The organism is Dehalococcoidia bacterium, from assembly GCA_030648205.1.
GTDB lineage: Bacteria > Chloroflexota > Dehalococcoidia > JAUSIH01 > JAUSIH01 > JAUSIH01.
In genome coordinates this window covers 1-54,539 of sequence record JAUSIH010000012.1, presented here as the reverse complement: position 1 = coordinate 54,539, position 54,539 = coordinate 1, and the positions used below count along the sequence as shown (strand labels likewise).

57 protein-coding genes, 1 other RNA gene and 1 pseudogene are annotated in these 54,539 nt (G+C 64.7%); 42 read left to right on the top strand and 17 right to left on the bottom strand.

From position 1 onward, the window contains the following. Window positions 1–104: 104 nt before the first annotated feature. Together Q7T26_01575 and Q7T26_01570 are read left to right on the top strand one after the other, a co-directional pair. Window positions 105–1,322, top strand: coding sequence for an IS256 family transposase (locus Q7T26_01575; protein MDO8530848.1), 1,218 nt, complete (start codon window positions 105–107; stop codon window positions 1,320–1,322). Between the two features lie 785 nt (window positions 1,323–2,107). Continuing rightward, entirely contained in the window at window positions 2,108–3,742 is a 1,635-nt protein-coding gene (locus Q7T26_01570; protein MDO8530847.1) for a thiamine pyrophosphate-binding protein, read from the top strand. 269 nt (window positions 3,743–4,011) lie between these two features. On the opposite strand, the gene Q7T26_01565 is transcribed toward Q7T26_01570, so the two are convergent. From Q7T26_01565 to ssrA, 3 genes are all read right to left on the bottom strand, one after another. Beyond that, window positions 4,012–4,707, bottom strand: coding sequence for a hypothetical protein (locus Q7T26_01565; GenBank protein MDO8530846.1), 696 nt, complete (start codon window positions 4,705–4,707; stop codon window positions 4,012–4,014). Between the two features lie 48 nt (window positions 4,708–4,755). After that, window positions 4,756–4,941 carry an aldehyde ferredoxin oxidoreductase N-terminal domain-containing protein gene (locus tag Q7T26_01560; protein MDO8530845.1) on the bottom strand — a complete coding sequence of 62 codons (186 nt, stop codon included), beginning with the start codon at window positions 4,939–4,941 and terminating at the stop codon, window positions 4,756–4,758. A gap of 948 nt (window positions 4,942–5,889) precedes the next feature. Further along, window positions 5,890–6,246, bottom strand: a transfer-messenger RNA (tmRNA) gene (gene ssrA, locus Q7T26_01555). Between the two features lie 255 nt (window positions 6,247–6,501). On the opposite strand from ssrA, the gene Q7T26_01550 reads away from it, so the two are divergent. The 5 genes from Q7T26_01550 to Q7T26_01530 all read left to right on the top strand — a co-directional run bounded on the left by Q7T26_01550 (window position 6,502) and on the right by Q7T26_01530 (window position 11,360). Then, on the top strand, window positions 6,502–7,668 hold the full coding sequence (locus Q7T26_01550; protein MDO8530844.1) for an MFS transporter: 1,167 nt from the start codon (window positions 6,502–6,504) through the stop codon (window positions 7,666–7,668). Between the two features lie 18 nt (window positions 7,669–7,686). Next, the gene (locus tag Q7T26_01545) at window positions 7,687–8,064 is read left to right on the top strand and encodes a hypothetical protein (GenBank protein ID MDO8530843.1); all 378 of its coding nucleotides are present in this window, start codon (window positions 7,687–7,689) and stop codon (window positions 8,062–8,064) included. Window positions 8,065–8,136: 72 nt separating this feature from the next. Then, window positions 8,137–8,808: a hypothetical protein gene (locus Q7T26_01540; protein ID MDO8530842.1), complete on the top strand. Its 672-nt coding sequence runs from the start codon at window positions 8,137–8,139 to the stop codon at window positions 8,806–8,808. A 62-nt stretch (window positions 8,809–8,870) separates the two neighbouring features. Continuing rightward, window positions 8,871–8,996: a hypothetical protein gene (locus tag Q7T26_01535; GenBank protein MDO8530841.1), complete on the top strand. Its 126-nt coding sequence runs from the start codon at window positions 8,871–8,873 to the stop codon at window positions 8,994–8,996. Beyond that, on the top strand, window positions 8,997–11,360 hold the full coding sequence (locus Q7T26_01530; GenBank protein MDO8530840.1) for a FixH family protein: 2,364 nt from the start codon (window positions 8,997–8,999) through the stop codon (window positions 11,358–11,360). Window positions 11,361–11,607: 247 nt separating this feature from the next. Here Q7T26_01530 and Q7T26_01525 read toward each other — a convergent pair whose 3' ends face one another. Both Q7T26_01525 and Q7T26_01520 read right to left on the bottom strand, forming a co-directional pair. Next, entirely contained in the window at window positions 11,608–11,805 is a 198-nt protein-coding gene (locus tag Q7T26_01525; GenBank protein MDO8530839.1) for a glutaredoxin family protein, read from the bottom strand. Between the two features lie 50 nt (window positions 11,806–11,855). After that, a complete protein-coding gene (locus Q7T26_01520) occupies window positions 11,856–12,293 on the bottom strand; it encodes an FtrB family double-selenoprotein (protein MDO8530838.1) in 438 nt (145 codons plus the stop codon). 158 nt (window positions 12,294–12,451) lie between these two features. On the opposite strand from Q7T26_01520, the gene Q7T26_01515 reads away from it, so the two are divergent. After that, complete coding sequence (locus tag Q7T26_01515) at window positions 12,452–12,787, top strand: hypothetical protein (GenBank protein MDO8530837.1); 336 nt, start codon at window positions 12,452–12,454, stop codon at window positions 12,785–12,787. A gap of 82 nt (window positions 12,788–12,869) precedes the next feature. On the opposite strand, the gene Q7T26_01510 is transcribed toward Q7T26_01515, so the two are convergent. The 3 genes from Q7T26_01510 to Q7T26_01500 all read right to left on the bottom strand — a co-directional run bounded on the left by Q7T26_01510 (window position 12,870) and on the right by Q7T26_01500 (window position 15,680). Further along, window positions 12,870–13,721: an enoyl-CoA hydratase-related protein gene (locus Q7T26_01510; protein MDO8530836.1), complete on the bottom strand. Its 852-nt coding sequence runs from the start codon at window positions 13,719–13,721 to the stop codon at window positions 12,870–12,872. 57 nt (window positions 13,722–13,778) lie between these two features. Next, window positions 13,779–14,657: an enoyl-CoA hydratase/isomerase family protein gene (locus Q7T26_01505; GenBank protein ID MDO8530835.1), complete on the bottom strand. Its 879-nt coding sequence runs from the start codon at window positions 14,655–14,657 to the stop codon at window positions 13,779–13,781. Between the two features lie 99 nt (window positions 14,658–14,756). After that, window positions 14,757–15,680, bottom strand: a complete 924-nt coding sequence (locus tag Q7T26_01500) for a DDE-type integrase/transposase/recombinase (protein MDO8530834.1) — start codon at window positions 15,678–15,680, stop codon at window positions 14,757–14,759. Between the two features lie 428 nt (window positions 15,681–16,108). Between Q7T26_01500 and Q7T26_01495 the strand changes: the two genes are divergently transcribed. The 23 genes from Q7T26_01495 (at window position 16,109) to Q7T26_01385 (ending at window position 35,018) form a co-directional block, all read left to right on the top strand. Beyond that, window positions 16,109–17,251 carry a GuaB3 family IMP dehydrogenase-related protein gene (locus Q7T26_01495; GenBank protein MDO8530833.1) on the top strand — a complete coding sequence of 381 codons (1,143 nt, stop codon included), beginning with the start codon at window positions 16,109–16,111 and terminating at the stop codon, window positions 17,249–17,251. Between the two features lie 219 nt (window positions 17,252–17,470). Then, entirely contained in the window at window positions 17,471–17,929 is a 459-nt protein-coding gene (locus tag Q7T26_01490; GenBank protein ID MDO8530832.1) for a MaoC family dehydratase N-terminal domain-containing protein, read from the top strand. A gap of 16 nt (window positions 17,930–17,945) precedes the next feature. Next, window positions 17,946–18,386: a MaoC/PaaZ C-terminal domain-containing protein gene (locus tag Q7T26_01485; protein MDO8530831.1), complete on the top strand. Its 441-nt coding sequence runs from the start codon at window positions 17,946–17,948 to the stop codon at window positions 18,384–18,386. A 15-nt stretch (window positions 18,387–18,401) separates the two neighbouring features. After that, complete coding sequence (locus tag Q7T26_01480) at window positions 18,402–19,370, top strand: SDR family oxidoreductase (protein ID MDO8530830.1); 969 nt, start codon at window positions 18,402–18,404, stop codon at window positions 19,368–19,370. Between the two features lie 36 nt (window positions 19,371–19,406). Then, complete coding sequence (locus Q7T26_01475) at window positions 19,407–20,330, top strand: SDR family oxidoreductase (GenBank protein ID MDO8530829.1); 924 nt, start codon at window positions 19,407–19,409, stop codon at window positions 20,328–20,330. Window positions 20,331–20,567: 237 nt separating this feature from the next. After that, the gene (locus Q7T26_01470) at window positions 20,568–20,891 is read left to right on the top strand and encodes a zinc-ribbon domain containing protein (GenBank protein MDO8530828.1); all 324 of its coding nucleotides are present in this window, start codon (window positions 20,568–20,570) and stop codon (window positions 20,889–20,891) included. 95 nt (window positions 20,892–20,986) lie between these two features. After that, window positions 20,987–21,175, top strand: coding sequence for a 30S ribosomal protein S21 (gene rpsU / locus Q7T26_01465; GenBank protein ID MDO8530827.1), 189 nt, complete (start codon window positions 20,987–20,989; stop codon window positions 21,173–21,175). 208 nt (window positions 21,176–21,383) lie between these two features. After that, window positions 21,384–21,806: a HAMP domain-containing protein gene (locus Q7T26_01460; GenBank protein ID MDO8530826.1), complete on the top strand. Its 423-nt coding sequence runs from the start codon at window positions 21,384–21,386 to the stop codon at window positions 21,804–21,806. Window positions 21,807–21,898: 92 nt separating this feature from the next. After that, window positions 21,899–22,450 (top strand): ATP-binding protein, encoded by a 552-nt coding sequence (locus tag Q7T26_01455; protein MDO8530825.1) that lies wholly within the window; start codon window positions 21,899–21,901, stop codon window positions 22,448–22,450. A 114-nt stretch (window positions 22,451–22,564) separates the two neighbouring features. Further along, window positions 22,565–23,545 (top strand): MoxR family ATPase, encoded by a 981-nt coding sequence (locus tag Q7T26_01450; protein MDO8530824.1) that lies wholly within the window; start codon window positions 22,565–22,567, stop codon window positions 23,543–23,545. Window positions 23,546–23,558: 13 nt separating this feature from the next. Beyond that, window positions 23,559–24,788, top strand: a complete 1,230-nt coding sequence (locus tag Q7T26_01445) for a DUF58 domain-containing protein (protein ID MDO8530823.1) — start codon at window positions 23,559–23,561, stop codon at window positions 24,786–24,788. A 58-nt stretch (window positions 24,789–24,846) separates the two neighbouring features. Further along, window positions 24,847–26,403 (top strand): DUF4129 domain-containing protein, encoded by a 1,557-nt coding sequence (locus Q7T26_01440; protein ID MDO8530822.1) that lies wholly within the window; start codon window positions 24,847–24,849, stop codon window positions 26,401–26,403. 268 nt (window positions 26,404–26,671) lie between these two features. Then, window positions 26,672–26,917: an AtpZ/AtpI family protein gene (locus Q7T26_01435; GenBank protein MDO8530821.1), complete on the top strand. Its 246-nt coding sequence runs from the start codon at window positions 26,672–26,674 to the stop codon at window positions 26,915–26,917. Further along, complete coding sequence (locus Q7T26_01430; protein MDO8530820.1) at window positions 26,917–27,990, top strand: F0F1 ATP synthase subunit A; 1,074 nt, start codon at window positions 26,917–26,919, stop codon at window positions 27,988–27,990. Before Q7T26_01435 ends, Q7T26_01430 begins: the two co-directional genes overlap by 1 nt. A gap of 92 nt (window positions 27,991–28,082) precedes the next feature. Then, entirely contained in the window at window positions 28,083–28,310 is a 228-nt protein-coding gene (gene atpE / locus Q7T26_01425; protein ID MDO8530819.1) for an ATP synthase F0 subunit C, read from the top strand. Window positions 28,311–28,376: 66 nt separating this feature from the next. Next, complete coding sequence (gene atpF / locus Q7T26_01420) at window positions 28,377–28,877, top strand: F0F1 ATP synthase subunit B (protein MDO8530818.1); 501 nt, start codon at window positions 28,377–28,379, stop codon at window positions 28,875–28,877. 55 nt (window positions 28,878–28,932) lie between these two features. Then, window positions 28,933–29,484: an ATP synthase F1 subunit delta gene (gene atpH, locus Q7T26_01415; GenBank protein MDO8530817.1), complete on the top strand. Its 552-nt coding sequence runs from the start codon at window positions 28,933–28,935 to the stop codon at window positions 29,482–29,484. Window positions 29,485–29,588: 104 nt separating this feature from the next. Then, window positions 29,589–31,100: a F0F1 ATP synthase subunit alpha gene (gene atpA, locus Q7T26_01410; protein MDO8530816.1), complete on the top strand. Its 1,512-nt coding sequence runs from the start codon at window positions 29,589–29,591 to the stop codon at window positions 31,098–31,100. 43 nt (window positions 31,101–31,143) lie between these two features. After that, on the top strand, window positions 31,144–31,752 hold the full coding sequence (locus Q7T26_01405; GenBank protein MDO8530815.1) for an isochorismatase family cysteine hydrolase: 609 nt from the start codon (window positions 31,144–31,146) through the stop codon (window positions 31,750–31,752). A 34-nt stretch (window positions 31,753–31,786) separates the two neighbouring features. After that, window positions 31,787–32,653 (top strand): ATP synthase F1 subunit gamma, encoded by an 867-nt coding sequence (atpG, locus tag Q7T26_01400; GenBank protein MDO8530814.1) that lies wholly within the window; start codon window positions 31,787–31,789, stop codon window positions 32,651–32,653. 91 nt (window positions 32,654–32,744) lie between these two features. Then, window positions 32,745–33,077 (top strand): PCYCGC motif-containing (lipo)protein, encoded by a 333-nt coding sequence (locus Q7T26_01395; protein MDO8530813.1) that lies wholly within the window; start codon window positions 32,745–32,747, stop codon window positions 33,075–33,077. Between the two features lie 39 nt (window positions 33,078–33,116). Beyond that, window positions 33,117–34,529: a F0F1 ATP synthase subunit beta gene (atpD, locus tag Q7T26_01390; GenBank protein ID MDO8530812.1), complete on the top strand. Its 1,413-nt coding sequence runs from the start codon at window positions 33,117–33,119 to the stop codon at window positions 34,527–34,529. A gap of 63 nt (window positions 34,530–34,592) precedes the next feature. Next, entirely contained in the window at window positions 34,593–35,018 is a 426-nt protein-coding gene (locus tag Q7T26_01385) for a F0F1 ATP synthase subunit epsilon (protein ID MDO8530811.1), read from the top strand. Between the two features lie 79 nt (window positions 35,019–35,097). Here Q7T26_01385 and Q7T26_01380 read toward each other — a convergent pair whose 3' ends face one another. Beyond that, the gene (locus Q7T26_01380; GenBank protein ID MDO8530810.1) at window positions 35,098–35,772 is read right to left on the bottom strand and encodes a redox-sensing transcriptional repressor Rex; all 675 of its coding nucleotides are present in this window, start codon (window positions 35,770–35,772) and stop codon (window positions 35,098–35,100) included. A gap of 229 nt (window positions 35,773–36,001) precedes the next feature. Between Q7T26_01380 and rdgB the strand changes: the two genes are divergently transcribed. From rdgB to moaC, 4 genes and pseudogenes are all read left to right on the top strand, one after another. Continuing rightward, window positions 36,002–36,661 carry an RdgB/HAM1 family non-canonical purine NTP pyrophosphatase gene (gene rdgB / locus Q7T26_01375; GenBank protein MDO8530809.1) on the top strand — a complete coding sequence of 220 codons (660 nt, stop codon included), beginning with the start codon at window positions 36,002–36,004 and terminating at the stop codon, window positions 36,659–36,661. A 162-nt stretch (window positions 36,662–36,823) separates the two neighbouring features. Then, window positions 36,824–37,837, top strand: coding sequence for a GTP 3',8-cyclase MoaA (moaA, locus tag Q7T26_01370; GenBank protein MDO8530808.1), 1,014 nt, complete (start codon window positions 36,824–36,826; stop codon window positions 37,835–37,837). Window positions 37,838–37,977: 140 nt separating this feature from the next. Further along, window positions 37,978–38,352 (top strand): annotated as a pseudogene (locus Q7T26_01365) (ribonuclease H). Between the two features lie 180 nt (window positions 38,353–38,532). After that, window positions 38,533–38,997: a cyclic pyranopterin monophosphate synthase MoaC gene (moaC, locus tag Q7T26_01360; GenBank protein ID MDO8530807.1), complete on the top strand. Its 465-nt coding sequence runs from the start codon at window positions 38,533–38,535 to the stop codon at window positions 38,995–38,997. Window positions 38,998–39,243: 246 nt separating this feature from the next. Here moaC and Q7T26_01355 read toward each other — a convergent pair whose 3' ends face one another. Both Q7T26_01355 and Q7T26_01350 read right to left on the bottom strand, forming a co-directional pair. After that, window positions 39,244–40,014, bottom strand: coding sequence for a HEPN domain-containing protein (locus tag Q7T26_01355; GenBank protein MDO8530806.1), 771 nt, complete (start codon window positions 40,012–40,014; stop codon window positions 39,244–39,246). Between the two features lie 10 nt (window positions 40,015–40,024). Beyond that, window positions 40,025–41,164, bottom strand: a complete 1,140-nt coding sequence (locus Q7T26_01350; protein MDO8530805.1) for a DUF262 domain-containing protein — start codon at window positions 41,162–41,164, stop codon at window positions 40,025–40,027. Window positions 41,165–41,393: 229 nt separating this feature from the next. Between Q7T26_01350 and Q7T26_01345 the strand changes: the two genes are divergently transcribed. Together Q7T26_01345 and Q7T26_01340 are read left to right on the top strand one after the other, a co-directional pair. Further along, the gene (locus tag Q7T26_01345) at window positions 41,394–42,803 is read left to right on the top strand and encodes an MmgE/PrpD family protein (protein ID MDO8530804.1); all 1,410 of its coding nucleotides are present in this window, start codon (window positions 41,394–41,396) and stop codon (window positions 42,801–42,803) included. 61 nt (window positions 42,804–42,864) lie between these two features. Next, window positions 42,865–43,629 (top strand): MBL fold metallo-hydrolase, encoded by a 765-nt coding sequence (locus Q7T26_01340; GenBank protein MDO8530803.1) that lies wholly within the window; start codon window positions 42,865–42,867, stop codon window positions 43,627–43,629. On the opposite strand, the gene Q7T26_01335 is transcribed toward Q7T26_01340, so the two are convergent. The 4 genes from Q7T26_01335 to Q7T26_01320 form a co-directional block, all read right to left on the bottom strand. Continuing rightward, the gene (locus Q7T26_01335) at window positions 43,601–44,014 is read right to left on the bottom strand and encodes a hypothetical protein (protein ID MDO8530802.1); all 414 of its coding nucleotides are present in this window, start codon (window positions 44,012–44,014) and stop codon (window positions 43,601–43,603) included. The two genes, Q7T26_01340 and Q7T26_01335, sit on opposite strands and share 29 nt — an antisense overlap. A gap of 15 nt (window positions 44,015–44,029) precedes the next feature. Continuing rightward, on the bottom strand, window positions 44,030–44,362 hold the full coding sequence (locus tag Q7T26_01330) for a TfoX/Sxy family protein (GenBank protein MDO8530801.1): 333 nt from the start codon (window positions 44,360–44,362) through the stop codon (window positions 44,030–44,032). 218 nt (window positions 44,363–44,580) lie between these two features. Further along, a complete protein-coding gene (locus Q7T26_01325; protein MDO8530800.1) occupies window positions 44,581–45,798 on the bottom strand; it encodes a CoA transferase in 1,218 nt (405 codons plus the stop codon). Window positions 45,799–45,800: 2 nt separating this feature from the next. Continuing rightward, the gene (locus Q7T26_01320) at window positions 45,801–47,060 is read right to left on the bottom strand and encodes a CoA transferase (GenBank protein ID MDO8530799.1); all 1,260 of its coding nucleotides are present in this window, start codon (window positions 47,058–47,060) and stop codon (window positions 45,801–45,803) included. 29 nt (window positions 47,061–47,089) lie between these two features. Between Q7T26_01320 and Q7T26_01315 the strand changes: the two genes are divergently transcribed. From Q7T26_01315 to Q7T26_01295, 5 genes are all read left to right on the top strand, one after another. Next, window positions 47,090–48,361, top strand: a complete 1,272-nt coding sequence (locus Q7T26_01315; protein ID MDO8530798.1) for an MFS transporter — start codon at window positions 47,090–47,092, stop codon at window positions 48,359–48,361. 86 nt (window positions 48,362–48,447) lie between these two features. Continuing rightward, window positions 48,448–48,954, top strand: coding sequence for a gamma carbonic anhydrase family protein (locus Q7T26_01310; GenBank protein ID MDO8530797.1), 507 nt, complete (start codon window positions 48,448–48,450; stop codon window positions 48,952–48,954). 79 nt (window positions 48,955–49,033) lie between these two features. Continuing rightward, entirely contained in the window at window positions 49,034–50,923 is a 1,890-nt protein-coding gene (locus Q7T26_01305; protein ID MDO8530796.1) for a HAMP domain-containing protein, read from the top strand. A gap of 1 nt (window position 50,924) precedes the next feature. Beyond that, the gene (locus tag Q7T26_01300; protein MDO8530795.1) at window positions 50,925–51,635 is read left to right on the top strand and encodes a response regulator transcription factor; all 711 of its coding nucleotides are present in this window, start codon (window positions 50,925–50,927) and stop codon (window positions 51,633–51,635) included. Window positions 51,636–51,847: 212 nt separating this feature from the next. Next, window positions 51,848–52,423 (top strand): hypothetical protein, encoded by a 576-nt coding sequence (locus Q7T26_01295; protein MDO8530794.1) that lies wholly within the window; start codon window positions 51,848–51,850, stop codon window positions 52,421–52,423. Between the two features lie 154 nt (window positions 52,424–52,577). Here Q7T26_01295 and argS read toward each other — a convergent pair whose 3' ends face one another. Beyond that, window positions 52,578–54,239: an arginine--tRNA ligase gene (gene argS, locus Q7T26_01290; GenBank protein MDO8530793.1), complete on the bottom strand. Its 1,662-nt coding sequence runs from the start codon at window positions 54,237–54,239 to the stop codon at window positions 52,578–52,580. Window positions 54,240–54,303: 64 nt separating this feature from the next. Beyond that, window positions 54,304–54,539: hypothetical protein (locus Q7T26_01285; GenBank protein MDO8530792.1), on the bottom strand; the 236-nt coding region annotated here is incomplete at its 5' end.

The window sequence follows — 54,539 nt, the reverse complement described above, 5'->3', positions numbered from 1 at the left end:
AGTAGAGTCCCAGGAAGTGGTGTAAGACCAGGGTGGTCTAGCAAAGAAGCGACCACCGCGTCATCCTTACAAGCACGGCTAATGCTCTAAGAGAGGAGACGACAGTGGTCAAAGAGAGTGTGGACATTTTGGGACTGATGCGCAAGAGGGCGGAGGACGGGGAATTCGACTTTCTCCGGGAAGGGCTGCGGGTTCTGACGCAGGGGATCATGGACGTCGAGGTGACCGCGCAGATCGGCGCGGGGTATGGGGAGCGAACACCGGGCAGGCTGACGCATCGGAACGGCTATCGCGAACGGCCCTGGGATACACGCGTTGGCACGGTGGACCTGCGGATCCCCAAGCTGCGGGAGGGGAACTACTTTCCCAGCCTGCTTGAGCCGCGGCGGCGGAGCGAACGCGCGCTGCTCGCCGTGGTGCAGCAGGCGTACGTGGAAGGGGTATCGACCCGGCGGGTGGACGACCTGATCAAGGCCTTGGGTTGCGAGGGGATCTCCAAGAGTCAGGTCTCCCGTATCTGCGAAGAGCTCGACGTGACCGTCGAGGAGTTCCTGCATCGGCCCTTGGATGGAGGACCGTATCCGTACCTATGGTTGGACGGGCTCACGCAGAAGGTCCGCGAGGGCGGCCGGATCGTCAACGTGAGCGTGGTGGTGGCGACGGCGGTCAACAACGAAGGCAAGCGGGAGATCGTGGGCTTGGACGTCGGGACCAGCGAGGATGGCGCCTTCTGGTTGGGCTTCCTCCGGTCCCTGCTCGCCCGAGGGATCAGTGGCGTGCAGTTCGTCATCTCGGATGCCCACCAGGGCCTCCGCGACGCCATCGGCGCCATCTTCGCGGGCGCCGCCTGGCAGCGCTGCCGCACGCACTTCATGACCAACCTGCTTACCCGCGTGCCCAAGCGCGCTCAGGCGGCGGTGGCGACCGTGGTGCGGACCATCTATCAGCAACCCTCGGCTGACGAGGTGCGCCTGCAGCATGGACGGGTGGTGACCCAGTTGCACGAGCGGTTCCCCGAAGCGGCGCTGCTGCTGGATGGGCCGGGGAGGGATACCCTGGCGTTCGCCAGCTTCCCGGTGGCCCACTGGCGGCAAATCTGGTCCAACAACCCTCAGGAACGCCTAAACAAGGAGATCCGACGGCGGACGGACGTGGTGGGCATCTTCCCGAACCGCGCCGCCGTCATCAGGCTGGTGGGAGCAGTGCTGGCGGAGCAGCACGACGAGTGGGCAATCTGCCGGCGCTATTTGGCTGCGGCAGCGCCGAACGAACTCCTGGGGGAGACCAAGGAGCGGGAACTGGTAACGGCGAGCGCGGCGTAATGGTGCGACCAGGATGACGTCGTCTCACACCACTTGACGGGACACGACCCGCTCCATCGGCGCGCGTGATAACGACCGTGCGCAACCCGCTCGACTCACTTTGCATCATCATATTCTCATATTGATAGCGTGCGCGCTCACACTACCCGTCACGGCGATGAAAATATCCTCAGGCCGTGATGCCGGGTTTCAGCGAAACTAAGACGCTTCCGGACCGAAGAGTCAGGGCAGTGAGGCTCCCGGGATGAGGGTGTGTCCGACCGCCTGATTATAGCGCCTCCGTCGCTCGAACTTCCCCGCCGCACCTCCCTCGCTTTGAGTTGCTTGCCGCACGCTAAGCTACAGAGGCCAGCGGGTGCTTTCAATCCGTCCTGCACCCTCTTGCGCACTTAAGCGTATAGAGCCGGGGGTACCCCCTCTTGACAGGAACTCGCCCACCGTCGACCCTCTGGTCATGTTAGCCTCACACGTATGCCACGTCGCTGTCGCACTAAAGGTGATGAACTCTGAGGTCGCTATGCGATCCTGGCTAACTTAAAAGTCAACATCCTGGTTGCCGATGACTTCTCAAAAGCCTGTGAAACGCCCGAAGCTTGACACACTGTGTAGACTTAGACTAGATGTCTCCCGTCAGGCTATTCGTTGCGCCAAAATCGAGGAGGAGGCGAGCACCCGTGTTCGTTGTCCTCTCTCGCCTGGGCATCGGAGTGCTTCACGGGCGGGCGCTTTCCGGTCTGCGCCCGTTCTTCCATACTCTCGCCTAACTCCATTTCGAGAGGTGCGGCATGGCGACTATCACCGGCGGCGAGGCCCTGCTCCTCGCACTCAAGCGCAACTCCGTGGACACAATCTTCGGGCTCGTGGGCCAGCAGATGGCTGCCTTCTACAATGCCTGGAACGACCACACGGACGTCCGCGAGGTCGGTGTGCGACACGAGCAGGCGGCGGCCTACATGGCTATGGGTTATGCCGCCGTTGCAGCTAAGCCGGGCGTGTGCTTGACGGTCTCCGGCCCCGGCGCCCTCAACACGGCCGCAGCTATGGGGACGGCGGCTGCGGGTAGCATACCGGTGCTTCTCATCAGCGGGCAAGTCGCCTCCAGCGCAGTCGGCAAGGGCATGATGTTCCCTCATCAGCTTGATGCCCAGTCTGCTGTTTTCCGGCTGCTGCTGAAGGGGTCGCGCGTGGTGCAACGCGTGGAGGAGATTCCCGAAGCGGTGAACGAGGCGTTCCGCGTCATGCTCACCGGACGCCCTGGACCGTACGAGCTGGAAATCCCCATGGACGTGCTGGCCGCGACGGGGGAGCCGCACGTGCTAGCCCCTCCCTCTATCCCAACCGTCGAGCCCGACGACGTCCTCCTGCGGCGCGTGGCGCGGGATCTGGCGCAGGCGCGCAGGCCCATCATCCTGGCTGGGGGAGGCATTGCTGCAGCGAACGCGTCGGCGGAGTTGCGCACGCTGGCGGAACTGCTGCACGCGCCTGTCTACACATCGTTCCGGGGGAAGGGGGCGCTGCCAGACGATCATCCCCAGTGTATGGGCGCGAGCGGCGATGCGGGAGGTGCGACGTCGCCACTGGACCCCGAGACGGACCTGGTACTGGCACTCGGCACGCGCATGTGTGCGTGGAGATCCGGACCGCGCGCCCTGCCGCAGAACAGACAAGTCATCCAGGTGGACATTGACGCGGGACAGATTGGTCGCGTGTACCCGGTGGCAACTCCTGTCGTGGGCGATCTGCGGCGCACGCTGACGCGGCTCGTCGCGCTGCTGCGTGAACTGCCGCAGATCGGGCGGCCCCGGCGCGACTGGGCCGCGATGAAGCGCGAGTGGCGAGACGCCATGGGCCGAGCGTCGCCAGAGATTGTGGTGCTTATGGAGGGGCTGCGCCGCGTGCTCCCGCGCAACACGATGGTGGCGGCGGACGTAACGGTGCTTGGCGGATGGTCTGGCATGGCGCTGGACATGTACGAGCCGGGGACCTACCTCACGTCCACCTACTTTGCCACGCTCGGATTCGCATTCCCGGCGCTGGTTGGCGCGCAGATAGCACGACCAGAGCGGCCCGCGCTGGCGATATCCGGCGACGGCGCGTTTCTGTTCAACCTGCAGGAGTTGAACACTGCCTGTCGGTACCACGTGCCGACAATAGCGCTGGTCCAGGACGACGGCGGATTTGGCACGATCAAGGCGCTGCAGGAAGAAAAGTACGGGCGCGCGAAGGGTTATGCCTTCACGAACCCGGATTGGACGAAGCTGGCGGACGCATTCGGCGCGCGCTGCTTCTCCGCGGATGGATTGGAGAGCGTGCCCGCCGCCGTGGAGCAGGCGCTGGAGAGACACGAGCCTGGCATCATCGCGGTCAAGGTGCCCACAATGCCCTCGTACGCACTGAGCGGGCGCCGCGCCGCCAGGTAGAGCTCTTCAGAGTCCGGACTACGCACGTAGCGCCCCGCAGCAGAGACTGGTGAGTGCTGCTATACGCACGACTTGTGTTGTACTCGTGCGAGTCTTGATGTCATTGAAACCCACCGGTCGATACGGATTTGGGCGCTGCCAACCGGCATCCAGAACGATCACCTATCAGCAAGCCGCTCGCGGTTCGAATCCTTTTTGGTGGAGCTGCGTGGATACAAGCAAGGACTTTTGAGTCGCCCTTGGCTTTGCCTGTCAGATACGAGTCTGGGTCATGCGGGCCGCCGCAGCTTCCCGCCGAGGGGCGCGTAGACGCCACTCAGGACGACAGCGTTCAGCTCTGGCACGGGCCGCTGTCCGCGGGCCTTCTCCTCCTGGATAAGCCGATGGAGGTCCTGGTCAAGCCTCTGGAAGTCGTCCACGGCTACGTCGTACACAGCCATGAACCCGCTCTGGCCGTAGCGCTGATGGACGCACTTGTAGCGTTGAGCGGAGAGCACACCAGACACCCCCAGCACGTGAGGGAGATGCACCGTGTCGTACCAGCGATGGAATTCGGCCTCCCGCGCGGGGTCGGCGCAGTTCGACACGACCACCAGCATGCCCGTTGGTCTGCGTCGTGCAGCCGTGTTTTCCTGGCTCTTGCCCAGGGGCGCGAAGACGCCACCGACCGGCACCTCGATGAGCTGGCTCCACTGCCCCCGAGCCGCTTCGGCTTCGCGCACGGTGCGGAGGTCCGAGGCCAGCTTAGGGAAGTCGCTGGTGTCCAGCGTGTAGGCGGCCATGTACTGGACCTTGCCCAGACGCAAGTGAACACACGTGTAACGCTGTCCCTCCACCATCCCCGGCGTCCGCATGGCGTCAGGGATGTGCACGGTGTCGAACCAGCGGTTGAACTCCTCCTCCCGCGCGGGGTCGTTGCAGTTGGCGAAGAAGACCAGCAGAGGCCCGTGACTTCGTGGCAGCATGACATCCCCCTATGAGCAAAGCTTGAGGCGCGCCGCCCTGCGGGACGCTTACCGCTTGTTGCGCCGCTCCGTCTCGCGGGTGCCCAGACCCCACAGGTGACTCGCATCCCGTAGTTCGACGCGGCCATCGTCTATCCGCAGGTAAACCGGCTTGGCCGCCTTGCCGGTGATGATGATGCCTTCGTACCCCGCGTGTTTCAGATAGGCGGCCCAAAACCCGTGCCCGTGGCCCACCCCCCGCCGCGTAAGGGATGCTTTAATGGGAGCAGATTGTGACCCAGTTGGCGGAGCTTAGCGCAGGGGTGCCCGCCAGAGGCACGGTCATGAACATGAGCGGAGCGCGGGTCCGTGGCGGCAACATCCATCGGCGCTTCCTTGAGAAGGTAGTAGAGGCCGAGTCCCATGCCTCCCACGAACTTGCGCAGGACAGCTCCACTGGGCAACGGCTCTTTGCGTATGGTCCCTTTTGTGAGATCAACCTTCAGAATGCTGGCTGATATCCCCCACGAATAGTCATGGCTACCTCCTGCCAAATTCATTGTCTTCGAGGGGTGCACTTGAGCGCACTGCGAAGAACACGGGGACCAGCGGCGTCACATGCACCCTGATTGCCAATGTTTCCAACCAATACCGTACCAACGAACGCTAATTGTTCAGATACCGACACTCGACGCCAGTCTGTGCGCCACACGCAGGCACGTCAATCCGCCCTGATGGGGAGACATCCCCCGTCTGGTGGAGCTTTTTGGTCGCTTTGTACTGTCTGGCTCCAAGCATCGCCATGCAGGCGCCTCTGGTCTCTTGCACTTGGGTTGATCGTTCACCACATGCATACGGGAACGATGACTATTCAACCAGAACGCAAGAGAACCAGTCACGGCACTGAGACACGGTAGGGGACGGGTTCATGCGGCCACATCCTCTAGCTAGCCGCTGCACCCAGTCCTCAACGCCGAGGACAGCGATCCCTGAGAGTAAGACGGGGGTTGCCTGAGATCAGGACGAGTGGGCTCGAACCGACAGCCTGCGTCTGCCTACGCCGCCATCCGCGCCAAGCCACCCTTCCGGCCACTGCTGGAGATCGCCACGACGCGCCCGGACAGCGATGTGACGCTCTACGTTCTGGAAAAGGAAACGCCCGCTGCTTGGGGTGAGCAGCAGGCGCTATCTGGTCCGTGTTTCTGGTGGAGACGGGGGAGAGTCGAACTCCCCGTCCAAAGGATACCTCGACAGAATGTGCTACAGGTTTAGCCGGCCCTTTGTTTCTCGCCCGGACCGCCCCGACCGACGGGGTCGCTCCAGGCCAGCCGCTGGAAACTTTCGCCTGCCCCTAGCGACGTCAGGATAGGCGGCACCTCGACTTCGTGGCGCCCGGTCTCCCCCTTCGAGGAGAGGAGAAGGCGGACGTCGCTGCCTACTTAGGCAGCGAGTGCGAACTCGCGCTCGCCAGTTACAGTTGTGCCACCTTTTAACGAGGCCTGATGGCGCCCTCGGCCTGCAATTCTGTCCAAACACCCCCTGTCGAAACCACGCGTCCCCAGACATAATTATAACAGACGCAGGCACTTCCGGCCAGTGGCTGGACGCGCCGAAGCCATGCGGTTTGCCTTGACACGTCTTTGCGACGCATCAATAATGGCCTCGCGCGGTGCGGGCACGACGCACCGAGGCCGGGAGGGCATCACGAGCGAGTCACGAGCCACACCACCCGCCGACATGGCGCCCGCCCGGAATGCACATGCTGCCGGGTTTCAGCCGGCCTCGCGTTACCGATGGGTTGTTCTGGCAGCCCTGATGGCAGGGAATTCGTGTTTCTCGCTGGTCGGACTCGCGCTCGGAATCCTCCTGCCATCCATTGTGGCTGAACTGCACCTCACGCCCCTGGAATCCGGCTGGCTGGGGTCGTCTTTTCGACTGGGGAATATCCTGCTCGCGTTGCCTCTGGGTTTTCTCCTGTCCCGCCATAGCCCCCGGCTGATGCTCATGGTCACGTTCCTGGGTGCCGCGCTCTTCACGTTTGGCCAGGCCTTTGCTCCGCTCTTTGGCGCGCTCCTGGCAAGCCGCATGCTTTTCGGCATTATGCAGACGGCGCGAAGCCCCGGCCGTGCTCTGTTCCTTACCCAGTGGTTCGCGCCACGGGAGGTGGTGCTTGCCAACGGCCTGTTCATCGGCGCAACGGGCATCGCCGAGGCTGCCACCCTCACGCTGACACCCCTTGTCCTTGACCTGTTGGGAAGCTGGCGCCTGACCTTCGCGGTCTACGGCGCTTATATCCTGGTAGTGGCAGGGCTATTCATCGTCCTGGCGCGCGAGAGGGTCACTCCCGCCTACCAGGAGGCGATGGCCTCCCAGGAGAAGCTGTCATTCTGGACCGTCTTTCGCCACCGGGACCTGTGGCTGGCCAGCCTTGGCGCCTTCGGCACAACGTTCGCCTGGTGGGCGTTCGGCACCTTCTGGCCCACGTACATGCAGAGCGCCTACGCCATGCCCCTCGCCCTGTCGGGCTTTCTCTACGGGTTGGTATCTCTGGGCATGACGCTGGCGGCTCTGGTGATCGGTTGGAGTCTTCACAGCCCCGGCGCCAGGAGGATGGCCGTCGCCGTTTGCGGCGTCGCGATGGCTCTCGGCTCGCTGGGTCTCATGTCCACATCCAGCGTGGCTTTGCTGGTCGTGGGCGCCGCCGTGACCGGTCTGGCCTGGGGTTACGTGCCGATCATCCAAAGTGTGCCGTATCAAATCCCCGGCATCAAGCCACGCGAAACCGCCGTGGCTGCGTCTTTCATATCCGCGATGTTCATGGCGGGAGGAGCGGCAGGGCCTTTCGTGGCGGGGGCGTTGTACCAGACGTCCGGCTCGCTGCATTTGGCCCTGGTCGCGTGCGCGCTCGCGCCGCTCACCCTGACCGCCACGGGCTTCTTCCTGTGGCGAGACAGAAAGGGCAGCCCCACTGGCGTTGCCTAGTATATAATGCAAAGCGTGATGCGGAATTTCAGACTGCGCGGCGTAATCGTTTTTCTGGCGCTCTATCTTGCGCTTCTGCCCGCTGCGGGGGGCTTGCAAGGCGGCGTTACGACGGCCTCGGGCTTTGGTTCGCCCCTGCATCAGGCCATGCACCTCATCGGCATTGTGCACGTCCACTCAGTCGGCGGCTACATCTACACCGGCCCGCAAGAGGCCCGATGGGAAGCCGGCCCCGCCGCGGTAGTCCACCGCGGCGCGGGAGGGCCTGACCTGGGCTATCCTCCGGACGTGTCCGTACAAATTGAACTGCCCGTACTGACGGCGCTCCCGCCCATAATCAGCCCCTCGTTACCCACAGTCTTTCTTCCCCAGGCCGAGCGTCCTCCCCCAGCCTAGCGTGCTCCTAGCGCGCTCCACTCACTATCGGTAGCAAGAGTGGCCTATGTGCTGTTTAAGGAGGACTATGCCATGAGGAGCATTTCAGTTAGCTCTCAACGCGTCGTTCGCGCGCTGCCCGCGGCCCTGCTGCTTCTTGCGGCTGTCGCGGTGGCGCTGCCCCCAACGGATGCCTCTGCCCATGAGAGGCGCACGGTAGGCAAGTACCAGTTCGTCGTCGGGTTTTTCGAGGAGCCTGCCCTTGAAGGGCAGCCGAACGGTGTGGGCCTCCGGGTAACGGATACATCGGTGACTCCACCACGTTCCGTCGAGGGTGTGGAGAAGACGCTCAAGGTCACGGTTAGCCAGGGACCCGCCAGCAAGGAGATGGCGCTCCAGACGGTCTTTGGACAGCCAGGCAGCTACCGGACCGTCTTCATCCCTACGCGCCCGGGCCGCTACATCTTCCAGTTCACTGGCGACATCGAGGGTGCCAAGGTTGACCAGCGTTTTGAGTCCGGCCCGGGCCGGTTCAGTGACATCGAGGCGGCGGACCCGCTTCAGTTCCCGCAGCAGGTCCCGGGCGGGCTGGCCGTGTCTCAACAGACAGCGCAGGCGGCTACGGCTGCCCAGCAAGCGCAGGACTCCGCGTCCACGGCCACGCTTCTCGGCGTCGCGGGAGTCGTCGTCGGAGTGGCGGGACTCGCCGTCGGTTTGCTGGCCCTAGCGGCGCGGCGTCCCGCTGAAAAGCCGCCTGCGAAATAGAGGTTCCGGTGGCTCAAAATCGTCAGGTCCCCATTTTGTCGTTTGGAGCGGGGGGCGCCGTCATGGCGTTCCCCCTGCTTCATGGCGCGGGCGGGCCCTGGGACGAGCTAATCTCCCTGGGTGTCCTCGTCGTTCTGATGGTCGTGGCGTCGGTGGTATTCATCTGGTCGGGACGCAAGAGAAAGTAGATGGCGCGCTCTTTGCCTGCCGCGGGGCCGCGCCTGCTGCTGCGCGGGATGGCGCTCCTGGTGACGGTCGCGCTGGCGTTGGCCGGCGCGAGGCCCGCGCTGGCGCATGCGGAGCTGGTGGACTCCAACCCCGCCGCCAACGCAGTGTTACCCGTGGCGCCGGAGCGCATCACGCTGACGTTCAGCGAGACCGTGGATCCCAAATTCACACAGGCGCTGGCGCTGGACGCTCAGCGTCAGCGCGTTGACGCGGGCGACGTGCGTATCAGCGGCGACCGCCTGAGCCTCTCGCTGGGGCTGAAAACGCCTCTGCCGGACGGGACATATCTCGTGAACTGGCGCGTCTTGTCCAGCGTGGACGGGCACGTCACAGCGGGGTCGTTCCCCTTCACCATTGGAGGGGCGACGCAGGGCGCCGAACTGGGCGCGGCGGGGCCGGCGTCCTCCGCGTACATCGTGAGCCCGCTGGAGGTGATGGGACGTTTTCTTCACCTGGTGGGAGCTGTCGTAGCGACAGGCAGCGGGATATTCGTGCTGCTGGTCGCGCCCGCCGCCTTCCGCGGGAAGCGAGGACGTAACGCCCGTCTGGCGGATGTGAAATCGCGCACGTTCTCCTTCCTCCGATTGCTCCTTTGGGGCAGCATCGCCGCGCTTGCCCTGGCGGCCGTCGCGGCCCTTGTTGACCAGGCGCTGAAGCTGGAGACGTCGCCGCTGCGCGTCGTGACGGAGACGCGTCTCGGCGCGTTCTGGCTGACGCGCGTGGCGCTCATCCTCGGACTCGTGGCGGCGGTCGCTCGACCGTGGCCCAGGCCGTCCGAAGGCACGCGCCCGCGGGTCATGCTCTTGGTCGTGACTTCCCTGGGCGCGCTTCTGTTGCTCACCACCAGCCTGACAAGCCACGCAGCCGCGCTGTCCGGGCCGACCGCGCTGTACGTGCTGGCCGACTGGCTGCACATGCTTGCGGCGTCCGCGTGGGTGGGCGGCCTCGTCTTTCTGGTGCGTCTACTTGCGGTCGCGCCAGCCTCTTTAACCGCGTCCGAGCACGCCGAGGTCCTGGGCGGAGTCATTACCCGCTTCCATGTCCTGGCGCTTGCCAGCGTGGGCGTGCTCATCGGCACGGGAATACTCAGCAGCCTCATCCAGGTTGGCAGCTTCCCCGGCCTCCTGACCACCGGCTATGGCAACGTCCTGCTGGTCAAGCTCGCCTTGCTCGTGCCCATGCTGGCTCTGGCCGCGACGAACGCCCTGTGGGCGCGGCCTCGTATCATGGCCGCCGCCCACGCCCGGCTCGCGGCCACGGCAACGACGCTGGTGCGGCGGTTCCGCCTGCTGGTGCGCGGCGAGGCGGTGATGGGCGTCCTCATCGTCGCGGTGGCGGCCTTGCTGGTGACCATGCCTCCCGCCGCCGGAGAGATCGCCGCGCGCGCATCCGTGCAAAAGCTGCAGCTCGTGCGTAGCGCCGACGACCTGCGCATCACTCTCGCCATCTCACCGGGGCGTCCCGGCGTGAACACGTTTGAAGTCGCGCTCAATGATGTGCGCGGCGCTCCCCTGACGACGCCGGCCCAGGTGACGCTGAACTTCACAAGCGAAGCCGGAGACGTGGGCGCGTCCACGCTGGACCTCCAGTCGGTAAGACCGGGTGTCTACCGTGCTGCCGGGGGCAATCTGGTCTCACGAGGCCGCTGGTCCGTCGAGATGTTCGTCCGGCGGGCCGACGCCCTGGACGCGAGGACCGTATTCCCCGTGGACGTCGCGGAGACTCTTCCCGCGTCCGCGTTCGCCGCTCCCGCCGCTCCCGCGCCGCCTCTGGTGGAGCTGCGCGCCGGGGGCGTGGCGTTCTCGGGGATGTGGGTGCCGGGGTTGGGGGTGATCATTGGCCTGGTCATGATGGGGTGTCTGGGGCTGGTGTTCTGGAGCTTGCGTCGCCTGCGCCTCCGGCCCGCCTGGACAATACTCGCCGGCCTGGTGCTGGTGGCGATGGCGGCGGCGTCCTGGGCGAACGCCTTCGCCAGAGACGTCCAGTCCATAACAAGCTCACCGGCCCTCCTTGCGCCGGGGGGAAACCCCGTGGCCTCGACTCCCGCCTCGGTGGCGATAGGCCAGCGCCTGTACCAGGCTAACTGCGCCCAGTGCCACGGCGTGACCGGACGCAGCGATGGCCCCGAAGCGCCAGGTCTCGCGTTGCGCCCCGCTGACCTCCAACTGCACGTCCCCCTGCACAGCGATTCGCAGCTCTTCTACTTCATCTCCGAGGGGTTGTTCGGAACGCCCATGCTGCCCTTCAAAGACAAGCTCTCCGACGAGGAACGGTGGCATCTCGTCAACTATTTGCGGTCAATGACGACCGAGGCCAGCCGATAGCGTCCTGGTCTGGAAATTCGTGGCATAAATCCGCGGGGGTGCAGGGGGCGATGCCCCCTGCCGGAGGGCACGGGAGGTGTCCTCCCGTACTCGTTTTATCTCTCCCCCTCTCCGACGGAGAGGGGGACCGAGGGGGTGAGGTCCTGCCGTCCGCAAGGGCATGAACTCCGAGCAGCAAGGCGCGCAAAGAAGAATCCCCCTTCCACGGAAGGGGGATTCTCGCCTATTCACCTGATTCCGACGGAGGCTATTTCTTGATGCCCGCCGCGGCGAGCGCCGCCTGAAGGCGCATGGGGTTGAACCCCAGGAGCTTCTGATCACCAATGAGGGTGATGGGCGTGGCCTGGTAGCCCAGCTTCATCAGCTCCTCTTTCGCCGCGGGGTCAAGACTCGTGTTTTTCTCCGTGAACGGGATGCCTCTCTGTGAAAGGTACACTTTCACCATGTGGCAAGGCCCTCAGCCCGCGGATGTGAAAACGGTAATCTGCGTATCGGTCACGCCGACGCACCTCCCTGCGGATTCGCCCTGCCCGCGGACTTGTCTGGCCGCTTCGCGCCGGGCGTGAACAGCGGCTGGCCCTCCCGCACAGCCTCATCGAGCTTGCTCGCGGGCTGGCCCCCCTGCTCCATCTGGCGAAGAAACTCTTCGCTCACGAAGAACATTCATATACAAAAGCCGTCGCGTGCGATGTCTTCGTGGTGCCTGTCGCAGGGGCATATGCGCTTGCGGTCCTCAACGGGATCGCCGGTAAGGGGCATTCAAGGACAGTAGCGATAGCCCTGCTTGACCTGGTTCTCCGCCAGACCACGCTGCACCAAGTCAACCACGGTCGCGTCCGGGTAGAACTTGTACGGCCCCCGGGCCACGTAGTTTTCCGACATCTTCTTGGCGCCGGCGATGGCCTGCTCCAGAGTGATTTCGTTCTTGGGCATAGGCTCCTCCTGCAATGAGTATTTTTACGATAGCTACACGGGGGACAAATGTCAAGTACAATGCACCTCACCCGCACGTTCAAGGGTTAGATGCGGCGACACGGGGAAAGGTGACGCCCTGTGTTATACTCCGCCCGATGACCGGCGAGGAGCAAGCGATGACGCTGCGCGAGCCTGTTCGACTTTCGGATCTGCACGCCCTGGTGCGGGACGCCATCGGCGCGGACACCCGTTTGGATTTTCTCGCCAGGTTTCCAGGGCAGGACTCAGCGCCTGATATCCTCCGGCTGTTCTTCGCCGCCCGCTGCGCGTGTGGGGTCGCCGCGATGCTGACGCTGGAGGTGAGCAGGGCCAAAACGAGTGATGAGATCAGAAAGGCGCTGCCCTACCTCGTGTCCACCCTTCGCGAGCGCGCCGACCTGTTCTATCGCCTGCCCTGCGAGCGCCACGCGGCGATGAAGCCCCAGGCTCCGCCGCCGGACCAGAAGAAGTAGCACCACAACGGAGCAGCAGCACTTAACTCAGAAGCGGCGGAAGGTAGAACCTCCGCCGCTTGTCTTACCCAGCGCCAGTCTTCTATTTGACGAGCGTCTTAAAGGGCGCGTCCCGCATTTCGACGGCTTTCTTCACGCCCAGCTTGTCCCGCGCCTCGAAGAAGTTGAACTGCTCCGGGCGAAGGCCGGCCCGCTGCCGCAGGGTGTTGAGCATCTGGATGGCGGTCGAGTAGCGGAAGGCCGCGCCCATGCCTTGCATGTCCAGGTTGGCGTTGATAGCCTCCTTGGCGATGACGAGGCCGTCTCCCGGGCCCAGCAAGACAGCCTCCGCGTAGCGACCCACCTCCTGGTCCAGGGCGCGCCTCGGGACGGCCTTGTTCACCAGGTTCAGCTCCTCCGCCTCGCGGCCATTGAGGCTTCGGCCAAGATACAGCACTTCCTTGCCCTTCTTCAGGCCGAGCATGAAGTTCCAGAGGGGGAGCGGCGTCACGATGCCCATGCGCAGGCCGGGGTCGCCGATGACGGCGTCTTCCGCCGCGACGGCGATGTCGCAGCACATGGCCAGCCACAGGCCCGCGCCCAGGCAATAGCCGTCAATCTGCGCGATGGTCGGCCTGGGGAAGTTGACAATGTATTCCCATCGGCGATTGCGCCGCCGCTCAAGCTCCATCAGGTGCTCGATGTCCACGACCTTTTTCGGGTCCGGCAGAATTTCGTCCGTGCCCTTGCCGGTCAGGTCCTGGCCCGTGGAGAAGTTGCCGCCCGCGCCCTTGAAGAGCACGCACTTCACCTCAATGTCGTGCTCGATGTCAATCAGCACGCCGTCGAGGTCGTGGAGCATCTGGTCGTTGATGGCGTTAAGCTCCGCCGGGCGGTTCAGGGTGATGACGCCGAGGTCACCCTTTTTCTCGTAGAGAAGCGTCTGGTATGGCATGAGGCTTTCTCCTTGTCCTGCTCTCTCGGTGCGGCCCCGCGTGGCGGGGCGGATGGCCTAGGAAGGCTTCTTCCAGGGGAACAGTTGCTTCACCCTGGCGTCCCGCTCTTTGATGGCGCCCTTCATGCCCGACTTCTCTCGTGCGTTCCAGAAGTTGAACTCGTCAGGGCGGAAGCCGCGGCGCTGAATCGCGGAGAGGCCGTGCAGCCCCGCCGTCATGGACCAGGCGGCGGCCAGGCCCGCGCCGTCCCACGTGGCGCGATTGAACAGTTTCCCGTAGATGTAGGAGTCGTAGCCGCCCATGCCTCCTCGGTGAATCATGCCCTCCGCGGCGATGTTGACCTCGTCCTCAAGCCGCTCTTTGGGGCATGCGATGGTGACCAGGCCCAGGCGCAACGCCTCCGCGCCGGTCATATACCGGCCTGTCAGCAGCAGCTCCTTGGCGCGGCGCGGCCCCACCCTCCACGTCCAGAGGGGGTTTTGCGTCGCAAGGCCAAGGCGGATGGACGGGTCGCCGAGGACCGCGTCCTCGGTCGCCACAATGGTCTCGCACATCATGGCGATGTCCAGGCCCAGCCCCAGGCAGTACCCGTGCACCCTGGCAATGGTCATCTTGGGCGAGTCGTAGATGGCCTCCAGAAGCTTGCGGCGCTCGACCGTCGCCTGGAAGAGGTCGTTGAGGAACGGGCGCGTCCGAGGGTCGGGAGGCATGACCAGCGCCGTGTTGGTCCCCGATAGGTCGGCCCCGGCGCTGAAGCTGGCGCCCGCGCCCTCGTAGATGAGTAGCTTCACCTCGCGGTCCGCGTCAGCCTCCCGGAGGGCCTGGTGCATCTCCAGGAACATCGTGTCGTCAATGGCGTTGAGCTTGTCGGGACGATTGAGGGTGATGGTGGCGCGGTCACCCTCCTTGCGGTAAAGGACCCGCGTGTAAGGCATGATGCCTCCTTCCGAGGAGCGAGTTCTGGGTGAGCAAATACAAAAACGCCGTCCCGATGATACACGCTCCCTGTCGCCTTGACAAGCAGCTGTACTGGGTCAGGACATATCGGACAAGACCTCCTTTCCCGGGGAGTGCGTTTTGAGCCAGTCCTGGTAGAACTGGTCTGGGGTCTTGTAGCCCAAGGCTTGGTGCGGCCGCACGGTCTCGTAGATACGGTTCCAGCGGAGAAGGGCGGCCTCCAGCCCGCTCAGCTCGGCGGGCAGCTCTTCGACCTGGTAGAACTCCTCCTCGTCCGTGCGGAAGCTCCGTTCGACGCGCCCGTTGCCTTGGGGATAGTTGGGTCGGTTGAAGTAGTGCGGCAGGTGCAACGCCTCCGCCGCAGCCTGGAAGGCCTGCAAGAACTCGCTTCCTCCATCGGATTGGACCGCCCGCACCGTGAAGGGGAACTGGGCCACGAGCCGCTGCAGGAAGGCAGCTCCCTGAGCACTCGTGAGCCGAGGCGCCAGGGCCACCACCCGTTTGCGCGTAAAGCAGTCCACCGCTCCGAACTCGTACACGGTCTTTCCCTCTCCCAACGGGACGTGCTTGGTGTCCACTTGCACCAGCACCCCCGGGTGGTCCACCACCAAGGCGGCGGGTCGCCGGAGACGTTCCTGATGCCATCGCGCCGCCTTGCGCGGCCGCACCGCTTCTCGTAGCGCACCCCGCGCTTTGAGACGATGGATCACTCGGTCGATGCTCTTGGCAGAGAGGATGATCCGCTCTCGTTCCAGAAGCACCCGCAACTTCTCCCGCCCCCAGCGCGGATACTGCTCCCGCAGGGCCTGGATGCGCAGCACCACGGCCGTCGGTGTGGTGGGCTGGCGCATGCGTTTTGGCCGGCGGCCCCGAGGTTCCAAGCCTGTCAGACCGTGCGCAGCAGAGACCCGCGCCCATCGGCTGATGGTATCCGGACTGAAGCCAAAGTGGCGGGCCGTGAGTCGTACCCTCCGTCCATGCTCGTGGAACCATTGCAGCACCTTCCATCGGCGCGCGGCTTCCGCAGAGGGCTCTGCCGGGAGCCGTGCCAGGCGCGCCGCTCCCGGCAGGACCGCCCCCTACACGCTCATCATGGCACCAGCATACTGTCCCTTCATTTCTCTTGCTGGTGTCCAACATGTGTCTGACCCTAATCAGTCGTCGAGGGTCGCCATCTCCCCTAGATAACTGTGGACTAGACCGTCAAACTCGCGTCAGACTCCTAGCAATCTTGAAGCTAGGGATGTCGTAGTATGGGAATGTACGTGCGGCTTGTTTTCTGGAGCCATAGATATAGTTGTTCTACGCAAATCTCGGATCATCGGCGTCGTCTCCTCACGTCTTGACGGATTGCGACGGCGGATGGTATAGTCGCCGCTAACACACCTCGCGCCCTGCAACACCAGCGGATAGAGAAAGAGTGCACTGTATGGAGCAGCCCCGCATTAAAGAGCTACGACGGGCCTACGGCTTCGATGAGGTCGCCATAGTGCCCGGAGACGTGACCATTAACCCCGAGCAGACCAATACCGACTTCCAGATAGGGCACTTCACCTTCCGCACGCCCATCATCGCCTCCGCGATGGACGCGGTGGTGTCGCCCTCCTTCGCCGTGATGATGGGTAAGGCGGGCGGTCTGGGCGTCCTGAACTTGGAAGGCGTCTGGACCCGGTACGACAACCCGGAGGATGTGCTCCGCAGCGTTATCGAATGTCCTCCGGACAAGGTGACGCCGCTGCTTCAGAAAATCTACAGTGCTCCGCTGAAGGACAATCTCATCGGCGACCGCATCGCGGAGATCAAGCGCGAGGGCGTGGTGTGCGCCGTGTCTGTGACGCCGCCCAGCACCAAGAAGTTCGCGCCGCTGGTGAACGAGGCCAAGGCGGACATCCTGGTGGTCCAGTCCACGGTGACCACTGCGCGCCACAAGTCCAAAAGCTACCGGGGGCTGCACTTTGACGAGCTGGTGCGGCAAGTAAAGATGCCCGTCATCGTGGGGAACTGCGTCGGCTTCGGCGCGGCCCTGGAGCTTATGGAGACGGGGATAGACGGCCTGCTGGTCGGCGTGGGCCCCGGCGCGGCCTGCACCACTCGCGAGGTGCTGGGCATCGGCGTGCCCCAGGTGACCGCCACGCTCGACTGCGCCGCCGCGCGTGAGTACTACCACCGCCGGACGGGCAAGTACGTGGCTATCATCACGGACGGAGGCATCCGCACCGGCGGCGACCTGTGCAAGTCCTTCGCCTGCGGCGCGGACGCGGTCATGATAGGGACGCCCCTCGCCCAGACCCGGGAAGCGCCTGGCAATGGTTTCAACTGGGGCATGGCAAGCCCGCATCCCGCCCTGCCGCGCGGCACGCGCATCAAGGTGGGCATCCGCGGCGCGCTGGAGCAGGTACTCTTCGGGCCGTCCACCGTCACCGACGGCACGCAGAACCTGGTGGGCGCCCTGCGCCTGGCCATGGGGAGCTGTGGGGCGGCCAAGATACGGGACTTCCACAAGGCGGAGCTTGTGGTGGCGCCCGCGATGAAGACAGAGGGCAAAATCTTCCAGATGGCCCGAAGCATCTAGCTCCCCGGCCCTCCTCGCGCCCCGTGAGACGCCGAGGTGCAGGATGCAGACCCCTCGTGATTTCGTTCACGAGAGCCTGCCCCAAACCTTGACATGCCCTGGCCTCTCCCGTACACTACGCATGGTTTTTTGCCGCCTTCCAGCGCTGGCTTCTTGCTAGCCCGGGGAGTCCCGGGTCTGCCCTCCTGGTGAACCCTCGATGTACTGCGGAGGTATGTCATGACCCAGCAGGCCAAGCCCCTTCTCACCGACGAGATGAAGCGCGCCATCGGCGTGGAGTCGGACCCCGTCGCCCTGGCGGTGGAGGCCGGCCATGTCCGCCGCTTCGCCGAGGCTATCGGCGACTCCAGCCCGCTCTTCACTGACGAGAAGCGCGCTCGCAAGTCCCGCTACGGCGGCGTCATCGCCCCGCCCACCTTCCTGCGCGCCCTGCCGCGCCCCGAGCCGAAGGTGGAGCTGAAGCTGCCCACCACGCGGACGCTGGACGGCGGCAGCGACTGGGAGTACTTCGAGCCTGTCCGTGTCGGTGACGTCATCACCGCCCGGGCCAGGATCACCGCCATCGCCGAGCGCGCGTTGAGCATGGGCCCCGCCCTGTTCATCACCCAGGAGACCACCTACACCAACCAGTTGGGCGAGAAGGTAGCCACGCAGCGTTCGACGCGCATCGGCTACTAGACAGCGGGAGAAGACGATGGGCAAGCAAGTTTACTGGGAGGACGTCCAGCCAGGACAGGAGATCCCAACGCTGTTCAAGCAAACCACGACGCAGCAGCTCGTCAAGTACGCGGGCGCCTCAGGGGACTTCTACCAGCTCCACTACGACGATGCCTTCGCCCGTAGCACGGGCCTGGTGGGCGTCATCATTCACGGCGCTCTCAAGAACGCCTTCCTCGGCCAGCTCGTGACCGACTGGATGGGGGAGCAGGGCGTCCTCAAGAAGCTTTCTGTTCAATACCGTGGCATGGACGTGCCGGGAGATACGCTCTCCTGCAAGGGAAAGGTCACCGGCAAGCGCCAGGCGGACGGGCAGCATCTCGTTGAACTTGACATTTGGCTGGAGAACGGCAAGGGCCAGACGACGACGCCGGGCAAGGCGACCGTCGCCCTGCCGTCGCGCCAGCCCGTGGCATAGCAAGGAGGGTAGAACATGGCGGAGCAACCACTGAAGGGCAAGTCAGCCATCGTGACCGGCGCGGGCCGCGGCGTGGGCCGGGGCATCGCTCTGGCGCTGGCGTCCCTGGGAGCGCGGGTCGTAGTCTGTGACCTGGGCGGCAACGTGGACGGCACCGGCGCCTCGTCCGGTCCCGCCAGCGAAGTCGCGGAGGAAATCCGCAAGCGCGGCGGCGAGGCCATCGCCAACTTTGACGACGTGGCCGTGATGGCCAACGCGGAGAAGCTGATCAAGCAGGCGGTGGACAAGTGGGGCAGGCTGGACGCGCTGGTCACCTGCGCGGGCATCCTGCGCGACCGCATGATCTTCAACATGACCGAGGAGGAGTGGGACGCCGTCATCCGCGTCCACCTGAAGGGGACCTTCGCCTGCGTGAAGTTCGCGTCCATTGTCATGCGGCAGCAGCGCAGCGGGTCCATCGTGACTATCACTTCCACCTCCGGCCTGTATGGGAACCCCGGCCAGGCCAACTACGCCTCGGCCAAGTCGGGCATCGCCGGTCTGACCAAAGTGGCGGCGCGCGACCTGGGCCGGTACGGAGTTCGGGTGAACGCCGTGTCTCCCGTCGCGGCCACGCGCATGACCATCACGCCTGAGGTGATGAAGGCGCGGGAGATGCGCACCCAGATGGGCATCAAGCGCGAGGGCTTCGGCGACTGGGGCGAGCCAGCGCTTGAGAAGCTGGACCCTGAGGACGTCGCTCCCATCGTCACCTACCTGGTGAGCGACCTGGCGACCAACGTCAACGGCCAGATATTCTACGCCGCGGGCGGCACCATCTCCCTGCTCAGCCAGCCCCGGCCCATCAAGACCATCTTCAAGGACGGCCTGTGGACCATGGACGAGATGGAGGGCATCATGCCCTACACCCTGGCCGCGGGCCTGGTCAACCCCGCGCCGCCTCCGCAGCCCGCTCCGCAAGGCGGAGCGCCCGCCAAGCGGTAGCCGTGGCGTGTAACGACTGAAGGAGAAAAAGGCACTATGGGTGAGCGACTGAAGGGTAAAGTGGCCGTGGTCACGGGCGCGGGACGCGGCATTGGCCGGGGAATCGCCCTGCTCATGGCCGCGGAAGGCGCCAAGGTGGTGGTCAACGACGCGGGCGTCGCTCCGGATGGCACCGGCGCCGATAGCTCGGTGGCCAACGCGGTGGTAGAGGAGATACGCAAGAAGGGCGGCACGGCAGTCGCCAACCACGACAACGTGGCCTCTCTCAAGAACGCCGAGCACATCATTAAGATGGCTGTGGACAGCTTTGGCCGCATTGACATCCTGGTCAACAACGCTGGCATCCTGCGCGACCGCATGATATTCAACATGACCGAAGAGGAATGGGACGCGGTCATAGCGGTCCACCTGAAGGGCAACTTCGCCTGCACCAAGTTCGCCTCCATCCTCATGCGGCAGCAGAAGTATGGGCGCATCGTCTGCATGTCCTCCACCTCCGGCCTTTACGGCAACCCGGGCCAGGCCAACTACGGCGCCGCCAAGGACGGCATCGCCGGACTGGTGCGCACCGCCGCGCGGGACCTGGGCCGGTACGGCGTCACCATTAACGCCGTGGCGCCGTCCGCCGACACGCGTCTGACCGCGACCATCAGCGACAAGTCGCGGGAGATGCAGCAGAAGGCGGGCATCGTGAGCGCAGTGGCGACGGAGCGCAACTACCCGCGTCCGCCGGAGGCGATCGCCCCGCTGGTGACCTGGCTGTGCACGGACGCCGCGTCGCACGTCAACGGCAACCTATTCTACGCCGCCGGCGGCGTGTACTCCCTGCTGAACAACCCCGCGCCGGCCAGGACCATCCAGAAGCAGGGCCGGTGGACCTTCGACGAGATCAAGGAGTTGTTTCCCAGCACATTGGGCATGGACATGACTAACCCCGCGCCTCCGGCCGCTCCCCGGTAAGGGGGAGCACAGCCGAGCAGGTTGCGCATGGGTTGTATGTCCATCCGCCTCCGCGACGCGGAGCATCCGTGCCGGAGTTGCTTGGCTGAGGCGCCTGCGCGCAGCTTGACTTGCGTTATCTTTTGAAAGCGTGTATGATGAGTACCGGTGGTTTCCTGCGCTGGTTTCGTCCCCCCCGACTTACCTCGGTACGGATGGCCTCCCTGGAACCAACTACTCAGAGGAAGGAGGTCATCCATGAGCTACACCGACAAGACGCTTACTTGCTCCGACTGCGGCGCGACGTTTTCGTTTAGCGCCAGCGAGCAGGAACTGTTTGCGCAGCGCGGCTACACGAACGAGCCCAAGCGGTGCCCGACGTGTCGCGACGCCCGCAAGGCGCAGCGCGGCGACAGTGGTGGTGGCGGCGGCTACGGGGATCGGCCCGCCCGGCGCGAAATGTTCCCTGCTGTCTGCGCCACGTGCGGCAAGCAGACGCAGGTCCCGTTCCAGCCCCGCGGCACCAAGCCCGTGTACTGCAGCGACTGTTTTCGCAAGACCCAGCAGACATCCTACCGCTAGGGTTTAACCACCCGAACCGGTGAGAGGCAGGGGCTATGGTTAAACCATAGCCCCTTGTCCTTTGTCTGCCTGGGATGCCTGGAAAGGAACTTCCTTTGGACGTTACATTGCGCGAAGGCGAGACCCAGGAGAGTCTGCTCAAGCGATTCACTACCAAGGTCCAGCGCTCCGGCATCCTGCGGGAGGCGAAGAGCAAGCGTTTCTTCGTCTCCAAGGGTGAGGCCGCCCGCGAGAAGCAGCGCCGGGCCGCGCGCCGCCGCAGCCGCGTCCGCCGGTCCGAATAGCGCTCAGTCCTGCAATGTCAGCAACTGCGCATGGGTACGCATACTGAGCCGGTGCCCGCATTAGAGCCTCGTTCTACCCGGCCTCTGATTGACAGGCAATCAACCCCAGCCTCTGAAGCCGCACGCCAATAGGGTGTGGTGTATGGTGTCAAGAGGTTGTTGACACGCCTCTGACGCTCCCGAGCTTAGCGACGCGCTGCGTGGCGCGGTGCGTTTCGACATTCGGCCCGATTCTGACGGTCAGGAACACCTCTTTGTAGCCGCGCCGGTCTATCACGATGAGCGGAGGATCGCGGGCGTCGTTCAACTCTCCGTCCCGACGGCCCCGCTTTACGCGGAGATTGGCGGAATATGGACGGGCCTAGCGCTGGCGGGCGGCGTCGCGCTCCTGGCGACAACCCTCGCCAGCGTGCTGCTGGCCCGGCAGATAGCCAGACCGGTGGGGAAGCTTACGGGCGTGACGGAGGCGATGGCCGGCGGCGACCTGCCCCAGCGCGTGCGGCCTGACGGGCCGGACGAGATTGAACGGCTCGGCAGGGCGTTCAATCGCATGGCGGAACAGGTGCAGGATATGCTGGCGTGCCAGCAGGGATTCGTCGCGGACGCGCCCATGAGCTGCGGACGCCGCTGACGGGTATCCGCCTGCGCCTGGAGATGCTGCAAAAGCACGGCGCGGAGGACGCCGCGCTGTGCCAGCGCTAGCTGCCGCAGCTTGCGCGGGAGGTGGAGCACCTGCAGCGGCTGGTGGAGCACCTGCTGGCGCTGACGCGGCTGGACCGCGGCGGAGATCTGCCCAAAGCAACTGTGGACCTCGCTCCGTTGCTGTACGATATGGCGGACGAGATCGGCGCTCTTGCGAATGCGGCGGGACTGGCGCTGCACGTTGAAGTGCCACCCCATTTGCCACCAGTACGGGTGAATGTGGACGCCATGCGCTCCGTGGTCCGCAACTTGCTGGACAACGCTATTCAATACACGCCAACCGGTGGCAACGTCACGCTGCGCGCCAGGGAGAGGGACGGCGGCGCCGAGGTCTCCGTCCTGGATACCGGCCAGGGCATACCGCCGGAGAGCCTGCCGCGCATCTGGGAGAGGTTCTACCGAGTGGACACGGCGCGCTCAAGGCGGCAGGGTGGCGCGGGCCTGGGACTGGCGCTGGTGCGCGCGATCGTGGAAGCGCACGGTGGACGCGTGGGCGTGGAGAGCGAGCTGGGCAAGGGCAGCGCATTCACACTATGGCTGCCGGCCGCTGAGGGGCCTGCCAGGCCCGCGTGATCCCTGCGCGACCTGTTATCCTTAGCGCGCTGTGTGCATGCTGCCTCGCGCCATGCTCGGGACATTTTAGTCAACGACATTCGTGGTGGACATTGCAGCGGAGAGAAGTTGCGTATGGTCACAACAGGGATTGAGCAGATTGGCGGCGCAGCTGCTTCCGTACGCCAGAGCATCGAAAAGGTCATCGTGGGGAAAAGCCCAACAGTGGAGCTTGTCCTTGTCGCTATACTGTGCGAGGGCCATGTGCTCATCGAGGACGTCCCGGGGACTGGCAAGACCCTGCTGGCCCGGACTGTCGCCCGTTCCCTGGGATGCACGTTTCACCGCATCCAGTGCACTCCCGACCTATTGCCGTCGGACGTCACCGGGACGCATGTGTTCAATCAGCAGTCGGGTGGGTTTGAATTCCGGCCAGGCCCCGTTTTTGCCCAGATTGTGCTGGCGGACGAAATCAACCGTGCGACGCCCCGTACGCAGTCCGCGTTTCTGGAGGCGATGGAGGAGCGGCAGGTCACCGTGGAAGGGGTAACCAAGCTCCTGCCCCGCCCGTTCCTCGTACTCGCCACGCAGAATCCGATTGAATTGGAGGGCACCTTCCCGTTGCCGGAGGCGCAGATGGACCGCTTCCTCCTGCGTCTGCGCATGGGCTACCCCAGCGCCGATGAGGACAGGACCCTCCTGGCGCGCTTCCGGCAGGCTAACCCGTTGCAGAGCCTGCGCCCCGTTGTCTCGGCGGAAGGGCTTCTTCCGTTGCAGGAAGCATGCCGCGCGGTCCTCGTTGACCCGGACGTGGAGGGATACCTTATCAAGCTGGTGCACGCGACCAGGCAGCATCCCCAGACAGAGTTGGGGGCGAGTCCGCGAGCGATGCTGGGTCTCTACCGCGCAAGTCAGACTTTGGCGGCCATACGGGGACGCGCATACGTCATCCCCGACGATGTGAAATGCCTGGTGCCGTTTGTGCTGGGCCACCGGGTCATCGCCAAGGCGCAGAGTCGTCTCAAGGGGCACACGTCTGACGAAATAATTCAGGATGTTTTGAAGAGCACTCCCGTGCCGCTGGAGGACGCTGGCGGGCAAAAGAGCGGGTCGTAGCAGGTTGACATGAATGATGGGTGATGCCTGGTTTCTGGTCAGCATTCTGCTTTTCCTGGGGGCCGCTGTCCTGCGTCAGGCCCCGCTCCTGCTTATCGCGCTGCTCTTTCTCATAACTGGCGGCGTCGCTCGTCTCTGGGCCCGCTTCGTTTTCGAGCGCGTGGAGTACAGGCGCCACCTCAGCGCCGCCCGGGCGTTTTGGGGAGAGGAGGTGACGCTTGAGGTCGGCGTTGCGAACAGGAAGCTTCTCCCGATGCCCTGGCTTCAGATAACCGAGGAGGTGCCCAGGGACGTCACGTTCATCACGAGCAAGGTCTATCCCTCTGATCAGCCGACACGCGCCATCCTGTCGCAGTTTCTCTCTCTGGGCGCTTACCACCGTCGCGTCCGCCGGTATCGCTTCAGTTGTCCGCGCCGGGGGTACTTCGCGTTCGGGCCAACGCGCGTCCGGTCGGGTGACCTGTTCGGCTTCTTCCAAAAGGATATGACGTTCCCCGACGCCGATCACCTGCTGGTCTATCCAAAGATTGTTCCACTGGACAACCTGGGGATTCCGTCCAAAGACCCCTTCGGAGACCTGCGTGTAAGACGCCACCTCTTTCAGGACCCCGTTCGCGTCGTCACCACCAGGGACTATGCGGCAGGCGACCCGCAACGCTATATCCATTGGAAGGCGTCTGCCCGCACGGGGCGTCTGCAGTCGAAGGTATTCGAGCCGACGACAACCGTGGACTTTGGCCTATTCCTGGATGTGCGGACGTTGAAGTACCCGCTATGGGGGGTCGTGGAGCAACGACTGGAGGTCGGCGTTCTTGCGGCCGCATCTCTCGCCAAGTTCGCGGTGGACAACGGTTTTCGGGTGGGTCTCTACGCGAACCAGTTCTACCAGCATTCCAACCACCTGATAAAGCTCCCGCCTTCGAGCCACCCCGACCAGTTTCTCCAGGTCCTCGAGGCGCTTGCCCATGTCTCTCCCTATGAAATGGTGAGCATGAGTCAGCTTGTCGAGCAGGAAGCTCGCTCCCTTCCCTGGGGCGCGACGCTGGTGGTTATTTCAGCCGCGCCGACGGAGGCGTTGCTGGCCTCCATGCTCAGATTCCGGCGCGCGGGCCGTCGAGTAGCCCTGGTGCATGTGGGCGACGAAACGCCGTTGCCTTCGCTGGACGGTCTCACCGTGTATCACGTCTCAGACGATGTGTACTGGCGCGAGATGGCGGACGTGCACCTTGAGCCTAAGGTCTAGGACGACGATGAGCGTTTGCCGCACAATCCGGTATTACCGTTGAAGACGGAAAACGACCATGCGCAATAGTCTCACACAACTTCTGCGCGTAGCGCATTCAGTCCGTGGGCGACTCGGGAGCCAGGGATTCATCACCTCCGCGGTCCTCACGGCGAGCGCTCTCATCATGGAGACGCTGGCTGTGTATCCGTGGGTGCTCTGGTTCAGCACATGGGACTCGCTGGGCTGGGCGGGCCCTCCGTTGACCTTCTTGCTCTCCATTGGTTTGATGGGGTTAGCGTGCGGCGCCACTCGGTACGCCCTGTCTCGGCGCTGGGGCGTTGGCGCGGCGCGCGTCGCCATCCTGGTCAGCGCTGTCCTGGCGCTTGTGCTTGCTGTGCGTCTGCGGCACGGCGCGGGCTACCTTCTCTGGGACATGCACTGGCTGGAATACGTTAGTACTCACGCCTCCGTCATCATAGGCGCCCTCGTATTCGGCGTGTACTTAGTGTGGCGGGGGATCGTTTTGGGCAGGGAAACCCTCGCGTTTGATGGATTGTATAGGACGTTTCTGATCGGTCTAAGCGGCCTGGTCTGCCTCATGGTCCTTTGGCGCATCTTCGGTGGGCGTGTATTCGCGGGAGCGTCGCCCGTGGCGGGGGCCTACATTGCCGGTTACTTTCTCGCAGCCCTGGTGGCGCTGGCGCTCAGCAACTTCCTCGCGGTACAGGAGGAGATAAAACGCCGTCAGGAGATTCCCGATTACCTGGCTCGGCGCTGGCTGGCGCTTCTCGTCGGCGCGGCCCTCGCGATAGTACTCATGGGCATAGGGCTGGCCAGCATTGTCTCCTTTGACCTGATTGCTTTCCTGACGCAGCCCTTGGGCGTGCTCGCGGACGGGTTGCTTCTCGTCGTGTTATATGCCATCGGCTTTCCATTGGGGATTGTCGTCGCTTTGTTGGAATTTGTGCTGCGTTTCCTGGTCAGTCTGCTTAGAGGAGGCAGGACGCCAGAGCCATTCCAGCCGCCCGACTTTTCCGACATGCGACGTCTTACGGAGGGGCAGCAGCCACGCTCTCTTCCCCCCGAATTGCTTCTGCTTGCAAAATGGGGCCTTGTAGCGGCTCTGAGCGCCCTGGTCCTGTACCTTCTGGCGCGGGCGGTCTTCCGGTATTGGAGCCGTCGTGAGGAGGAAGGCATCGAGGAGATCAATGAGTCGCTGTGGACGTGGGAAAATTTCAGGAATGATGTCAAGGGCCTATTGCGCGCCTTCCTGGCCCGTTTTCAACGAAAGAACAAAGGTGGCGGGTCCAGACGCGGGCCGCACGCGGCGAGCAACCTGGCGGAAGACCAGCAAGACCTGGACGTGCGGGAAATATATCGTCGTCTGCTTTGGGTTGGCGAGCAGGCGGGAATAGTACGAGCGCGAGAGGAAACTCCCTACGAGTATCACGTCAGGATGTCCCAGGCGCTTCCTGTGGAGAACGATGCGCTGAAGTCTGTAACAGAGGCGTATGTCCGGGTCCGGTACGGGCATCAGCCGCCAGGTCCGCAGGCCCTTGTCAATCTGAATAGTATGTGGAGACGTATACGTGGCGCCATTCAGCGCCTGGGCAAGGACGACAAGCCTTCCTGAAGGTGAGGCTCAGCTTCTTCCGCGTCAACAGCAACGGCCTTATCGCGGAGGAGCACCGGTACTTCGACGTGGCAGGCATGATGGCGCAACTGGGGCTGATGCCAAAGTAGGCGGGCTGTTGGGGCGGTTGTCCCGCGCCCTAGAGTGCGCGCGTCCCCTGCCTGTCGGGCGCGGATGGCTGCGCGCGGCGAGGACTTGCGACTCTCGCTTTTTGGCGTTGACAGGTCCTGGGGAACTTGTGATATACTGCGCAATCGGGGTCAGCAACGTGGACTGGGATAGAGCCCGGAGTGCGCTCCGCTACATAGGCCTCGGATGGTACGTCGCGATATGCCTTGTGGCGGGCTTGGTGCTGGGGCTCTGGGCTGATGACTGGCTCGGTACGCGGCCCCTGTTTATGCTGGTGGGCCTTTTCCTCGGAATCGCAGGGGCTTTCCTGGGACTGATACGAGTGATCTCCCGTGTTGTAAAGGGGGATAACTCCGCCGGTGGCAAGGCGAAGGAGAACAAGTAGTGGGCGGTCTGCTCTCCACCACGAAGGGCAAACTTCTGCTCGTCCTCGCAGTCCTCGGATTGGTTGCCGCGGGCTTCATCTTCCTTAAAGGCCCTATCCCCCACATTGACCCCGCCGCCGAATGGGTCTTCCAGGCCGGCAGCCTGCGCTTCACGAACAGCATCATGGCCTCCTGGGTAACCGTCGTCGTCCTTGCGGTTTTCGCCATTCTGGTGACCCGGCGCATGCGGCTCGTGCCCCGTGGCGTCCAGAATCTCCTTGAGACCTTTATCGAGACGATGCTGAACTTCGTCGAGGGCGTCGCGGGCAAGAAGTGGGGCCGCCGGTTCTTCCCCGTGGTGATGACCATCTTCCTCTTCGTTCTGGTCTCCAACTGGATGGGCCTGCTCCCCGGCTTCGGCACCATCGGGGTCGTGCGGGACGCGCAGGTCCAGTTCGGGAAGGAGAAAGCCGAGGAGGTGCACGCCACGTCTTTCACCACGGTGAACGTGGCGGGCTTGGACGTGGCGCTCATGCTGCCCGGCGGCGAGGCCGCCGAGAAGCCGAAGGAGGCGTCCGAGCACGGTGCGCCCGCGTCCGGCGAGGCTGCCCATGCGAAACCCATCCTGGTGCCGTTCTTTCGCAGCGCCAACACGGACTTGAACACGCCGCTGGCCCTGGCCCTGGTGGCCCTGGTCTTCATCGAGATGTGGGGGTTCCAGTCCCTCGGCCCCATGTACCTGTCCAAATTCTTCAACGTGCGCAGGCTCCTCCGGGGGGAGATATTCAATGGCATCATAGACTTGGCCATCGGCCTCCTGGAGATTGTCAGCGAGCTTGCCCGCGTCATCAGCTTCACCTTCCGACTTTTCGGCAACGTCTTCGCGGGCGAGGTCCTTCTCATCGTTATCACGTTCCTGGTGCCCCTGGTCTTTGTCCTGGTGTTCTACGGTCTGGAGTTGTTCGTCGGTTTCATGCAGGCCTTCGTGTTCGCCTTCCTTACCCTCATCTTCGGTGTGATGGCGGTGGCAAGCCACGGAGAGGACCACAAGGGCCATCACGAGGGCGGCGAGGCGGCGGAGGCCCATCACTAGACGAGGCGGCAGGTGGCTGTGTCGCACGGTGTCCCGGTAGCTGAGAAACGAAGCCCTCAGGGCTCGGTCTGGGATAAGAAGGAGGACGTTCAATGACGGATGCTGGTCTTCGACAACTGGCGGCGGCGCTAGCTATCGGTTTGGGCACGCTAGGCCCGGGCTTGGCCATTGGCCTGCTGGCCGCGAAGGCAATGGAAGCCCTGGGACGCAACCCGGAGGCGCAGCCCGCCATCCAGGTCAACATGATCCTGGGCATCGTCTTCGCGGAAGCCATCGCGATTTACGCGCTGGTCGTGGCGCTTCTGATCAAGTTCGTGTAGCTTGGCCGGGGAGCGTGCGCGGGCCGGACAGCGGCCCGCCGGAAAGTGCACCGCAAGGAGTAGGCCGTGGAAGCCCTAGGCATAAACTTAACAGGGCTTATCGCGCAGGTTATTAACTTCCTGCTCTTGTTGTTTATCCTGTCCGCCGTGGCGTACAAGCCCGTCATCAAGATGCTGGACGAGCGCAGTCGGCGGATCAAGGAAAGCATGGAAAACGCCGAGCGCATTAAGCAGGAGGCGGCCCGCAGCGAGCAGGAAGTCAAGAAGCGTCTGGACGAGGCCCGGCAGGAGGCCCAGTCCCTCGTGAACAAGGCCATCCAGGCCGGCGAACGGCTGCGGACAGAGGAGCACGAGCGCGCCCGCAAAGAGGCGGATGAGATCGTCGCCCGCGCCCGCGCGGAGATACACCGCGAGCGGGACGCCGCCATAGAGCAGGTGCGGCTGCAGTTCGCTGACCTCGCCGTCGTCGCGGCGGAAAAGATCATTCGCATCCGGCTGGACAAGGAAGCCCACAAAGGTCTCATCAACGAGGTGCTCGAGGAGAGCGCCAAGCTGCGTAACAACTAAACTCAGGACTGCGCGGTGGCCGCTCTGAAGGGTCGCCGACGCGGGGCGGGGCAACGTGCCGAGAAAGCTACTCCTATCATCGTCCAAGCGCTACGCGCAGGCTGTCTTTGACCTGGCGCGGGAGCGCAATGAGTTGGACGTCTGGAAGGCCGATCTGGATGCCGTGGCGGAGGTCTTCGGCGACCCCGTGTTCCTCGGCGTCATGGACAACCCGAATGTGCTGCTGGCGGACAAAGAGGCCATCCTGAAGAAGGCGCTGCCGCAGCTACGGCCCTTTGGCTACAACTTCGTGCGCCTTCTCGTGCGGCGCAGGCGGGCGGCCCTGGCGACGGGTGTCATGAGGGAGTACCAGCGGCTGCTGGACGCCTGGCAGGGCGTCATTCGCGCCCAGGTCACCACGGCCATCGCGCTCAGCGACGCCGAGGTGCTGGAGCTGGCCGCCAGGCTCAAGGGGCTGGCGGGCGATAAGCAGGTCCAGACGACCGCGTCCGTGGACCCGGCCATCGTGGGCGGGCTTGTGGTGCGCATCGGCGACCGGCTGCTGGACGGCAGCACGCGCACGCGGCTGGAGCGGCTGCGCCAGAGCCTGGCGGGGCAGGGGGCCTAGAACAAAGGAGACAAGTCTTGACCGGCCAGCGGGCCGGCGCATGCAGAAGCCGAAGACGGCTCTGCTCAACAAACCGACAATTGCGGGCCTGGGGGTAAGGGACTATGGCAGTCAGCGGACAGGACATATCCTCCATCATCCGGCGCCAGATAGAGGATTTCGACACGGGCGCCCGCATGGTGAACGTGGGCACCGTGGTGGAGGTGGGCGATGGCATCGCCCGCGTCTACGGGCTTACCGGCGCCAAGTACGGTGAGCTGCTCCAGTTTCCCCATGACATCATCGGCCTGGCGTTCAACCTGGAGGAGGACACCGTGGGCGCCATCCTCCTGGGCGAGTCTGAACGCATTAAAGAGGGCGATCAGGTCAAGAGCACCGGACGCGTGGCCGAGGTGCCCGTGGGCCCGGAGCTTGTGGGCCGCGTCATTGACCCCCTGGGCAAGCCTATGGATGGCAAGGGGCCTGTCAAGACCACGCAGATGTATCCGGTGGAGCGTATCGCTCCCGACGTGACCAAGCGGAAGTCGGTGGACACGCCCGTCCAGACGGGCATTAAGGCCATTGACGCCATGATTCCCATCGGGCGCGGCCAGCGCGAGCTGATCATCGGCGACCGCTTTACGGGTAAGACGGCCATCGCCCTGGACACCATTATCAACCAGAAGGGCGGCGACCTGACCTGCATCTACGTCGCCATCGGCCAGAAGGCGTCCAAAGTGGTGCAGACGGTGGCGACGCTGGAGCAGTACGGGGCGATGGAGCACACCATTATCGTTGTCGCCAACTCAGCGGACCCCGCTCCGCTGCAGTACCTGGCCCCGTACGCCGGCTGCGCCATCGGCGAGGAGATCATGGCGCGGGGCAAGGACGCCCTGATTGTGTACGACGACCTGTCCAAGCACGCCTGGGCCTATCGCCAGGCATCGTTGCTTCTCCGCAGGCCGCCGGGCCGCGAGGCGTATCCGGGCGACGTCTTCTACCTGCACAGCCGCCTGCTGGAGCGGGCCGCGAAGCTGGAGCCGCAGTACGGAGGCGGCTCGCTGACCGCGCTGCCCATCATCGAGACCCAGGCCGGCGACGTCTCCGCCTACATTCCGACGAACGTCATCTCCATCACCGACGGCCAGATATACCTGGAAGCGGATCTGTTCAACGGAGGCACCCGCCCCGCGGTGAACGCGGGCCTTTCGGTCAGCCGCGTGGGCGGCGCTGCGCAGACGCGGGCCATGAAGAAGGTTGCGGGCCGCATGCGCATTGACCTGGCCCAGTTCCGCGAGCTTGCCGCCTTCGCCCAGTTCGGGACTGCGGACCTGGACAAGGCGACCCGCTCCCAGTTGGAGCGCGGCCAGCGCCTGACGGAGCTGCTGAAGCAGCCCCAGTACCAGCCATACTCCGTGGAGCAGCAGGTAATGGTCCTGTACGCGGGCGTCAACGGCTACTTCGACGAGGTGCCCCTGGACAAGGTGAGGGCGTTTGAGACAGCCTTCCTGAAGTTCATGGAGACCCAGAAGCCGAACGTGGGCAAGTCCATCAAGGGGGACAGGGACATCAAGCCCGAAGTGGAGGAGGCCCTGAAGAAGGACATCCAGGAGTTCAAGCAGACCTGGAAGGTCTGATAGGGCGTCGCCCTCAGACGTGAGTGACGGGAGAGTGAGGCTTATGGCTCTGGCCATTGACAAGACGCAGACGGCGGTCCTGGCGCTGGACCTGACGAACGATATTGTGGACGAGCGCGGCGCGTTCAAGGACTTTGGCTTTGCCGCGCAGGTCAAGGACAGAAGAGTGCTCTCCAAGGCCCGGCGCGTCCTGGACGCGGCCCGCAAGGCGAACGTGCTTGTGGCGCATGTGTCTGTCAAGTACCGCAAGGGCTATCCGGAGCGGGCCATCAACTGCGGCATGTGGCAGGCGGTGGCGCAGATGGGCGCTCTGATCGAGGGTTCCTGGGGCGTGCAGGTCCATCCCGACGTGGCCCCGCTGCCCGGCGAGCCTGTGGTGACCAAGCACGGCATCAGCGCCTTCTACGGCTCCGACTTGGGCGCCATCCTGCGCGCCAAAGGTGTGCGCACGCTCATCCTGATGGGCGTCGGCACCAACTTCGTGGTGGAAGGCACCGCGCGGGACGCCTCCGACCAGGGTTACAACGTTTTTGTCGTTGAGGACTGCTGCGCGGCGGCCAGCAAGGATGCCCACGAGATGGCGCTGAAGAGCGCGCTGCCCTTCCTGGCGACCATCACCAAGTCAGACGAGGTCATCGCCGCGCTGAAGTAGCGCCAGACCGCGAGGACGGAGACAGAGTCCACTCATGCTCAATATCCGGCAACTACGACGACGCATCCGTAGCGTTCAGAGCACGGCCAAGATAACCAAGGCCATGGAAATGATCGCCGCGTCCAAGATGCGGAAGGCCCAGCAGTTGACGCTGGCGGCGCGTCCGTACTCGGAGAAGATACTGGACGTCATGGCGCACCTCATGGCCCAGCGCAAAGAGGAAGAGGACATCCATCCCCTCCTCAAGGTGCATCCGGAGGTCAGGCGCATTCAGATTGTGCACGTGACGACGGACCGCGGCCTCTGCGGCGCTCTCAACGGCAACGTCAACCGGCGCGCGGCCGGCTTCATCCTGGAGCAGCGGAAGCCCATCAGTGTGGTCGCCGTGGGACGCAAGGGGCGGGACTTCATGCACCGCACGGGCCAGGAGCTGCGCGCCGTCTTCGTGGGCACGGCCGACTACCCGACGGTGAACGACATCCTGCCCATCGCCAAGATCGTGCGGGACGACTACACCAGCGGCTACGTGGACAGGGTGTACCTGTCGTACACGGAGTTTGTCAACACCCTGATCCAGCGGCCCGTGTTGCAGCAGATACTGCCCGTCGAGCCCGCCAAAATGGAGGGCAGGCAGCAGGTGGGCTATATCTACGAGCCGAATCCGGCAGTCGTGTTGGACGCTCTTCTGCCGCGCTTCCTGGAGATGCAGATATACCATGCGCTCCTGGAGGCCCGGGCCAGCGAGCAGTCGGCGCGGATGGTGGCCATGCGTAGCGCCACGGAGAACGCGCTGGACATGATTAACGAGCTGACGCTCCTGCGGAACAAGGTCCGCCAGGAGATGATAACCAAGGAGCTGCTGGACATTGTGGGTGGCGTGGCGTCCCTGGAGAAGGGCTAGGAGCATGAAGCGTCGAATGGGCGTCCTGGCTGGCTTGGCGGTCGTTGCCATCGCACTCGCGGGGTGCAGCCCCGCGGCGACGCCGCCGGACATGCCGCCGTGGATGCAGAAGGCCCCCGCGCAGGTCCAGGACACCTACGCTTTTGCCGTGGCGCACCCTGAGGTACTGCAGTACCTTCCGTGCTATTGCGGCTGCGTGTCCGTTGGGCACACCAGCAATAGGGACTGTTTCATCCAGGCGATAGCGCCTGACGGGAAGGTGACATACGACATCCACGCGGCGGGCTGAAGCACCTGCATCGGCATCGCGCGGGACGCGAAGGGAATGTGGGAGCAGGGCAAGTCGCTTAAAGAGATTCGAGCGGCGGTGGACGCCGGGTACGCTCAGTTCGGCCCGGGGACGCGCACGCCGCTGCCTCGGTAGCACTGCATACGATATCTACGGTTCTCGAGGAGAGCTTTCATGGCTAAAGGCACGAAGGGCAAGATAGTTCAGGTCATCGGCACGGTGGTGGACGCGGAGTTCCCCCCGGACGCGCTGCCAGCCATCAACAACGCTGTCGATGTGGCCTTTGACGGACACACGCTGGTCTTGGAGGTGGAGCAGCACATCGGCAACAACTGGGTGCGCTGCCTGGCCCTGGGCGCGACGGAGGGCCTCGCCCGTGGCACGGAGGCGGTGGACACCGGCGCCCCCATCACCGTACCCGTGGGCAGGACATCCCTGGGCCGTCTCTTCAACGTGCTGGGCGAGCCGCTGGACTCCCTGGGCCCTGTTCAGGCCGAGGTGCGGCTGCCCATTCACAGACTGCCCCCCGCGTTCGAAGAGCAGGCCACAAGCACCGAGATGCTGGAGACGGGCCTGAAGGTCGTTGACTTGGTTGCGCCCTTCACCAAAGGCGGCAAGGTGGGCGCCTTCGGTGGCGCGGGCGTCGGCAAGACGGTCATCATCCAGGAGCTTATCCGCAACATCGCCAACGTGCACAAGGGCTTCTCGGTCTTCGCCGGCGTGGGCGAGCGCTCCCGTGAGGGCAACGATCTCTGGAACGAGATGAAGGCGTCCGGAGTCCTCAAGAACACCGTCCTGGTCTTTGGCCAGATGAACGAGCCGCCCGGCGTGCGCCTGCGCATCGCCCTGACCGGCCTGACCATGGCGGAGTACTTCCGCGACACCGAGGGGCAGGACGTGCTGCTCTTCATTGACAACATCTATCGGTACATCCTGGCGGGATCCGAGGTGTCCGCTCTTCTGGGCCGCATGCCCTCCGCCGTGGGCTATCAGCCCACCCTGGGTACGGAGATGGGCGCCCTGGAGGAGCGCATCACGTCCACGCATAAAGGCTCCATCACCTCGTTCCAGGCCATTTACGTCCCCGCCGACGACTATACCGACCCGGGCATCGTGACCACCTTCGGCCACCTGGACGCCGTGATCGCGCTGGAGCGCGCCATCGCCGAGCAGGGCTTGTACCCCGCCGTGGACCCTCTGGCGTCCACCAGCCGCATCCTGGACCCGAAGATCGTTGGCGAGGAGCACTACAACGTGGCCCGCGGCCTGCAGCGCGTGCTCCAGCGGTACCGCGACCTCCAGGACGTCATCGCCATCCTGGGCGTCGAGGAGCTGTCGGAGGAGGACAAGGTCATCGTGGCGCGGGCGCGCCGCATCCAGCGCTTCCTGTCGCAGCCCATGTACGTGGCTGAGACGTTCACGGGTATCAAGGGCGCGTACGTGCCCATCAAGGAGACGGTGCGCGGCTTCAAGGAAATCCTGGACGGCAAGCACGACAGCCTGCCGGAGCAGGCGTTCTTCATGGTCGGCACCATTGATGAAGCGGTCGAGAAGGCCAAGGCCATGGCGGCTGGCACGGCGCGCTAAGTCTGCCAGTTTCAATTGCCCCCCTTTCACTCTCAGGAGAAGGGGGCAGGGGGATAAGGTCCAATGCCCATCAGATTTGAACTGGTCACTGCCGAGCGCATCGTCTTTCAGGACGATGTGGACGTAGTCATCGTGCCTGGCGTGGAGGGCGAGCTCGCTGTGCTGCCGCGCCACGCGCCGCTTCTGACGGTCATTCAGCCCGGGGAAATCAGGCTCCGCAAGAAGGGCGAGGAGTCCTCTATTGTGGTGACGGGCGGCTTCCTGGAGGTCCGGCCGGACAAGGTGACCGTTCTGGCTGACGCCGCGGAGCGCGCGGAGGAGATTGACGCCAGCCGCGCGGAGGCGGCCATGAAAAGCGCCGAAGAGCGCATGAAGGGAAAACTTGCGCCGGAGGACCTGCGCCTCGCCGAGTCGGCGCTGCGCCGCGCGGTGGTGCGGCTCAAGGTGGCGCGCCGCCGACGCGGGTCGGGCGCGCGCACGGAAGGGTAGCCCACCATCCGGCCAGCCGTGACAAACAGAAAGCCCCTCGCTTGAGCGAGGGGCTTTTCTTCTCTGTGCGGAGAGGCGCTTAGGGCACCGCGGAGGACAGGCCGTTCGCCATCTGCTTCAGGTAGTACGTCATGGACTGAAGCGCCAGCACGGGGTCAATGTTGCGCACATGCACATCCGGCGGCACCTGCGGCTGCACGGGCGCGTAGTTGAGGATGGCCTTGATGTTGCACTTCACCAGCCGGTCAATGACCGCCTGAGCCTCCGAGGCGGGGACGGCGACGATGGCGATCTGGATGTTGAGGCGGACAAGCGTCGGTTCAAGTTCCGCCATGCTCAAGACGGGGATGTCGCCGATACTCGTGGCGACCTGCTCCGGGTTTACGTCAAAGGCCACGGCCATTTTGAAGCCCTCGGGGGCGAACCCGGGGTAGCCGATGATGGCGCGTCCCAGGCGTCCCACGCCTATGAGGGCGGTGTGCCACTCGCGCTGAAGGCCCAGGATTTGCCGGAGCTCGCTGAGCAGATAGCGGACGTTGTAGCCGCGCCCCTGCTTGCCGAACCGGCCGAAGTAGCTGAAGTCCTTGCGGATTTGGGCGGGCGTGACCCCAAGCTGGTCGCCGAGACCCTGGGAACTGACCACTTCCGTGCCCTTGCTCAAGAGGTTTGAGAGGGCGCGCATGTAGACAGGGAGCCGCATGATAACGACTTCTGGAATCGGGGTGGGGGATGTTCTGCCTATAGTGCGAGCCATCACACCTCTATTGCTCTGGCGGCTGGCTTTCGCCGCGTCTCGCCGCCCCCTGCCGCTACATGCAGGATCGAGAAAAAAGGAACGATGTCACGGATTGTACTGTTTATCACAGACGGCGTCAATCGGCGTCGGTAAAGGTGCTTCCGCGTGGGATGAGGCTATAATTCTGTGATAGGACTCCTCCCGTCCGTCGTCAGAGCGGCGGCGGGAATAAAGGTAGCGGTGACGTATGGCGAAGCGAGTACAGGCCACGCTCCCCCGGCTGCTGCTGGCGACCAATAACCCCGGCAAGGTCGGCGAGTACCGGCTGCTCCTGCGGGGGGCGTCTTTCGAACTGCTGACGCCCGCCGATGTGGGCGTGACGCACGTGCCCGAGGAGACGGGCGCGACGCTGGAGGAGAACGCCCTGCTGAAGGCGTGTGCCTACGCGCGGGCGGGCAATCTCCTGGCCCTGGCCGACGACTCCGGACTCTTCGTGGACGCCCTGGGCGGCGAGCCGGGCGTCCGCTCGGCGCGCTTCGCGGGCGAGGGCGCGTCAGACGCGCAGCGCAACGCGCTCCTGCTGCGCAAGCTGGGCGGCGTGCCAGAGGCCCGGCGCATGGCGCGCTTCCGTTGCGTCATCGCCATCGCCCTGCCGGACGGCCTGGCGGACATCTGCCAGGGCTACGTGGACGGCGTCATCACGCGGGAGCCGCGCGGGCGTGGAGGATGGGGCTACGACCCGGTATTCTACCTGTCCGAACTGGACAAAACGATGGGCGAGCTGCCGCCTTCGGCCAAGAATCACCTGAGCCACCGGGGCCGCGCCGCGCGGAAGGCGCGCGCTCTGCTGAAGGTCTGGGCCGAGTGGCTGGGCGATCCCTCGCAGCGACAGGCGGGCGTGTCATGAACATGGGTGGAGATATGCTCTTGCCTGCGGCGCTGGACAGAGCGGATGCAGTCGGGCGGGAGCGATGATAAGATAGTATGCGCGACGCACCGCGGACGCAATCATGGCGCCCCGCCTCGCGGGGCTGATTGATAGCTGTTGATGGGAGAGGGCGGACAGGACATGACGCGGGACACGCTGGGCAGGCTGCTCAGAGACCTCCGTATCTCGGTTACGGACAGGTGCAACTTCCGCTGTCCGTACTGCATGCCCGCGGAGGTCTATGGCGAGCGGTACCAGTTCCTCCCCCGGTCGGAGATACTCACCTTTGAGGAGATTACTCGTCTAGTCCGCGTGTTCGCCGGGCTGGGCGTGACCAAGCTCCGCCTCACGGGCGGCGAGCCTCTCCTCCGGCATGACCTGTCCAAGCTGATCGCCATGCTGGCTGATGTCCCGGGCGTGGACGACCTTACGCTGACCACCAACGGCTTCCTGCTGGAGCAGCAGGCGCAGGCGTTGAAGGACGCCGGGCTCCGGCGCATCACGGTCAGCCTGGACAGCCTGGACGACGCGGTCTTCGGTCGGATGAACGGGCGGAATATCGGCACAGGGCCGGTGCTGCGCGGCATCCGCCGGGCGGAGGAAGTGGGCCTGCGCCCCATCAAGATCAACGCCGTCGCGCAGCGGGGTGTGAACGACCACACCATCGTTGACTTGGCGCGCCACTTCAAAGGCGCCGGGCACGTCCTCCGCTTCATTGAGTACATGGACGTGGGGAATCTGAACGGCTGGAGGATGGACCAGGTTGTCCCCGCCGCCGAGATATTCAAGCGCATCAACGCGGCGATGCCCATAGAGCCTGTCCCGCCCCGCTATCCGGGCGAGGTGGCCGAGCGATTCCGCTACGTGGACGGCGGCGGCGAGATCGGCATCATCGCGTCCGTCACCCGCCCCTTCTGCCGCGCCTGCACTCGCGCCCGCCTCTCCACGGACGGCAAGCTGTTCACTTGCCTGTTCGCCACCCAGGGCCGCGACCTGCGCGGCCCGCTGCGCGCCGGCGCCACTGACGAGGAGCTGACGGAGATCGTCACCGGCACGTGGCGCGCGCGCACCGACCGATACTCGGAGGTGCGGACGCTGCTCACGGAGGCCGAGCGGGCGGGCCGCAAGGTGGAGATGTACCAGATCGGCGGGTAGCCACGCGGTGCCTCTTTACCCTTTTGCCTTCCGTCGGTTGGCCTCCTCCAGTAGATTTGCTGGAACGGGCCGACTAGCGCACTCCCGACGGGGGACTGGGGGAGCGTCAGCCATACTCTCGATAAGGATGGTCTAGCGCCATGACGAACACCTACACCATCTACACCGACGGCGCCTGTCTCGGCAATCCCGGCCCGGGCGGCTGGGCCGTTGTCATCCTCCGCGACGGCGACGTCCAGCGCATATCGGGCTTTGAGGCGGCCACCACCAACAATCGCATGGAGATGACCGCCGCCATCAAGGGCCTGGAGCGCACTCCGCCTGGCGGAGCGCCCGTCATCATCCACAGTGACAGCGAGTACCTGGTCAAGACCATGACGCGCAACTGGAAGCGCAACGTCAACCGCGACCTGTGGGCGCGGCTGGACGAGCTTGTCGGGGAGCGAGACGTCCGCTGGGAATGGGTGGAGGGGCACGCGGGCGATCGGTGGAACGAGGAGGCCAACGCCCTCGCGCAGGACCAGATGCGCCTGGCCACCACGTCCTTCCCCGGAAAGACCGCGCCCGCGGACAAGCGCGCGCCCAAGCAGGCGGCGTCCCATCCGTCTTCGGAGCCGCGGCTGGTAGCGCCGGGGTCGCGTCGTCCGCAGCCCGCGTACGAGGAGGACAGGCCAGTCCCGCCCCGGCTCAGTCACCTGGACGCGGAAGGCCGCGCCCGCATGGTGGACGTGACCCAGAAGCCGGACACGGAGCGCATCGCCGTCGCCAGAGGCTCGGTGCTCATGCAGCCCGCCACGCTGGCCCTCATTCGCGATGGCAAAGCCGAGAAGGGCGACGTGCTCGCCGTGGCGCGAGTGGCCGGCGTCATGGCGGCCAAGCAGACCTCCACACTCATCCCGCTGTGCCATCCGCTGCTCCTGACCGACGTGTCCGTGGAGTTCCGTCTGGACGCCCTACGCAACGCCGTGGACATCGCGGCCACCGCCACCACCGTCGGCAAGACGGGCGTGGAGATGGAGGCGCTGGTGGCCGTCTCCGTGGCCGCGCTGACCATCTACGACATGTGCAAGGCGGTGGACCGGGGCATGCGCATCGAGAGCGTGCGACTGGTCCGCAAGAGCGGCGGCAGGAGCGGCGACATCAATCTGGAGCCGGTCTAGGCCGGAAGCGGCTCTCACCCTGGCACCAGGACTACAATGGCGTCCGTCCCCACAGCGCCCTCGGCAACTTGAACCCCAACGAGTTCGCCGAGCGGGCTACGGAGAAAACCCCGGGGGGCTCTCCTATATGGGTGGATCTAAAACTGGGAGCAGGTCAAGTTGGCTCCCCAATCCCTGAGTAGGTCCATTTGCCAGTACCAACTAACATGCTTTGGGCTCCTGTCGAATCTCAGTAGCGCCTGAACGTTATCTGCGCTCAAGCGTTCGCAGTTGGTCTTCGCAGACCGTCACAAGAACAGGTGCCAAAACGCTGAAATAGCCTAGGTATGACTTCAGGGAGTCTGGGCCAATTGGGCGGTATTCAGCGCCCCTATGGATGGTATGATTACGGTCAATCACGAATTGGTCTAGTTTGTTCTTTGCTCCTGCTCCAACATCCTCGGCGCTAGTCGCCCCGAACCAATCCCTTACCTGAGTTTTTTTGCCGACTTTCTCCCAGACTTTGCTGATTCCTACACGTGTAAACACTGTCGCCAGTTCAGATCCGCTAATGTTGTTGTCCGTCAGTGCCACAGCTTGCCCATTCAGTTTATATGGCACCGCGTCTTGATAGCAGTTGTAAAGATTTCGTACCAAAACCTCTGGAACAAAAGCCCGCACACGGTCGTTGGGAAAACGACTGAGAACTTCTCCCGTAAATCGCTCGTGCGCTCGCCGAAATTTCTCAGGTAGGCTACTGTAGTTCTTAATCACGGTGGGCAGACCTTCGGCGTAGCGACTCACCAAATTCGCCACGAATTCCTCAAAGCTGGCTGACAAAGTTAACAACGCACCGTCATGGCCTATTTGAATAGCTGGCGTTCCGGCGTCGCGCGCCCGTTGGGCTAAGCCCCCAGCGTGAGCATCTTCGACGGCGGGAGTCGTTGCAACTGCAAAATCCATCACGCCTTGCAATAAATCAAGGTAAACTTTGACCTCATCTACATCCCGCAGGAACTCCGTGAGTGCGGTTTGCATACGTGCCGACTTATGTGGAAGTCGAGATGGCACCCTGAATAACAAAGGTCATGGCGTTGGCTCGGTCTTTCGTCGCCTGTTTTGTATTTGGCCTACCCACTACCAAAGCGTAAAACTCGCTCTCGCGGTCACTCAGAGCAGAGGCAGTCTCTTCCGCGACCGTGGCCGCGCGTTGTCTTACCTCATCCGCATTCGACCGGAACCTCGACATCGCCACCATGACAGCATCATAAAGAGGGCTAGACAGGGTACCAACCGCTCGCCCTTTTTTCGGGGGCAGTCGGAAGGTATGTTTTCCATAGACGTCATACGATAGCTGAAGCGCGTCAAGGAAAAGGCACTTCAACTCTGCAATTTCTTTGCTGGAGGCATTGCGATACCGGGACATACACTCATCCAATGTACTCTTTGGACTGCTTTTAATGTGGACAGAATCCCTATAAGCAAAGAAACGCAGCACCAACTCGTTATCCTGCATTTCCAGAAAGCGGTTGTTCTTCGCAAGAGGGCCTGTGATGGGCACTTCCGGACCGACCTCATGGGGAGGGATTTCCCACACCTGAGTAAAAAGTTGGTTCCCGGCTAGCTCGTGTAATAGATCATTGAAAGGACTTGCGTGCAGACAATTCCTAATCTCTTGAGCGTTCAGCTGAAGACCCCCAGTATTTAGGCGCTCAAATACCGCTTGGCGCAGCAGGAAAGATTCTGCTTCAGACTGAGAGCTCTCTGTCAACAGCACAATCGCCGAGAGAGAACGTCGTTCAATACGTGCTAGTGTCTCCTTTGACAAATCGCTAAATCGTTTGCTATTCAAGTCGGGCCGCAGGTGCAAGCCCTTCAAAGCCAACTGGTTATTGAAGAACTCCCGAATAGTGGAAATGCGCTGCTGCCCGTCCATCACTTCGTATGTAGCGTATTGTGTCTCATCCAGAAAAACAGGTGGCACCGGTATGTTGAGGAGAAACGACTCAATCAACCGGGATTTCTTGACTTGATTCCATCGCAGCCTTCTCTGGTACAAGGGCGAGACGTTGACTTTCCCACCCGTCCTCAACATGTGGAGAAGGCTGGGGAGCAGGAAGTCGTTGTGTTGTACGACTATGCGCCAGGGATCAAGCGGAGGTTTTTCGACCACCGGATTCTTCGCCATAACAATCCCCTCTCGCGAGCGCCTCAGGCTAGAACACCCCACGCCGCGGACTAACCTGTCATGCCAAGGAGCCGAATGGCAACAGTAAGGATTATATCGCATCTGTCATATCGTGATGCAACCCCTATCTTGCTTGATAGGAGAGGGGGCCATGGGGTGAGGTCTTACCGCCTTCTTCACAGGGCAAAGACCCCGTATAATGTCCCCACTCTGACCCGCCGGAGGAACCATGACGAACACACCTGCCTCTCCCACGGTTTCCGAGCAGCTATGCGCCTGGTCGAGCGGCCTGCGCTACGAGGACATCCCGCCGGAGGTGGTGGACAGGGCCAAGCTCCTGATACTGGACGCCCTGGGGCTGGCTGTGGCGGCCACTCACATCGGCGAGGCACAGGCGGTTGTGGACGTGGTCGGGACGCTGGGCCGCAAGTCGGAGGCCACGGTCTTCGGCAGCGGCGAGCGCCTGCCCGCCACCAGCGCCGCGCTCGCCAACGCCGCTCGGATTCACGCGCTGGACTTCGACGACACGCACATGCAGGCGGTCATCCACTCCAGTTGCTTCGTGGTCGGCACGGCGCTCTCCCTGGGCGAGGCCCTCGGCGCGACGGGCCGGGACGTCCTCACCGCCGTCGCCATCGGCTACGAGGCGGCGACGCGCCTGTGCCTGGCGAGCCACAACGAGTTCTACCGTCGCGGTCTGCATACCGCGGGCTTCTTCGGCGCGCTGGGCGCGGCGGTTATCGCCGCGAAGCTCCTGCGCCTCGACTCGCGGCAGACCAGCATGGCGTTGGGCATCGCGTGCAGCACCGGCGGGGGCATTCTGCAAGGCATCATTGACGGCAGCGACGTGAAGGTGCTCCATCCGGGGTGGGCCGCGCAGGGCGGCATCCTCAGCGCGCGTCTGGCCCAGCGGGGCTTCACCGGCCCTCGCCGGGCGCTGGAGGGCGACCTGGGCTTCTACAAGGCGCTCATGGGCACGGGCGACGTCCCGCTGGACGGCGTGCTCCGCGACCTGGGCCGTCGCTGGGAGACGATGAACATCGCGTTCAAGCTGTACCCCTCCGACCACGGGACGCACCACTACATGGAGTCGGCGCTTTATTTGCAGAAGACGCACGGCATCCGCCCCGAGGAGATAGAAGAGGTGCGCTGCCGGGTTAACCCGTTCCGCTATCGCACCAACTTCGAGCCGCCTGACGTCAAGTACCGCCCGTCCACGGCGTACGCCGCCCGCTTCAGCATGCCCTATCTGGTCGCGGCCCGGCTACTGCGCGACCGCGTCGGCCTGCGGGAGTTCTCCACGGAGGCGCTGCGCGATCCGACCGTTCTGGCGCTGGCGCAGAAGGTGACGCGGGAATACGAGGAGGCGCCCGTCTCCCTCTATGGCTTGGGGCACGTCACCATTCGCACCCGCGACGGACAGACATATGCCCACCGCATCGAGGCGCTGCGCGGGACGCCGGAGAACCCCGCCAGCGCGGGCGACATTCAGGCCAAGTTCCGCGACAACGCGGGCATGGCGCTGCCCCCGCGTCGCGTGCGGGCGCTTATTGAGGCTGTGGAGGGGCTGGACAAGCAGGACAGCGTGGGGCGGGTCGTCCGGCTGACCGTGCCGGCCAGGCGGGCGGCGCGCGCTTAAACCCCTGCATGGTGTTGACAGGGGGTGTAGACTGAAACTTAGCTACATTTTTCACAGGAGGATGCGTAGAGAAGATATGGAGATTTTCCCCGGTGTGCATCTCGTGGATGGCGTACGCGGGGCCAAAGCATATCTCCTCGTTGACCGCACCTTGGCTGTCATAGACACGGGCTTTCCGGGCAACGCCGACCGCTTCTGCCGGTACATCCGGAAGATCGGGCGCAAGCCCGAAGAGCTGACCTCCATCCTCCTGACCCATCGCCACCTGGACCATGCGGGCAGCGCCGCCGAACTGGCGCAGCAGACGGGCGCCCGCGTCCTGGCGCACCTCGCCGAGACGCGCGAGCTTAATGGCAAGCCGCATGTGGTGAGTACCTGGTCCAAGCGCCGCGCGCCCATGCGTCTGCGGATGGCGGTGCCCGCGCCGGTGGACGGCTTTCTCGCCGACGGCGACGTTGTGCCCCTTCTGGGCGGCGTGCGCGTCATCCACACGCCGGGCCATACGGATGGCAGCGTGTGCTTCCTTCTTGAGCGCGAGCGCGTCCTCTTCCCCGGCGACATGCTCCTGCGCGACGGCCTGCGTATCGTGCGGCCCCTGGCGAGTCCCAGGACGGATGTCGCCACCTATGAGGAGTCGCTGACGCGGCTGGCCGCGCTCGACGTCGAGGCGTGCTGCTTTGCCCACGGCGAGCCGCTGAGGAAGGGCGCGGGCGCGGAGATACGGGCGCTGGTGGCCCGGTCGCGCTCCGGCCCGGAGTGGTGGCGCGCCGTTCGCGGCCTTCCGAAAATCGTACGGTTCAGCCTGGGCCTGGCCCGTGGGAGCTAGGGCTTTTCTTCTGCTGCTCCCGCGCCACCGCCTCCATCGCGGCAAGCGCGTAGGCGACGTACTCCCCCGGCGGCAGGTCCAGTTTCTCCAGCTTCTCCAGACGGTCCAGTCCCCCGCCTCCCTGCCCTGCGTCAACCACGCTGATCTGGTACTCGTACAGCTCCCCGTCGGGGCAGACCACCACGCAGCCCCTGTCAGGGCCGGCGCCGGAGGGCGGCTCAGCTTCCAGCGCCTTTATGTCGAAGGAGCCGAGGAAGTAGGGGAACGGTTCCATCTCGGCGACGGCCTCCCGCAGCAGGCGGCGCATCTCGTCGGCGGCCTTGCGCGGGTCATCCATCTGCTTCGCGAGGGCTTCCGCGCGGACGCGCCGGGTCAACGGGTCCATAACTTCAGACCTCTGCTACTTCTTTTTGGGCAAGCGCTGAACGAATTCTAGCCCCTGGTCGAGCCACGCTTTGATGTCTTCATCTGTCCGGCGCCCGCCGGGCCCGACAAACACGAGCCCTTTGAGGGCGCGGCCCGTGAAGTCCATTGGACGAGCGTGCGGCTTTTTCAGAGTCTTTTCATAGGCGTCCGGGCCGACGCGGACCATCAGGTCATCATTTGCGACGCCACAGCACATATTCCCATGCACCATGAAGCAGACGCCCCCAAACATCGCCTTTTCGACGACTCCGGCCTTGTCCGCCAGAGCTCTGCGGACGCGCTGTGCCAGCTTTTTGTCGTAAGCCATGCCATCCACCCCTCTGTCCTGGCGTCTCTGTGTTTGTCTCCAGAGCCGACTTCAAAAGTCTGTTTGAAGGGTGTCCAGAGGGACCGACTCCCTCTGGCGGGGGTCTGGGGCCTGTCCTGAGCGAAGCCGAAGGAGTATCCCCCAGATTCAAATCCTCCCCCGCTCCCTTCGCGAAGGGAGCGGGGGGACACAAGGGGGTGAGGGTTGCGCGACAGCCTCTAGTCTATGACTCCGTCCGCTACAAGCTCCACGAACTCCTTGTCGGAGAAGCCCAGGACGCTGGTGTACACCGTGGAGTTGTGCTCTCCCAGACAGGGCGCAGGCATCCGCACCTGGGGCGGCGACTTGGACAGGCGGTGCGCCAGCGCGTCAATGCTGTGCAGCCCGACCTCAGGGTGGTCCAGCCGCGGGAAGTGCCTGCGGTGCGCCAGTTGCGGGTCATCCAGCAGGTCGCGCCCGTCCAGGGCGGCACCTGCGGGCACGCCTGCCTCCTGCATGCGGCGCATGACCTCCTGAGCGGGATGCTGGCTTGTCCATGCGGCCACCAGCGCGTCCAACTCATCCGTGTGCTGCAAACGCCCCTCCAGCGTGGCGAAACGCTCCTCACGAGTCCACGGCGGGTCGCCCAGGACGCGGCGGAAGGCGGCCCATTCGTCGTCCGTCCTGACGGCGATGGCGCACCAGCGGTCGTCGCCGGCGCACGGGTACGCGCCGTGGGGCGCGGCGCACGGCGAGCGGCTGCCCGCGCGTTTTGCCTCCGTGCCGTTCACCACATATTGCATGAGTAGGGGCGCGAGGAAGAGTAAAGCCCCCTCGTACTGGGAGAGGTCCAGATGCTGGCCCTGCCCGGTGCGGCGGCGGTAGTCCAGCGCCGCCGCGATCGCCGCCGCGGCCAGGCGCGGGTTGATGGTGTCCGTATAGGCCCCATAGGGGCCCGCCGGCAGCCGGTCCGGCCAGCCCGTGACGTAGGTGATGCCCGCCATGGACGCGGCCTGCACTCCGAAGCCGGTCACGTGCGCGCGCGGGCCCGTCTGCCCCTGCATGGAGGTGCTGAAGTAAATAATGTCCGGCTTCACCTCTCGCACGCTCTCGTAGTCCAGCCGCCACTTGGCCATCACACCTGGCCTGAAGCTTTCCGCGAGCACGTCCGCCCACCGGCAGATGCGCAGGGCCACCTCCCGTGCGCGGGGATGGGCCATGTTCAGGGTGATGCTGTACTTGCTCGCATTGAAGTTGTTGAAGTAGCCGCTGCGATTGACTCCCTCCACGTTGTCCTTGAAGGGCGAGGCGCGCCGCAGCGTCTCCGGCCGCCCCGTGGACTCAATGCGCAGGACAGTGGCGCCGTGGTCGGCCAGATAGCGAGTGGTGATAGGTCCCACGCCCACCCACGAGAAGTCGGCGACCTTCAGGCCCTCGAAGACGAAGCGTCGCGTCATCGCTAGACCACCCTCGCCGTGCGCAGCGCGTCGATCTCGTGGCGGGAAAGCCCAAGCTCCCGCTCGTACACGTCCTCGTTGTGCTCGCCGACGCGCGGAGCGCGCCGCCAGATGCCCAGGGGCGTGGCGCTCATCTTGATGAAGGGGCCGGGGTAGGTGACCGTCTTGCCCAGATCCGGGTGCTCCACCTGCTGCCAGAATCCGCGTGCCTGGAGCTGCGGGTCCTCCAGGATGTCCCTGGCGGTGTTCACCGGCCCGAAGATGACGCCGCGCCGGACGGCCTGCGTATACAACTCCTTCTTGGTGTAGCGCAGGAGCAGCTTGCCGATAGGCCCGTGCAGCTTATCCAACTCCTCCTGGGGCTGGGTGCCGAAGCCGATCTCCTCCCAGGGGACGGACTTCATCGCCTCGCTCGCCAGGCCCTCCTCGTCCAGCCAGGCCACCATGGCCCGCGTGGATCGGACACCCTCGGAGCCGCCCATGACCACAAAGCTCACGTAGCCGTCGGCGCAGGGCCAGTGCTGCTGCAGGCGCGCCCCCGTGGCCGGCAGGTAGCGCGCGCTGCCTTCGCGGTGCACGATGCTCCGGCTCATGTCCCACGCCTGCTGGACGTTCATGAGCGTCCAGACCATGCTCTCCTGGATGGACACGTCCACGTGCTGGCCGTCGCCGGTGATCTCGCGCCAGTAGTGCGCGAAGAGGCTGGCCGCGGCGGCCTCCGCGCCGGCGTGCAGATAGGACTGAGCGAAGCTGACCCGCACGGGCGGGCGGTCCCGGTCGCCGGTCACGTACAGGACGCCGCTCAGGGCGATGTTGACGATGTCCGTGGCCTTGTAGTCGCGGTAGGGGCCGTCCTGTCCGAAGGGCGTGACGGAGGTCAGGACGACGCCGGGGTTGACCTTCTGCAACTCCCAGTAGCCCAGGCCCAGCTTCTCCATGTGCCCCGGAGGGAAGGACTCGATGACGAAGTCGGCGGCGTCCACAAGGCGTTTGAACAGGGCGCGGCCCTCCGGCCTCTCCACGTCCAGGGTGACGCCGCGTTTGTTGGCGTTGTACGTCATCCAGTAGAGGCTGCGCTCGTTGTCCGGCGTGTCGTGGTAGAAGGGCGGGCGCATGCGGCCCGGGTCGCCCGCGGGCGGCTCCACCTTGATGACGTCGCAGCCCATGTCGCCCAGAATGCGGCCACACAAATAGCCCTGGACATCCGTGAGGTCAAGGGCTCGATAGGGCGCGAGAAGGGCGGGACGAGGCGCCAACGGCATGAGCACGAACCTGTCCAGCAGACGTTGGCTTGCATTATAGAGAGGGCTGTGCTACTGTCAAGCCCGTGCCGCAGACCACGCCTGCCCCGACGATAGCCGGCGCTGCTACCGGCGCCCGCCCCATGCCGCTGCTCCTGTTCCTGGCGCTGACGTTGCCTGCCTTCTTCTTCTGCATGCTGGCGAACGGTATCCTCGGCCCCCTGCTGGTGGAGCTAGCCGGGGACCTGAACTCCAGCGTGGCCGCCATGGGGCTGCTCGCGGCCATGACGGCGCTGCCGTGGGCCATCGTCGCGCCAATTGCGGGCCCCTTCTCGGACCGCTACGGTCGCCGGCCACTTATTCTGGGCGGTCTGGTGGTCACCACTCTGGCTGTCCTGGCTTCCGGTCTGGCGTGGGACTACTGGTCGCTGGCCGCGTTCCGATTCATCACGGGGCTGGGCGCCGCCCTCGTGCCGCCCAACTGCACGGCGGCGGTGAGCGATTTTGTACCCGCGGAGCGGCGCGGCTACGCCGTAAGCATGATGCTTGGCACCTTCTCTTTGGCATCTCTTATTGGTATGCCGGCGGTCACGTACGCCGCGGCCCTGGGCGGCTGGCGGACGCCCTTCTTCGGGCTGGCCATTGCCTTGGCCCTGACCTTCGTCCTTTTCCTGTTCTTCTTCCCCGGAACAGAGAGAAAAAGGCAGGCGCGCTTCGACTACGCGCAATACTTCGCGCCGATGCGGAAAAACCGCCGCCCGCTCATGCTTCTGGCAGCCAACTTCACCGAACGGACCTCCGTCACCATCGGTACGACGTACTTGGCCGCCTTTCTTCTCCAGACGTACCATGTTGCGCTTGCGGAGGTGGCGCCGGCCCTTTCCGTCGTGGCAGTCGGTATGCTGATTGGCTCGGTGACCGGCGGCCCGCTGACGACGGTGCGCCTCCGGCTGAAGGTGTGCGCGGTCGCACAGGCGCTGACAGGCGTGACGGCGCTGGCGCTGTTCGGCACGTCGCCAGGGTTTCTTATCTCGGTGGGCATAAGCTTCGCGCTGGGGCTGTTCATGTCTATCGGCAGGCCGACCATTCTGAACCTGCTGATGGACGTGTCCTCGGAGTCGCGGGGCACCATGACGGGGCTGTACGCGGCGAGCAATCAGACGGGCACGGTGGTGGGCGCCGCGCTGGGCGGGCTGGTCATCGGCCTGGGGGGCTACTCGGCGCTGGCGGTGGTGGCGCTGGTCACGGGACTGGCGGGCGCGGTCATCGCCGGATGGTTCATCGGCGAGCAGAGGGCGGCGCCGGAGGCAGTCGCAACATAGGGGAGCTTCTTCTTCGGACTGGTGCTGAAGGCACGGAGCGCGGATAATCAGAGTCACGCGGTTTGCACGCAAGGAGGACGCGAGCAGTGATACGGAGTGTGAAGGGCAAGACGCCCGTCGTCGCACCGACGGCGTTCGTCAGCGAGGTGGCCTACGTCATTGGGGATGTGGAGATAGGGGAGGGGTCCAGCGTCTGGCCGGGCACGGTCATCCGGGGCGACACGGGCCCCATCCGGATCGGCAGGAACGTGAACATACAGGACAACAGCGTGCTGCACGCCGACATTCCCCAGGACATCGGCGACGGCGTGACGGTGGGGCATTGCTGCGTTGTCCATTGCAGGAGCATTGGCGCGCACTCGCTTATCGGGAACAACGCCACCGTGTTGGAGGACGTGGAGATCGGCGAGTACTGCATCATCGGGGCGAACTCGGTGGTGCCCGCCGGCGCCAAGGTGCCGTCCGGCACGGTGATGATGGGCGTGCCCGCGCAGCCAAAGGGGCCGGTCACCGAGAAGCACAAAGCGATGATTGCGCGGGTGGAGCGCAACTACATGGCGCGGGCCAAGGTGTTCAAGGAGGCGGGGCTGTAGGTGTCCGCCGCGAAGAGGGAGACAGGGGCGTCATCGCCTTCTCGCGCGGACGCGGCGCGGCGGGTGTAAAGTAGTACCTATGCGGGTATTGCGACGCTGGTGGTGGAGTCTGGGGCTGTGGCCGCGGGCGGCCCTGGTGCTCAGTGCGGGGGTGCTGGCCCTCTTTGGCACGTTCACCGCCCTGGGCGAGTGGGCGCTCGAAGGCAGCAGCCAGCGCATTAGGGAAGAGCGCCTGGTCATCGCCCAGATGGTCGCCCGTCAAGTTGACGGCGTGCTGCGGCGGGCGCTCTTCGAGTTGGGCCAGGCGCAACGCCTGGCCGACTTCGACCCTGCCATTCCCGACCGCACGGACGAGGCTCACATTCTCGTCCAAACCTACATACAGTCCAACATCTTCGCCGCCATCCTGTTTCTGGACGCGCAGGAGCGGGTGGTGCTTGCGCATCCGAGCGCCGACTACCCGCCCGGCACGGACCTCTCCCACAACCCTTACATCTCTGCGGCTGTCCAGTCGCATCCGTGGGGCGTCTCCGGGCCTTTCCTGGACCAGGGTGATCGTCCCGTGACGGCTGTCACCGTCCCGCTGCCGGGAGCCAATGGCAAGCTGCGCGGCATGCTGGTGGGACTGGTGGCCATGGACGGGTCGGAGATCATGTCGCCTTTGCAGCAGGCTGTGCGTTCGGGAAATACCGGCCACGCGGTCCTGGTGGACGCCCAGGGACAGGTGATTCAGTCCACCTTCGCTCTGCCGTTTCTCTCTCAGGGCGAGCACATCAGCTTCTACCGCAAGGCGCTGGCTGCGCACGCGCCGGAGGTGGCGACGGTACCCTTCGAATTGAACATGCCAGGGGAACCGATGGGCCACACGCACGTGATGGCTATCGCTCCCCTTGAGGAGGCCCCGTGGGGCGTTGCCGTGGGCGGCGACGAGGCCGAGACGTTTGCCGCGGTGCAGCGTTTGCGCTCCGGCCTTGCGCTCCTGGGGTTGATCGTGCTGATTGCCATCTGGGGGATTGCTTTGCTGGCCACCCGCTGGCTGGTGCGGCCGGTGCAGCGGCTGACGCAGGCCGCGCAGCGCATCGCGGGGGGCGACCTGCAGGTGCCCTTGGAGGCCGCGGAGGGCGGCGAAATCGGCCAGATGGCTGACGCTCTGGAGCAGATGCGCCGCAGCCTGCTTCACAATATTCGGGAACTGGCCCGCCTCAGCGAGACGCTGGAGACGCGCGTCAAGGAGCGCACCGAGGCGCTCCGCCGTCAGGAAGCGCTGGCCCACCGGCTTCTGCGCCGCGCCCTCGCCGCCCAGGAGGAAGAGCGGCGGCGCATCTCGTACGAGTTGCACGACGAGGTGGGCCAGTCGCTCACCGCGCTGCGCCTCGACCTGGAGCGGCTGGCCCGCTCCTCCACCGACCAGGCGGCAAAGGAGCGCATCGCCCAGGCCCAGGAGATGGTCGGGCGCGTCGTGGCTGACCTCAGAAGGGTCATCGCCGCGCTTCACCCGGGCGTGTTGGACCAACTTGGGCTTATTCCCGCGCTACAATGGGTGGCGGAGCGCACTCTGCGGCCCCTGGGTGTTGAGGTCGCCATTCAGGGCCAGACGGAGCCGCGGCTGCCCGCCGAGATGGAGCTGGTACTGTTCCGCGTGGCCCAGGAGGCCATCCACAACATCGCGCGGCACAGCGCCGCCAGCCGGGTGGAGGTGACGCTCCAGCGCGAGAGCGGGAGCATCGTTATGATCGTGCATGACAACGGGCGGGGCTTTGACCCGACGGCGGTGGTCCCCGACCCCGACAGCGGGAGGGGGCTGGGCCTTGCGGGGATGCAGGAACGGGCCTCCCTCGTGGGTGGCCACGTCCGCATCCTGAGCGCCCCGGGTGAGGGTACCACCGTGGAGGTCCGCATTCCGCTGTCTCCCGCCGTGGAGACCCAGGCCCTGCCCCCATCCGCCGAGGGCGGAAGCGGGAGTGCGTGAGATGAGCACTCAGGGACATTCCGGGGAGCCGTCGGGCGCTGGCCAAACCTCCGCCGATGAGAAGCGGCGCGTGCGTCTCGTCGTAGCCGACGACCACACGCTGCTGCTTCAGGGCCTTGTGGCGCTGCTGAAAGAGGAGCCGAAGCTTGAGGTGGTGGGTCAGGCCACCACCGGGCGGAAGGCGCTGGACGAGGTCCGTCGGCTGCGCCCGGATATCGCTCTGCTGGACATCACCATGCCCGACATGAATGGGCTTGAGGTCACACGCGCGGTGACGGCGCAGTTCCCCGAGGTGAAGGTGCTCATCCTCACCATGCACGAGGAGGAGGCCTTCTTCTTCGAGGCGCTGCGGGCGGGAGCGTCCGGGTACGTGCTCAAAGGGGCCAGCGGCGAGGAGCTCCTGTCCGCCATCTTCGCGGTGTCTGAGGGCGGCGTCTATCTGCCGCCGAAGCTGGCGGGGACGGTTCTGCGCGATTACCTGGACCGGGAGAAGACGGGCAAGGACAGCCCTCCACGGGAGCCGCTGACGCCCCGCGAGGAGGAGGTGCTCAGGCTTATCGCTCAGGGCCTGACGAACCAGGAGATCGCCGAGCGCCTGGTGCTCGGACTGAACACGGTGAAGACGCACCGCCTGCATATCTATCAGAAGCTGGGCCTGCACACGCGCGCCGACCTGGTGGAATACGCCATGCGCCGGGGCCTCCTGCGCTGAACGCCGCTCCTTCCCGGGTCTATTGACACCCACGCCATGCGGTCCTCTCCCGTTTAGAGCGCCCCCCCCCGCGCCTCAGTCTTGCCAGGAGCCTCCTGGCCGTTTTGTCTTAGTGTTCTCACCTCTTCCTCACCCCCGAAATCACCCCTGTGGGAGGATGTTGTACTCCGTGATGCTTGCTACCGTGGGTATCAGGACAAGGAGGTAGTGTAATGAAGTGGGTACAGGGACTTACGCTCGGCGCAAGTGCGGCGTTGCTGATCCTCACGACGGCAGCTTGCCAGGTTGCCGTGGCGGCAGCCCATCCGAAGGCTGCTGATACGCCTGCGAATGCGAAGCCCAAGCGGTTAGAGACGATAGTAGAGATCCACATGTACGACAACTATTTTGCCGACGTGAATGGACAACAGAATCCTACTTTCAAGGTTTCCGCTGGCAAGACCGTCGGCATCCACATCCACAACGAGGGCAAAGCTGAGCACGAGCTAGTGGTCGGGCGCAAAGTCCACATGGAAGAGCAGGAAATTTCAGGCAAGAAGGTAGCCGTCCCGGACGGCTATGAGACCAACCTCTTTGAGATGGTGGAGGCGGATGTCTTCTTCTACAACCAGGGTGTCAAGGCCGAGGTCGGAGGCGCCAAGTTCGGCGAACTGGAATTCGAGTCTGGCGTCAAAGACGCTTGGATAAGGGTCAAAATCCCAGAAACGGCGAAGGGCACGTGGGAGATTGGGTGTTTCGCCCCTGGTCACTACGAGGCGGGGATGAAAACCACACTGATTGTTGAATAGGGCTCCCTCGCAACCTGGCGCTTCAGAGACATACCTGCTTGGTTAGTCAGGGCAGCGCAAGGCCAGTCAGGCTTTGCGTTGCCCTTGTATTTTGAGAGGAGGCGGCAGGGTGGAGTCACCCGCCGGGCGGGACAGGCCGTACTGCCCGGCCCTGTTACATCCGCTCCGGCGCGCTCATGCCCATCAGCTTCAGCGTGCGCGCCAGGACGATGCGGCAGGCGTCCACCAGCTTCAGCCGCGCCGCGGTCAGCGCGGGGTCCGGCGAGATGACCCGGCAGTTCTGGTAGAACCCGTGGAAGGCTGTCGCCAGCTCGTGCGCGTAGTGCGGCAGGCGGTGCGGCTCCAGGGAGAGCGCGGCATCCTCGATCAGCTCCGGCAGCAGCAGCATCTTGCGGACGAGCGCCATTTCCGCCGGGTCGCGCAGAAGCTGCACGTCGCCGTCAACGTAGGCGATATGCTGTTCCGCGGCGTTGCGCAGGATGCTGTGGATGCGGGCGTGCGCGTACTGCACGTAGTACACCGGGTTGTCCTGGGACTGCTTCTTGGCCAGCTCCAGGTCAAAGTCCATCTGGCTGTCCGCCGAGTGCGTCAGGAAGAAGTAGCGGCAGGCGTCCGGGCCGACCTCGTCCAGCACCTCGCGCAGGGTGATGATGTCGCCGGTGCGCTTGGAGAGGCGCAGGGTCTGGTCGCCGCGCTTCAACGTCACCAGTTGGGAGATGACGACTTCCAGGCGCGACGGCTCGACGCCCAGGGCGCTCACCACCGCCTTCATGCGCGGCACGTGGCCCTGGTGGTCGGCGCCCCAGATGTTGATGACGCGCTGGAAATGGCGCTCCACGAACTTGTTGTAGTGGTACGCCACGTCCGAGGCGAAGTAGGTGGGCAGGCCGCTGCTCCGCACCAGCACCGCGTCCTTGTCGTCGCCCAGCGCGGTGGAGGCGAACCACAGGGCGCCCTCCTTCTCCCGCACGACGTTGCGCTCCCGCAGGAGGCGCAGCGCGCGGTCGTACTGCCCGGCGGAGAAGAGCGTCCGCTCGCTGAACCACACGTCGAAGTCCACGCTCAGGCGGGCCAGGTCCTGGCGGATCTCCGCAAGCATCTTCTGAAGCCCAATTTCGCCGAGCGTTTCCCGGCCCTGCTCTTCGGGCATCTCCAAGAAGCGGCGTCCGTGCTCCCCGGCCATCGCCTGGCCTAGCTCCACCATGTACGCGCCCACGTAGCCTTCGGCGGGCATCTCGGCCGGGACGCCCAGGGCCTGCTGGTAGCGCGCCCACAGGCTGCGGCGGAACGCCTCAATCTGGCTGCCCGCGTCGTTGATGTAGTACTCGCGCTGGACGTTGTAGCCCGCGGCGCTAAGGACGTTGGCCAGCGTGCTTCCCAGGACGGCGCCGCGCCCGTGGCCCACGTGGATGGGGCCGGTGGGATTGGCGCTGACGAACTCCACCTGCACGCTCTGTCCGGCGCCCGTGGTGGAACTGCCGAAGTCGTCACCCGCGGAAAGGACTTCCACCACCTGGCGTTTCAGCCAGGCGTCGGAGAGGACGAAGTTGATGAAGCCGGGCGGCGCGACGCGGGTTTCCGCGATTTCGTCGGCCTGGGGCATGGTGTCGGCGAGCGTCCTGGCGATCTCAAGGGGGCTTTTGCGGGCGGCGCGCGCTAACTTGAGCGCCACGTTGGTGGCGTAATCGCCGTGCTCCGGGTTCTGGGGCTGCTGGATGAGGACGTCCGGCAGGGAGATGGAGGGCAGCAGGCCACGTTGGACCGCCTCCGTGGCGGCGGCCTGCACCAGTTGGGCGATGCGTTCCTTCACTAGCATGGCAAAAGACTATTGTAGCGCGAGAGAAGCGCGAAGGAAAGCGGAGCAGTCCCCAACTCTGGCTTCACCACTTCCCGCTGGCGCCGCCGCCTCCGGAGCCTCCGCCGCCGAACCCCCCGAACCCGCCGCCGCCTCCACCACCGCCGAAGCCGCCCCCCATCCACGGGCCGCCGCGGAAGCCGCCGCGACTGCCCCAGAAGTCCGTGCGGTGTCCGGCTTTCGTCTGCGCCTGGTAGGCGGAGGTGAGCACCCAGTCGAAGGCCGCGCCCAGGAGCGCCGTCGCCACGACCGCCATGCCCA

Coding starts and splice junctions, on each gene's coding strand:
- Q7T26_01570 (MDO8530847.1), top strand. CDS start 2,108: ATGGCGACTATCACCGGCGGCGAGGCCCTGCTCCTCGCACTCAAGCGC.
- Q7T26_01565 (MDO8530846.1), bottom strand. CDS start 4,707: ATGCTGCCACGAAGTCACGGGCCTCTGCTGGTCTTCTTCGCCAACTGC.
- Q7T26_01550 (MDO8530844.1), top strand. CDS start 6,502: ATGGCAGGGAATTCGTGTTTCTCGCTGGTCGGACTCGCGCTCGGAATC.
- Q7T26_01545 (MDO8530843.1), top strand. CDS start 7,687: ATGCGGAATTTCAGACTGCGCGGCGTAATCGTTTTTCTGGCGCTCTAT.
- Q7T26_01540 (MDO8530842.1), top strand. CDS start 8,137: ATGAGGAGCATTTCAGTTAGCTCTCAACGCGTCGTTCGCGCGCTGCCC.
- Q7T26_01535 (MDO8530841.1), top strand. CDS start 8,871: ATGGCGTTCCCCCTGCTTCATGGCGCGGGCGGGCCCTGGGACGAGCTA.
- Q7T26_01530 (MDO8530840.1), top strand. CDS start 8,997: ATGGCGCGCTCTTTGCCTGCCGCGGGGCCGCGCCTGCTGCTGCGCGGG.
- Q7T26_01525 (MDO8530839.1), bottom strand. CDS start 11,805: ATGGTGAAAGTGTACCTTTCACAGAGAGGCATCCCGTTCACGGAGAAA.
- Q7T26_01515 (MDO8530837.1), top strand. CDS start 12,452: ATGACGCTGCGCGAGCCTGTTCGACTTTCGGATCTGCACGCCCTGGTG.
- Q7T26_01510 (MDO8530836.1), bottom strand. CDS start 13,721: ATGCCATACCAGACGCTTCTCTACGAGAAAAAGGGTGACCTCGGCGTC.
- Q7T26_01505 (MDO8530835.1), bottom strand. CDS start 14,657: ATGCCTTACACGCGGGTCCTTTACCGCAAGGAGGGTGACCGCGCCACC.
- Q7T26_01495 (MDO8530833.1), top strand. CDS start 16,109: ATGGAGCAGCCCCGCATTAAAGAGCTACGACGGGCCTACGGCTTCGAT.
- Q7T26_01490 (MDO8530832.1), top strand. CDS start 17,471: ATGACCCAGCAGGCCAAGCCCCTTCTCACCGACGAGATGAAGCGCGCC.
- Q7T26_01485 (MDO8530831.1), top strand. CDS start 17,946: ATGGGCAAGCAAGTTTACTGGGAGGACGTCCAGCCAGGACAGGAGATC.
- Q7T26_01480 (MDO8530830.1), top strand. CDS start 18,402: ATGGCGGAGCAACCACTGAAGGGCAAGTCAGCCATCGTGACCGGCGCG.
- Q7T26_01475 (MDO8530829.1), top strand. CDS start 19,407: ATGGGTGAGCGACTGAAGGGTAAAGTGGCCGTGGTCACGGGCGCGGGA.
- Q7T26_01470 (MDO8530828.1), top strand. CDS start 20,568: ATGAGCTACACCGACAAGACGCTTACTTGCTCCGACTGCGGCGCGACG.
- Q7T26_01450 (MDO8530824.1), top strand. CDS start 22,565: ATGGTCACAACAGGGATTGAGCAGATTGGCGGCGCAGCTGCTTCCGTA.
- Q7T26_01445 (MDO8530823.1), top strand. CDS start 23,559: ATGATGGGTGATGCCTGGTTTCTGGTCAGCATTCTGCTTTTCCTGGGG.
- Q7T26_01440 (MDO8530822.1), top strand. CDS start 24,847: ATGCGCAATAGTCTCACACAACTTCTGCGCGTAGCGCATTCAGTCCGT.
- atpE (MDO8530819.1), top strand. CDS start 28,083: ATGACGGATGCTGGTCTTCGACAACTGGCGGCGGCGCTAGCTATCGGT.
- atpA (MDO8530816.1), top strand. CDS start 29,589: ATGGCAGTCAGCGGACAGGACATATCCTCCATCATCCGGCGCCAGATA.
- Q7T26_01405 (MDO8530815.1), top strand. CDS start 31,144: ATGGCTCTGGCCATTGACAAGACGCAGACGGCGGTCCTGGCGCTGGAC.
- atpG (MDO8530814.1), top strand. CDS start 31,787: ATGCTCAATATCCGGCAACTACGACGACGCATCCGTAGCGTTCAGAGC.
- atpD (MDO8530812.1), top strand. CDS start 33,117: ATGGCTAAAGGCACGAAGGGCAAGATAGTTCAGGTCATCGGCACGGTG.
- Q7T26_01385 (MDO8530811.1), top strand. CDS start 34,593: ATGCCCATCAGATTTGAACTGGTCACTGCCGAGCGCATCGTCTTTCAG.
- Q7T26_01380 (MDO8530810.1), bottom strand. CDS start 35,772: ATGGCTCGCACTATAGGCAGAACATCCCCCACCCCGATTCCAGAAGTC.
- rdgB (MDO8530809.1), top strand. CDS start 36,002: ATGGCGAAGCGAGTACAGGCCACGCTCCCCCGGCTGCTGCTGGCGACC.
- moaA (MDO8530808.1), top strand. CDS start 36,824: ATGACGCGGGACACGCTGGGCAGGCTGCTCAGAGACCTCCGTATCTCG.
- Q7T26_01355 (MDO8530806.1), bottom strand. CDS start 40,014: ATGCAAACCGCACTCACGGAGTTCCTGCGGGATGTAGATGAGGTCAAA.
- Q7T26_01350 (MDO8530805.1), bottom strand. CDS start 41,164: ATGGCGAAGAATCCGGTGGTCGAAAAACCTCCGCTTGATCCCTGGCGC.
- Q7T26_01345 (MDO8530804.1), top strand. CDS start 41,394: ATGACGAACACACCTGCCTCTCCCACGGTTTCCGAGCAGCTATGCGCC.
- Q7T26_01340 (MDO8530803.1), top strand. CDS start 42,865: ATGCGTAGAGAAGATATGGAGATTTTCCCCGGTGTGCATCTCGTGGAT.
- Q7T26_01335 (MDO8530802.1), bottom strand. CDS start 44,014: ATGGACCCGTTGACCCGGCGCGTCCGCGCGGAAGCCCTCGCGAAGCAG.
- Q7T26_01330 (MDO8530801.1), bottom strand. CDS start 44,362: ATGGCTTACGACAAAAAGCTGGCACAGCGCGTCCGCAGAGCTCTGGCG.
- Q7T26_01325 (MDO8530800.1), bottom strand. CDS start 45,798: ATGACGCGACGCTTCGTCTTCGAGGGCCTGAAGGTCGCCGACTTCTCG.
- Q7T26_01320 (MDO8530799.1), bottom strand. CDS start 47,060: ATGCCGTTGGCGCCTCGTCCCGCCCTTCTCGCGCCCTATCGAGCCCTT.
- Q7T26_01305 (MDO8530796.1), top strand. CDS start 49,034: ATGCGGGTATTGCGACGCTGGTGGTGGAGTCTGGGGCTGTGGCCGCGG.
- Q7T26_01300 (MDO8530795.1), top strand. CDS start 50,925: ATGAGCACTCAGGGACATTCCGGGGAGCCGTCGGGCGCTGGCCAAACC.
- Q7T26_01295 (MDO8530794.1), top strand. CDS start 51,848: ATGAAGTGGGTACAGGGACTTACGCTCGGCGCAAGTGCGGCGTTGCTG.
- argS (MDO8530793.1), bottom strand. CDS start 54,239: ATGCTAGTGAAGGAACGCATCGCCCAACTGGTGCAGGCCGCCGCCACG.